Below are 54,456 nucleotides of genomic sequence, written 5' to 3'. Positions count from 1 at the left end.
CAGCCCGAGCAGCATCGCCAGCACGGCGGCCGGCGGCGCGAGGTAGCGCAGGTTGATCGTGCCCTCGTGGGTGCGCGCGACCACCCGGCGCCAGCGGCCGTAGTGGAAGTACTGCTTGGCCAGCGCCTTGACGTTGGGCCGCGGACGGTAGGTGACCCGCATGCGGGGCTCGAACCACACCAGGCCGCCGGTCCGGCGGATGCGGTGGTTCATCTCCCAGTCCTGGGCGCGCTGGAAGTGCTCGTCGTAGCCGCCCACCCGGTCGAGCGCCGAGCGACGGAAGACGCCGAGGTAGACGGTGTCGGCCGGACCTGCCTGGCCGCCGACGTGGAACGCGGCGGCGCCCACGCCGATCTTGGAGGTCATCGCGCAGGCGACGGCCTTCTCGAACGCCGTTATGCCCTCGGCCGCCATGATGCCGCCCACGTTGTCGGCACCCGTCGAGACCAGCGTCTCGACGGCCACGCGCAGGTAGTCGGGCGGCAGCATGGCGTGCCCGTCGACCCTGGCGATGATGCCGTTGCGGGAGGCGGCGATCGCCGCGTTGAGCGCGTTGGGCGTACGGCCCGTGGGGTTGGGGACCACGACCACCCGCGGATCGGCCGCGGCGATGGCGTCGGCGACCTCCTGGGTGCGGTCACGGGACGGACCCACGGCGAGGACGACCTCGATCTCGCCTGGGTAGTTCTGGGCGAGGATCTGGTCGACGGCCTCGCGGAGGTGCCGCTCCTCGTTGAGGATCGGCATGACGACGGAAATGGGCGGCCAGCCGCGCGTCTGCGCGGGCGCGTGCGGCGAGTCGGGGAACTGCTTCATGGCGGGGCTCACGCTACTGTACGGGCAGGGGAGGAGGGCAATCGAAAGTGCGTTCCTCCGGCGCGACATGAGGGAGAGGGCATGCGCGACCCGGGCGGCGAGGACGGCGGCGTGCTCGTGGGCGGTGACGCGTATGGTGGCGTCAAGCTCGCGCCTGTCCGCGTCCGCAGACCGCGCAGGAGCGCACGGGCCCGTCGCCGCAACGTGGTGATCGCCGGCCTCCTGTCGACGGGCGTCCTGGTCGCCACGGGGGTCGTGTGGGCGACCCCGCGCCAGATCGGCACGGTCGACGCGGGCGTGACCGCCGTCGCCCGCGGGGCCGAGAACATCCTGCTGGTCGGCGTCGACAAGCGCGACGACCTCACCCGCGAGCAGCAGAACCGGCTCAAGCTGGGCCGCGAGTCCGGCCAGCGCACCGACACGATGATGGTCGTCCACCTGTCGGAGGACCACAAGAAGGTCACCGTGGTGAGCCTGCCGCGCGACACCTGGACGACGGTCCCCGGCAAGGGCGAGCACAAGATCAACTCGGCGTACCAGTTCGGCGGGCCGCGGCTGGCCAAGGAGACCGTCGAGGCGGCCACCGGGCTGCAGATCAACCGCTACATCGAGGTCAACATCCTCGGCTTCATCGACGTGGTCGACTCGCTCGGCGGCATCACGGTGTGCACTCCCGTACCGATCAACGACGCCAAGATCAAGCTGCAGCTGGCGGCCGGCACCCACCAGCTCGACGGCGTGCAGGCGCTCTACTACGCCCGAACCCGCGCCACCGCGCGTTCCGACCTCGACCGCATCGACCGACAGCAGCAGGTGATCTCCGCGCTGCTCAACCGGGCGCTGAGCGCCGACACGCTGGCCAACCCCGCCAAGCTCACCGCGTTCGTCAACAGCACGCTCAGCACGGTCAAGGTCGACCCCGACGACGGGCTCGTGGGGCTCGCCACGCAGCTGCGCGACGTCTCGCTCGGCGACGTGACGTTCGCCGACGTGCCGCTGGCCGACGTCGACTACCGCACCTCCACCGGCGAGTCGGCGGTGCTGTGGGACAAGCGGGCCGCCCGCGACATGTTCGCCAGGATCGACGCCGACCAGGACCCGTCGCGGCCCACGCCGACCGCCGTCGCGTCGCCGTCGCCCAAGCCGTCCGGGCCGGCGCCGAAGGAGATCTCGGTCAAGGTCACGAACGGCACGCTCGTCAACGGCCTGGGGGCGCGGACGAAGACGGCGCTCGTCGCGTACGGGTTCAAGGTGCCCGACCACCCGGGCAACACCAAGAAGCAGGACTTCCGCAAGACGATGGTCCGCTACGGCGCCGGTCAGGAGGCGGCGGCGAAGGTCGTGGCCGCCGCGATTCCCGGGGCCGAGCTGCGCGAGACCGACGCCAAGGGCATCGAGGTCGTCCTGGGTTCCGACCAGCCGAAGGTGCGGCAGCCGAAGCCGAGTTCGCCGCCGAGCGCCAAGCCGAGCGTTACACCGACGACCGAAACGGCAATGCAGAACATATGTAAGTAATGGGCCTAGGTTTCGGCGATCCGGGCAGGGCGGTCCCCATGGTGGTCAGGTGCTGGCGCGAAGACCCCTGTACGTTCGTGAGTGTCGTCGGTGATCTCGACGTGGCGGGCGCGCCCCGGCTGCGGGCCGAGCTCGAACCGGTGCTGGCCGCCGCCGACCCGCTCAAGGTGGTGCTCGACCTGACCGAGGTGCCGTTCTGCGACTCCATCGGGCTGGGGGTGCTCGTGGCGACGCTCAACCAGGTCCGGCGCCAGCGCGGCCGGATGATCCTCGTGCTCGGGCCCGGCATGATCCGCCACCTGCTGACCATCACCAACCTCGACCGCCACTTCGAGACCAGCGACTCCCTGACCGAGGCCCACGCCACTCTGAGCGCCGCAGCCTGACCCCGGCGGCACTCGGCACGCGGTGCCCATCCACATCCCGGCAAGGTGCCGCGGGTCCGCAACCACCATCAGGCCCCGGCGGCAGGCGCGGTCGCCGGGTTCAGGCCTCCGTGAGGGGGAGGCGGTAGGTGATGAAGTTGCGTGTTGCGTGGAAGCCGAGGCGTTCGTACAGGCCGAGGGCGCCTGTCGGGTTCGCTGCGTCGACGCCCAGGGACGCCTGCGCGTACCCGGCGCGGCGCGCCTCGTACATCACCCGGGCGAGCGTCGCCGCGGCCAGGCCGCGGCCCCGGTACGACCTGCGGGTTCCGACCTGGCCCACGTACAGGTCGCGAACTCCGGTCGCCTCGGTGTCGGCGACGTACTCGTAACCCAGCACGTACGCGACGATCTCGTCGCCGTCGAGCACCAGGTACGACAAGTCGCCGCGGAACGCCCGCGCCCCCGTGTACCACGTTCGCCAGGTCTCCGCGTCCCTCGGGGTCGAACCCCAGTGGTCGAGGAAGACCTCGTTGTGCGCGAGCCGCAGCGCCTCGTCGTAGGCCGGGTCGAACGCGACCAGGCGCAGCCCGTCGGGCACCGGCGGCTCCAGCAGCGGCTCGTCGAACGGCCGCGTCATGTCGAAGAAGTAGCGGCACTCCTCGAAGCCGAGGCCGGTGAGCAGGTCGCGGGCCGGGGCGTTCGTGCTGTTCACCCAGATGTTGGCCTCGGCGTCGTGGCCCGGCCAGCGCTCCTCGTGCAGCGCCGTGCCGCGCTCGGTCAGCCACCCGACCAGCGCGCGGCCGATGCCGCGGCCACGCCATTCGGGGTGGACGGCGCCCTCGATCATGACCCGGTCGACGTCGACGACGGCATCGCGGCCGCGGACCGCGCCGTACCCGACCATCTGGCCGTCGGCCCAGAGGCCGATCGTGTCACGGGCGGCGTCGAGCTTCGGGTCGCGCAGCTCTTCCACCAGGTCGTCGGCGTCGTAGTGTTCGCCGTTTTGGTCAGCCTTCTCCTTGGCCGCGAGCAGCTCGGCCCAGGCGGCCGCGTGCGCCTCTTCGACGGGCCGCGCCTCGACGCCCGCCGGCCACCTCTGTCTCATGCCCATGCCCCGACGGTAAAGGCGTTTCCCCCGCGACGGCATCCCATTTATCGGCCGGTCGGCGATAGGTTCGGGACGCCGGGATGATCCCGTTACGACTGGAGGCACCGTGAGACTGGGAGTCATGTTCGACCGCGACCTGCCGCCCGAACAACTGGTCCCGTTCGCCAGGGAGCTCGACGGGACCTCCGTGGACGACCTGTGGGTGGTCGAGGACCTCGGCTGGACGGGCGGCGTGTCGGCGGCGGCCACGGCGCTCGCCGTGACGTCCCGGCTGCGTGTCGGCATCGGCATCACGCCCGCGCCGCTGCGCAACCCGATGCTGCTGGCGATGGAGCTGGCCAACCTGGCCCGCCTGCACCCCGGACGGCTCGCCGCCGGCATCGGGCACGGCGTCGGTGCGTGGATGGCGCAGGTGGGCGCGGCCGTACCTTCGCCGCTGGCGCTCCTCGAAGAGACCATCACGTCCGTACGCGCGCTGCTGCGCGGCGAGACGGTCACCGTCGACGGCCGGGCGGTGCACCTCGACGGGGTGTCCCTCGTGCACCCGCCGGCCGTGCCGCCGCCCGTGCTGGCCGGGGTGAAGGGCCCACGCTCGCTGGCGCTGTCGGGCCGCGTGGCGCAGGGCACCATCGTGCCCGAGGGCATCGGCCCCGCCGACCTGCCGCGCGTCCTCGATCAGATCGGCGCGGCGGAGGAGCACGAGCTCGTGGTCTTCACCTACCTGCACACCGGCGGCGGCGAGGTGCCCACGTCGCTGGTCGAGGAGCAGGCGGCGTTCCTGGGGATCGCGCCGCAGGACGTGGTCATGGCGACCGGCACCCCGGAGCAGGCGGCGGCCCAGGTCAAGGCGTTGTGGGCGGCCGGAGCCGACACCGTCGCCGTCCGCCCGCTGGACCCCAACCCCCTCCCCCACGTCCACGCCCTGCTGTCGGCCCTGTGACCCGGCCACGCGCCGGGTGGCCGGAGACCAGAACCGGTCAAGCCGGCCGGGGCGGGTCTCAGCCGCCGTCAAGTCGTCCACCACGGCCGGCTGATCGTACGAGATCTTCGACTCGCTGCTGCGGCCCATGCAGACGCAGGAGCCGACCCCCAAGGGGGCGGCTCCTGACCGACACCCGTTACGACCCGCGCGGCCTCGCCTACCTACGCGCGGTGGGCCACGGGGAGAGCGTGCCAGGCCCGGGCGTGGGGCCCGCGCCGTTCGACGGCCGGGGTTACTCCCAGATCGCGGCGTACGTGCCGTTCTCGGCGTTGACCTGGACCGGGGCGAGGCCCTTGGCCTTGAGGGCGTTGAAGCGGCGCTGGTAGCCGGAGCTGCTCATGTCGACGTAATGGGCCCAGGACTTGGCGCCGTCCTTGCGCCAGACCGCCGCGTACGTGCCGTCGGGGGCCACGGCCACCCTGACCGGACGGAAGCCCTTCGCCTTCTTGGCGTAGAACTCGGCCTCATGCTGCTGCCGCGACTTGCCGTACGTGTAGTACCAGGAGCCGCCGGTGTTGACGCTCCACACGCCCACGTACCGGACGTCGCCAGGGGTGCCGTACGCGTCGACGGACGTCAGCGCCAGCCCCTCAGAGACGGCCTTCTTGTTGGCGGCGGCGAAGCCCGCCGGGGTGAGGTTCGACTTGGCGAAGAACCGGCCACCGCGCTTCTCGAAGACGGCGGCGAACACCGGCGAGCCGGCCGGACCTGTCGCCGAGACCGAGACGGGCTGCGAGCCCGCCTTCAGTTCGGCGTCGAACCGCTTCTGGAAGGAGGCGGCCGACATGCCCTGCCACATGCTCCACCCGACGGGCGACCCGTCCTTCACCCACACGGCGGCGTACCGCCGGCCGTCGGTGACGTTCACCGTGATCGGCCGGTAGCCCTGGTCGCGGAGCTGGTGGAAGCGCTTGGTGCTGTCGGCGGCGCCGACTCCGTGGTAGGCGAACCAGGCGGGGGCGGCCTGCGCCCCGGCCGAGGGCGCCAACGGCACGGTGACCCCGGCCAGCACCGCGGCGATGGTCGTGATCTTCGCTGTGGCCCGCATGACCCTCCCGAGTCAGATGATCTACCTCTTCATGGGATGCGGATGACCTTAACAGGGGCTCCTGACAGAACGGCTGGGCTACGGCTCGTCCCTCGCCACCAGCTCGACCTCGAAGCCGTCGCCGTCCTCCAGGTAGGCGGCGTAGTGCTGCTCACCGCCCGCGTACGGATGGCGGTCGGGGAAGAGCAGGTGCCAGCCGTACGTCGGAGCCTGTTCGACCAGTGCGTCCACCTCGGCGCGGCCGCCCGCGTGGAAGGCCAGGTGGTTCAGCCCGGGACGGCGCCGCTCGTGCCGGTCGGCGCTCAGCGCGGGCGACTGCTCCAGCACGATGTACGTCTCCCCCAGCCGCCAACTCCGCCCGTCGCTCCAGTCCTGGTGGACCGTGTAACCGAGCGACTCAAGCAACCACTGCCAACTCTTCACGGCCCGGCCCAGATCAGGCACCCACACCTCAACGTGATGCAGCCGCCCTCGACTCGCCATGCCTCCCCCTCCCCGCCGTACGCTCACGAACCGACCGGACGCTACCACCGCCGCGACCACCGAAGGGATCCTCCATGCGCCATCTGGGCACGACGCCCATGCCGGACGACACCGACGAAGAGTTAGGGCCTTCCGAGCGGATCGCCGTGCTCATCCGTCATGACTTCCTGATCGACGACCTGGAGGCACTGATCGCCGCCGGCCGAGCCGCCTACCTGCGGATGCGACCGGACGACATCGAGTCTGTCGAATCGGACGTACAGACCGCGGATGACGCCGTCTACGAGATCATGCACGCCTCGTGTGAGGACACGATCCTCGAAGGTGTCCCAGGCATAAGGCCCACCGCGAGCATCCAGACGACGCGCGACGTGAGCGAACCGCTCGACTTCGACGACCCGTTCGCCGTCTACTGATCCGGGCATCCGGCACAGAAGATGCCAACGGTGCTCCGCGGATTCGTCGGGCGTTCGCCGGGGTAACCAGGACGCATGCCTGATTGGGGAGCGATCTTCCTGGTCACCACGCCCGTTGGCGAGATCTTCGTGCGCGGTACGGTGACGTACCTCGCGCTGCTCCTCATGATGCGCGTCGCCGGGCAGCGCGAGTCGGGCGGCCTGGGACTCACCGACGTGCTGCTGGTCGTCCTCGTCGCCCAGGCCACGGCGGGCGGGCTGACCGGCGACTCTCGTTCCGTCACCGACGGGCTCCTGCTGGTCGTCACGATCCTGATGTGGAGCATCGTCGTCGACGCCGTCGCCTACCGGTGGCCGCGGGCCGCCGACCTGCTGAAGGCGCGGCCTCGGCCGCTCATCGACGACGGCCGGCTGAACCACAAGGTGATGCGCCGCGAGTTCATGACCAGGGAGGAGGTCCTGACTCAGCTGCGGCTGCACGGCATTGAGGATCCGTCCCTGGTCAAGCGCGCGTACCTGGAGCCGAACGGCATGATCAGCGTGGTGCGCCGCGACGACGATTCATCCGGTTGAGGTCTCAGGTTCGACGACCCCGGGGTACCGGGCGACCCGTGGCAGGCGCCGGACGAGTTCTTCCATGTCGTCGAAATCCCAACACTCGCCATCGGGCCAGGAAGGGAATGCGCTCGTGATTCCCCGAGCCTTGAGGACGTCGTACAGGCTGTACACGTCCAGACCTGTCGCTTTTCTGTACGGCTCGTGGGAGACGTACGACAGGAGCTCGAATTCCGGCCATTCCTCCCGCGTCCACATCACCCGCCGTCCTGTACGCCTCCTGCCCCGGGTCGCGCGGTCTTCGGCGAACGAGCGCTGCAATTCCAGGACATGTTGGATCTGCGGTACTTCGAGTGCCGCGTCGGGGCAGTCGGCGACCGTCTCGAACGCCTCGCGGCCGAGGCCGATCAGCCAGGACACGAAGGAGCCGAACCCGTCGGACGAGCCACTGCCCATGAGGAACCAGTAGACCGCGTACATGTCCCAGGTGCAGCTGCGGTTGGCGGCGAGTGTCCACCATCCCGCGAAGTCGACGATCTCCTCGGCCGGAATGGCGGACAGCCGTTCTTCCAGCCACGCGACCCGCTCGGCTCTCAGGCTGGTCTGCTGCTCGGACTGCTCGATCAGGGTCCAGAACCCGTCGACATCCATGAATGGCGATCAGGGCAGTTCGTACCGTTCGTCGCAATATTGTTCCGACCTGTACGCGGGAGCAAGCCATCAACAAAGGGATATGCGGCAGGAAAAAGGCGTCGATCACCGTTTGCGACTCTGGCCGACGGACAACAAACCACCTGGAGAATGCCGAGCGCTCTCCAACCCGCCCAATTCACACTTTGTCCTGACTCAAAGGGCTGCGGCGCATTTCGGGGGAGAAAATGCTGAAACGCTCTATTATTGTCCGATTTATGGCAGTAGCTGCCGTACTGATAGGTGGCATCCTGCCCGCCGGCGCTCCCGCCGTCGCCGTACCCACGAGCCATGACCGCGACCCGCTGGCCACCTGGCCGGCCCCGCGCGGCGACCGGACCGCCGCGGCGATGCGCGCCTACATCCGTGACCTCGCCAGGAAGAAGCAGTTCACCGGCTCCGTACTCGTCGTACGGCGTGGCGAGGTCCTGCTGCGTGACGCGGCCGGCCCGGCCGACGCGGCGCGGAACATCCCCAACCGGCCGGACACGATCTTCCGCGTCGCCTCGATCACCAAGCAGTTCACCTCGATGCTCATGCTGAAGCTGCGCGACCGCGGGCTCGTCGGCCTGGACGACCACATCTGCCCGCACCTCATCCCGGACTACATCGACAAGTGCCCCGACGCGTGGGAACCCGTCACGATCCGCCAGATCCTCACCCACACCTCCGGCATCGTCAACATCCAGGACCTTCCGTACTTCTACCGGGAGCTCTCGCACCCGACCACGACCCGCAGGATCATCCAGCGGTTCGTGAACCTGCCGCTCGACTTCGAACCCGGCACCCGCTGGAAGTACAGCAACGGCGGCTACGTCCTGGCCGGCGCCATCATCCAGGCGGTGACCCGCCGCCCGTACGGCGAGGTGCTGCACGAGCTGATCACCGGCCCGCTCGACCTCCGCGACACCGGCTACAGCAGGACATTCCCGCCTCCGGGGTACGCGAAGGGCTACTACACGGCCGGCGGCGAGCAGGCCCCGCCCTGGGTCGGCTCCCAGGTGTTCTCGGCGGCCGGGCTCTACTCCACCGTCGACGACCTCGCCCGCTGGGACCGCTCGTTCGGCGCGAACCTGGTCGCCCCGCCCGCCACCGTCAAGCTCGCGTTCACGCCGCAGGCGCAGTGCCCGCCGAACGGCTGCCTCAACCTGCCGTCGATCGCGTACGCCTTCGGCTGGTCGGTCGAGTGGCTGTACGGGCACCGGGTCCGATACCACCACGGACTGCTCCAGGGCTACGCGGCGACGAACATGTACCTGCCCGACGACGACATCGTGGCGATCGTCCTCAGCAACGTCCAGGACACCGACACGTACGGCATAGCCCGCCACCTCGCCACCATGGCGCTCAAGTCGTCCTGAAACCCGGTTCCACGAAGCCTTGAGCGGCCTGGCGAATTCCGACCGCGAGCAGCATGGCGAGACGCTCGGCTGGGGTGTCCCAGCCGAGCGTTCTTCGACATCCGGCGCCCGCGAGTTCCCGGACGAGCTATCAGTGTGGCGTGAAGCCCAAGGACGCATAAAGGCGTCGGGCCCGGACGTTGTCCTCCGTCGCCGCAAGAGACAGCAACGGATAGCCCTGCTCGCCGAGAGCGTGCATCGCCGCTTCGATCAGCCGCCGTCCCAGTCCGCGGCCGGCATGTGACGGCGCGGTGAAGACGTACGCCAGCAGCGGCACGTCCTTCCACACCGTCACCAATGCGGCGCCCACCGGCCGAGCACCGTCATCCGCGACAAAGGACGCCGTGGGCAGGAATGGCCCATGTTCGCCGGAGAAAGTCAGACGGATCTCCTCCGTCGCCTCGGCGACACTGCCCCCGGCATCCTCTTCGTCAGGCGTTCTCCGATACGCGTCCCACATCAACTGCCCCAGAGCCGGTATGTCAGCCTCCACCGGATGCCGGAAGTCGTGAGCCGGCACGGCCTGGGGCAAGCGCACGTCGAGACGGAACCGCTTCGGAGCCACAGGAACATCAGTCATATTGCTACTCGCCTTCTTCAATGCGCCGACGCGCATTTTGCACCGCGAAACGGATATTGCCAGGTGCATCATGGGACCGGTGTCGACCATGCCTGGCCACAGCTGACCCTCTCACGCCAGGGCTTCCCCTTTCGTCGGCGACCAGCCGGCCTTCGCCGCACGTGCGGGACGGAGTTCCAACGTGACGCCGTTGGGGCGGCATCTGCGATCTGGTCATTCGAACCGCGGCCGGAACAACCGCGCCCAAGGATCTTGACTTCGGCACGAGTGATCATCACCCTGTGAAGGTCCGTCAGGCTGATGGAAAGCAGGCGTCCGCCCACGGCTGCGGCACATGGTTTCGGCACGGAAAGGCGGTGACCTCAAGCCTTGCAGCCAGTCAGAACTCACCGGTTCGGCGGGTTGTTGAGGCAACGTGACTTCCGGCTCTTCTGGGTGGGTGCGAGTGTCAGCGAAGTCGGCAACGCCCTCGCCGTGGTCGCCATGCCACTTCTCGTGGTGACGGTTCTTGATGCCGACGTCTTCACGGTGGGCCTTCTCACCGCGTTCGCCTTTCTTCCCTGGCTCCTGATCAGCCTCCCCGCGGGCGCCTGGATCGACAGGCTCCCGCCGCGCAGGGTCATGGTCGTCAGCGACCTGGCCTCCGGAATCTCCTATGCCAGCATCCCCGTCGCTGCCTGGCTGGACATCCTGACGATCGAATACGTCCTGGCCATCGCGCTGTCCGCGGGAATCGCGAACGTTTTCTTCGACACCGCCTATCAGGTCGAACTCGCGAACATCGTCGCCAAGCCGGACCTGGTAGAGGGAAACACGAAACTGCAGGCCAGTGTGAGTTTCTCGCGGCTCGGGGGGTCGAGCCTCGGCGGGCTCGTCGTCCAGGCGATCGGCGCCGCGTCGGCGCTGCTGGTCAATGCACTGAGCTTCTTCGTGTCCATGGCGTGCCTGCTGCGTCTCGAACATCCCGGCCGGGCAGGAAACGAGAATCCCACTCGAAAGCCCGATGTACTGCGCAGTATCGCGGAAGGGGCGCGGTTCGTCGTCCAGGATCCTTATTTCCGGCCCCTGACCATATGGGCCGCTGTCTCGAACTTCGGCCTGACCGGACACGACGCCCTCATCGTCGTCTTCCTCGTCCGCGACGTCGGCCTCGGCCCGGAACTCATCGGCGTGCTCATGGCCGCCGGAGGCATCGGAGCCGTGGCGGGAACGCTCGTGGCGGGCAGGCTCGTGAGGCGATTCGGGACGTCGCGAGGCCTCCTGGTCTGCTCGACCTTCATCATCCCGTTCGTGATGTTGATCCCGCTCACCGATCCCGGCACCGGCCTCGGGTTCTACGTCGCCGGAATCATGCTGTGCGTGATCGGCATCGCCATCACGAACGTCATCGTGGCGAGCTTCCGGCAGTCCTACTCCCCGGAGGGGATGCTGGGCCGGATCACCGCGACCACCCGGTTCCTGCTGAACGGCAGCTATCCGGTCGGCGCACTCGCCGCCGGTGCCCTGGGAACCTGGATCGGGACGCGTGGCGCCCTGTGGATCATGCTGGGATTCGTCGCGTTCGCAGGCGTACTCCTGCTGACCCCCACGTTCCTCCGACGCCGTGACCTGCCCGGCCAGGACCCGGCCATGGCACCCGCACGCGACATCGGGGAATGAGGGGCTGAGCCGGAGCGACTCCAGTCGGCCGCACGGTCGACCCGTTCCGCCTTCAGCGCAGGACCGCGGCGGCGACGATCTTGTTGATCCAGCTTTCCCACGCATCGGGCGTCCACCCGCGTACGCCGGTGAACAAGAGGTAGACCTCGAAGCTGACCAGAGTGAAGATGACGTCGGCCGCCTCCTCGGTCGACAGGTCCGGGCGCAGGGCCCGCTTGTCGGCGAGTTGCCGCGCGAGAGTGTGGTGGGCAAGGAAGCGCTGGCTCTGATTGGCCTCCCATTGCGCGGCCATCTCGGCGTCGGTGCCTGCGGCGTCGCGGACGATTTTCATGATCGGTGCCACGCGGCCGAAGATGACGCGGCTGTTGGCCAGCCAGATCGCCAGCGCCCGGCGGCCGTCCGGTTCGTCGCGCACCTGCTTCACCCAGGGCCGATCCAGCATCGGTATCGGCTCGTCGTCGCCGACCGACAGCACATCGACGATCTCCTTGAGAACCGTGGCCTTGTTGCCGAAGTGGAAGTACACCGTCTGCACCGCGACCCCCGCCGCCGCGGCGATCTGCTCCAGGGTCGTCGAGGCGTACCCGTGCCGCAGGAACAGCTCCCGCGCGGCGTCGGCGATCCGTCTCCGGGTGGCGCGGGCCTGAGCGGCTCGGCGGGTTCCTTGTCCGGTCGCGCCCTTGACAGGATCACTCATTCGCTAGAGCCTACTATAGAGAAGCTCGCTAGAGACAACTCTAGTGATCCCCCCGGAGGTGCTCATGGCCGCGACACTCAACGGCTTCCACCACGTCAAACTCCCGGTAGCGGACGTGGAACGCAGCCGGGACTGGTACGAGCGCGTATTAGGCCTGCGCGTCTTCATCGAGTTCGTCGAAGACGGCGAGCTCATGGGCGTCGCCCTCCGCGATGCGAACAACGTCGTCGACGTGGCCCTGCGTCAAGATCCGGTACGGGCTGCCGCGATGGCCGGATTCGACCCGATGGCCTTGTGTGTGCCCACCCTGCGTGACCTGAAGGCCTGGCAACAGCGACTGGACGACCTGAGCGAGCCGCACGGCGGCATCGTCACAGGACACGTCGGCCAGGTGCTGGTCGGCCTGCACGATCCCGACGGCATCGAGATCCGCTTCTACCACCCGGCCCAGGACGACCCTGAGGACGCCCGATGACCTTCGACTCCACCGGCTATTTACTCACCCCTGCCGACGGTCCCCACCTGTGGTTCCTGGACACCCGCATGACCGTGCGAGCCGGCGCGGACCAGACCGGCGGCGCCTTCACCCTCATCGAGTGGTCCGCCCCCGTCGGCTTCGGGCCGCCGCAGCACATCCACGACCGTGAGGACGAGGCGTTCTACATCCTCGAGGGCAGAATGACCATCGACTGCGGAGACCACCACTGGACCGCCGGAACCGGCGACTTCGCCTTCCTGCCCCGCCGTGTACCCCACTCCTTCATGGTCGTCGACGGACCCGTACGCGGCCTGCAGATCACCACACCGTCGGGATTCGAGCAGTTCATCGCCGAACTCGGCCGCCCCGCCGAACACTCCGGCCTCCCCGCCCCCACCCCGCCCGACATCCCCCGCCTGGTCGAGGCCGGCTGGCGCTACGGCCAGCAGATCATCGGACCGCCGCCCGCCTGACCCGATCGTCGGCTCCGCCCTGAAGAGGGCGGAGCCGGTCAAGGACGTCGCGCTCAAGATCTGTCAGGGGCGCACCGCACGCCTTGCGCCCGGTAGCTTTCCCGGCCAGAGCCACCCACCTCCGAGAGCGGCGGCGGCCGCGACGCCGAGGCCCGACCCGATGCCGTGCTCCCATGACCGCGGCCGCCGGAGCGCACCTGAAAAATCGTTCGCCGGATCCGGCCGGTGACCCACACAATGGCGTCGTGGGAAGAACCGTGACCGCCTTGGTCACCTGTGGAGACGAGTACGTCGGCGTCGTCGGCCCGTTCCCGGTCGTCGTCCCGTGGTGGTCGATGGTCGAGCCGGTGGTCGAGCATCTCGAAGCCGTGCTGGGCGGGCCCGTCGCGGTCCTGCGTCTGGTGAGCGTCGAAGGCGGCGACCCACCGCGCGGCGGCCACGTGACGTATCACGCCGAGTTCCTCGGCGACCCTCGGAGCGTTACGCCGTTGTCCTCGAGCGTCCCGGCCCACCTGCTGGACGTCCAGGCGAAGCGCTCCGCGTGGGCCACGCCCCACGGCGTACGCGACGCTCTGGCCTGGGCCGACGACGCGCTGCGCGCCGCCGGACGACCCGCGCTCGGCCCGGCCAGGCAGGTCAAGACGTGGAACCTCGCGGGCCTGTTCCGCTTCCCGACGCTCGACGGCCCCGTGTGGCTGAAGATCACCCCCGAGTTCGCCGCCGACGAGGGCAGCGTGATGGCGGCGTTCGCCGAGGCCGACCCGGCGATCGTCCCGACCGTGCTCGCCGCCGACCCGGCCAACCGGCGGGTCCTGCTCGACCACGTGCCGGGCGACGACTGCTGGACCACCACACCCGAGGTCATCCGTACGACCATCACCCGTTACGTCGCCGCCCAGGCCACCGTCACCCCTCCCACGGCACTGCCCCGCCGTACGCCGGAGGTCCTGGCCGAACGCGTCGACGCGGTGATCGGCCGCGCAGACCTCACCCCCGAGGAACGCGACCAAGCCCGGCGACTCGTGCGCACCCTGCCCGCCATGGTCGCCGAACTCAACGCGTGCGGCTTACCCGAGACCGTGGTGCACGGCGACTTCCACACCGGCAACTGGCGCTCGACCGGCGGAACCGCCGTCATCCTCGACTTCTCCGACGCACATGTCGGCCACCCCGTCCTGGACGGTCTGCGCACCCGCATGGTCATGTCCGAAGCCGACCAACACCTGTCGACCAGGACGTGGATCGACGCATGGCACGAACACTCCCCCGGCTCCGACCCAGCCCGCGCCCTCGAACTCGCAGAGCCCTACCAACACCTGTTCTACGCCGTCCGCTACCAGGAGTTCCTCGACGGCATCGAACCCAGCGAACACGTCTACCACTACGGCGACCCCGCCTCCGAACTCCGCGAAGCCCTCCGCGCCGCCCGTCAGTGACCGCCGCGAGCACGCCTGACCCCACGATTCCGCACGCAGAGCGATCGTCACTGCCTCCGGTAGCGAGCGATCCGAGGGAGCCTGCGAGCCGGCTCCCGTTCATCGTCGAAGTCCCACTCCTCTCCACGGGGAACGCTGCCGATCGCCGGAACCAGGGGAAAGCCGCCTGAGACGCCCCGAGCGTTCGCGGCTTCGTGGAGGACGTCCGGCTCCTCCCCGGTCACCCGTTCATAGGCGTGGTACGCCACATAGGCCAGCACTCGACCGGGCGGCGAGAAAGCTCGTCCTCCAGCCACGCGACACGCGCTTTCCTCGTGCCGGTCTCACGCCCGGACCGCTCGATCAGCTCCCAGAACTCACCGATCTCCGTGCCGCGCGATGCTCGCACCCCTGTGCCGCCGTGTAAAGATCACGCAGCGGCGACAAGGGCGACGAAGGGTCCAGGGCGTTAAGGAGCCGCTCCTGCCGGTCAGCGCCGCCAGTGACCGCCGAGGCACGTGTAGGTGCGTCCGTTCGACGCCACCCCGACCGCGCCAGGGCTGCCGCAGAACCCGCCGGGATGAGCTCGGGCCGGAGGCGCCGGCTTACGTACGGGCTGGGCTTCGGGGGTCCGCTTGGGTGGGCGGCGTCCCCTGTCGGGATCGCGGTCGTCGAGGTCGCGGGTCTTGACGACGCCGTCGCCGTCCTTGTCGTTGTCGTACCGGTCGGCGATGCCGTCGCGGTCGAGGTCCGGGAGCGGTTTCCGGGTCGGGGTCGGCGGCGGTTCGGCTGTCCACGTGGGCTCGCGAGGTGTCCCCGTGGGTTCGGCAGGCGTCCGCGTGGACGTGTACGTGGGCTCCTGAGTCGTCCGCGGACTCGTCGGCGTGGTGACCGGCGTGGGGGTGGCCACGGCGGCGGATTTCGGGTCGTTGCCGCCGAGAAGTGCGCTGCAGCCGACCATCACGACCGCGACGACGATGAGGCAGCCCCACGTGCCCTGCTTGCCTGACGTGGACTTACCGGCCATGACGTCCCCTCCCGCTCCGTGGACACGAACGGTATGTGGGACGCTCCTTTGCGCAACTTAGTTGCCGCCTGGACCGTGCCGACGTCACGAAGACAACGAACCCCGCCTCTGACGACCAGCAGGCGGGGTGCGCAAAGTCCTATTTGAGAAGCTGGCGGGCCATCACCATGCGCTGGATCTGGTCGGTGCCCTCGTAGATCCGGGTGATCTCCGGCCCGCGGTGCAGCCACCTGGGAAAACGGCTCGGGATCATGTCAGTGAGCAGCGGTTACGCTTGCTGGCGTCAAGCATCAAGTGAGCCAAGACAATCACGTCCTCCTCGTACTGGGCGTGGGCGCTGGAGGTGGCGCAGCGCGAGGCTGCTGGCTCCTCGAAAAGCCGTTGGCCCTCGCGACCAGCGCTCACTAGCCTTGATCTCTCGCCCCCTACGTGAGGATTCCGGCTCAGATGACGCCGCCTGCTCTTTAGACCTGGCTTCACCACGCATCGGTCGCCGACGTCGCCGTCGGCTCTGTTTTCCGTGCCCTTCGTCAGGTCTTCAGAGAGATCATGTCTTCACGCCCTCATATCGTGCTGCCCTGGGCCGTACGCCGCACTCGCCTGCCTCTGCTCGCCCTCCGCTGCGTCGCCTGCCGATCGAGCCTTGCCACCACCGGTGACGGGAAGTTCCGCGTCAACGCCAACGGCAAGCTTCTCGACGTCTGGCTCCTGGTCAACTGCGTTTCCTGCGACCGCACCAGCAAGCTCACCCTGCACGACCGCGTACCCGTCCGCTCCCTGCCTCCCGCACTGCTGGCCGGCTACGTCGCCGACTCACCCTCCCTCGTCGCCGGCAGCCTTCTCGACCCGTCGGTCGCCAGACGCAACCGGTTCGCGCTGGAGTGGGACGGTTGCTGGGAACTCCTCGTTCCTCCTCCTCCCGGCGATCCGTGGCCCCTGCACGTCACGGTCGCCTTCGACGACCCCGTGCCCCTTCGTCCCGATCGGCTCCTCACCCAGGGGCTGGGCCTCGGCCGTGCTGAGATCGCCCGTCGCGTCAAGATCGATGTCCCGTTGAACCGCAAAACGAGCCGGGACTTCTCGTTCGTCCTCCTGTGACCGGCGCCTGGGTCACGCCGTGCCAAGCGCGCGCGGTGTGACCCAGGCGCAGGCCCCTCACAGGGTGAGCCGGTGGGCGCGGCGGGTGTGCCACTCCACCGTCAGAACCGTCGCGTCGTCCTGGAGCCGGCCGCGCTGGTGCTCCAGGATGGCCTGGTCACCGCCCGCGTCATGGACGAGCAGCGCCTCCTACTGCGCGCCGACTCGCGGCAGAAGCGGATGTTCAGCGCCGTCATGGTGGACCGTCTGTTGCGTGTGGCGGCGATCGCGGCCCCCGACGCTTACGCGGTCTGCCCGTTCACCTCGAGGGTGACGCCTGGCTTCTCAGCCCAGAAGGCGAGCAGTCCCGCGATCTCCTCAACTCTCGGGAATGGCTCCGGGTAGGACCAGACGACGTCCTCGGCCACACCGTCACAGGTATGAACCGACCAGTAGACGGCGTCGCCCTTGAATGGGCAGTGCGACGTGGTTGGCGATGATCTGAGCAGGTCCATCTTCACGTCCGCCGGCGGCAGATAATACCGCGGCGGACAGCCCGTCTCGGTGAGCAGGACCGGCCGGGAGGAGGTTGCGACGACCACGTCCTTGACCCGCACTACGACCTGATCCGATACGGGCGTGACCTCGATGTCATGTCCTCGTGTCTTCATAGAACGATCCAATCAAACGTCCCCTCGCGGGCCGCCGGCGGAACACCTCTCGGCATGACCGAGGCCAGCGGCGCAAGCGGAGCTTCTACCGCCGGGCATGCGCACTCGTCGGACCCTCACGGAACAACACTCTTCCGAACGTTGGCTCATGCGCGAAAACCCGGGACGGTACGCGCTCAGTCCCGGGTTTTCGCAGGTCATGGACCTACTTCAACAGCTGCCTGGCCATGACCATGCGCTGGATCTGGTTGGTGCCCTCGTAGATCTGGGTGATCTTGGCGTCGCGCATCATGCGTTCCACCGGGAAGTCGCTCGTGTAGCCGTACCCGCCGAGCAGTTGCACCGCGTCCGTGGTGATCTCCATGGCGGCGTCCGAGGCGGCGCACTTGGCGGCGCTCGACAGGTAGGTCAGGTCGGGCTGCGGCTCGCCGTTCATGGCGCGCTCGGACTTGGCCGCCGCGTGGTACGTGAGCTGCCGCGCCGCCTCCAGCTTCATGCCCATGTCGGCGATCATGAACTGGACGCCCTGGAAGTCGGCCACCGGACGGCCGAACTGCCGGCGTTCCTTGACGTAGCCGATCGCGTAGTCGAGCGCCCCCTGCGCGATGCCGAGCGCCTGGGCGGCGATCGTGATGCGGGTGTGGTCGAGCGTGGCCAGGGCGGTCTTGAAGCCCGTGCCGGGCTCGCCGATCATGCGGTCGGCCGGGATGCGGACGTTGTCGAAGATGACCTGCCGCGTGGGCGAGCCCTTGATGCCGAGCTTGCGCTCCTTCGGCCCGAACGAGACGCCTTCGTCCGACTTCTCGACGACGAACGCGGAGATGCCGCGCGCCCCGGCGGACGGGTCGGTGACGGCCATCACCGTGTAGTACTCCGACACCCCGGCGTTGGTGATCCACATCTTGGTGCCGTTGAGCACGTAAACGTCGCCGTCGGCCACCGCCCGCGTCTTCATCGCCGCAGCGTCGGAGCCCGCCTCCGGCTCCGACAGCGCGTACGAGAACATGGCGTCCCCGCGGGCCACCGGCCGCAGGTAGCGCATCTTGAGGTCCTGCGAGGCCGACAGCAGCAGCGGCACCGTGCCGAGCTTGTTGACGGCGGGGATGAGGGACGACGACGCGCAGGCGCGGGCCACCTCCTCGATGACGATCACGGTCGCCAGGGCGTCCGCCCCCGCGCCGCCGTACTGCTCGGGGACGTGCACGGCGTGCAGGTCGGACGCGACGAGCGCCTTGTAGACGTCCCAGGAGAACTCGCCGGTCTCGTCGATCTCGGCGGCGCGCGGGGCGATCTTCTCGTCGGCCAGGGCGCGGACCGCCTCCCTGAGCATGTCGTGTTCTTCGGCGGGCGCGTACAGCGGGAAGCTCATGCACAAATACTAGGACGTCCGAACATCTTGTTACCAGTGGGTACGGTTTGTGGCGATGGAGACGAGGCACGTACGAGAAAGCGGAGGCCGGTAACATGCCACCGCGATCGAAAGGAGCTCACCCGTGCGCTATCGCCTCACGGTGATCGGGACCGGATACCTGGGCATCACTCATGCGGCGTGCATGGCCGCGATGGGGTTCGAGGTCCTGGGCCTCGACGTCGACGCCGACAAGATCGCCCGTCTCAACGCCGGTGAGCTCCCGATCCACGAACCCGGTCTCGAACCGGTGCTCCGCCGCGGCCTCGACTCCGGCCGCCTGCGCTTCACCACCTCATACGAGGAGGTCGCGGCCTTCGGCGACGTGCACTTCGTCTGCGTGGGCACCCCGCAGAAACGCGGCGAGTACGCCGCCGACGTGTCCTACATCGACGGCGCCGTCGAGAGCCTCGCCCCGCTCCTCGACCGCGCCTGCCTGGTGGTCGGCAAGTCGACCGTGCCCGTCGGCACCGCCGAACGGCTGGCCGACAAGCTCGTCCGGCTCTCCCCCGTGGGCGCCGCGGCCGAGCTGGCCTGGAACCCCGAGTTCCTGCGCGAGGGCTTCGCCGTCCAGGACACCCTCCACCCCGACCGCATCGTCCTCGGCGTCCGCTCCGAGCGCGCCGAGAAGGTGCTGCGCGAGGTGTACGAGCCGCTCGGCGACGTGCCGATCGTGGTGTCCGACTTCGCGACGGCCGAGCTGGTCAAGACGGCCGCCAACGCCTTCCTGGCCACGAAGATCTCCTTCATCAACGCGATGGCCGAGGTCTGCGAGGCCGCGCACGCCGACGTCCAGCTGCTGTCCAAGGCCTTGTCGTACGACGACCGCATCGGCGGCCGCTACCTGAACGCCGGGCTCGGCTTCGGCGGCGGCTGCCTGCCGAAGGACATCAGGGCGTTCATGGCGCGGGCCGGCGAGCTCGGGGCCGACCAGGCGCTGACGTTCCTGCGCGAGGTGGACGCCATCAACATGCGCCGCCGGGCCCGCATGGTCGACCTGGCCAGAGAGCTGGCGGGCGGCTCGTTCCACGGGTGCACGGTGGGCGTGCTCGGTGCGGCGTTCAAGCCCGACTCCGACGACATCCGCGACTCCCCCGCCCTCGGCGTCGCCGTGGCCATCGGCCACCAGGGCGGCCGGGTCACCGTCTACGACCCCATCGCGCTCGACAACGCCCGCAAGGCGCACCCCGAGCTCAGCTACGGCGAGTCGGCCGTCGACGCGGTCCGCGGCGCGCATGTGGTGCTGCTGCTCACGGAGTGGCAGGAGTTCGTCGAGCTCGACCCCGAGCAGCTCGGCGGCGTCGTCGCCGCCCGGCGTATCGTCGACGGCCGCAACTGCCTCGACGCGGAGGCCTGGCGCTCGGCCGGCTGGCACTACCGCGCCCTCGGCCGTCCCTGAGGGTGCCGCGCCCACTGGGTGAGCAGCGGACGGTAGCCCTGCCCGGCCCAGAAGGGCGTCGAGTGCGGGTTGGGCAGCGCGTGGTGCAGTAGCATCGCCGACACGCCCTCCGCCGCGGCACGCTCGTGGGCCACCCTGACCAGCGCCGCACCGACTCCCCGCCCGCGCGCCGACGGATCGACGTACATCGCCCCGAAGTACGCGACGGGCGCGTCGTCCACGACGGACGCGATCCATCCCGCGGCGTCGGGCGGCGACACGACGGCGAACCCGGCGGGCCGGCCCGCCACCTCGGCCAGCCAGCACCACTCGCGCGGCAGCACCGCGTCCGCGAGATGCGCGCGGAGCAGCTCTGTCGTACGAGCACGCGTCGTCACCCAGCCGAACTGGGCGTCGTACGCCACCAGTGCCTCGTACATCGGCGCGAGTACGTCGAGGTCATCGGCCCGCCGGATCGTCACGGCAGGCGCGTCCACCGGACGGGGACGCCCCACGGCGAGCACCGTGGTCGGCGCGAAACCCCGTACGGCCAGCGCCCGGACGGGAGCGGTGTCCCGGCTCGGCCACCAGACGTCCATCGCCTCATCCGCGAGGCCCGTCCACCGATCGAGCAGCCCGCCGAGCGCGACCTCAGGGTCAGCCCCGGCGACCCGGGCCTTGAGGTGACTGACGACCAGCGGCCCCCATAAGGACTGCATGGCGCCGGGATCGAGCCGTTCGACCCGGGTCACCCCGGCGGCGTCCGGCGCCTCGATCAGCTGCCCGTCACCGACGGGCAGCTCGTCCTGGTCTGCGAGGAGCGGGTCCACGGCGCGCACGCGGGCCGCGTGACCCTTTGTCACATCGTCCATACGGGCACGGTAACCGTACGGAACCCCTGGAAAAAAGGGGTGTCAGAGTTCGGCGGCCTCGGCGCGCAGGCGTTCGCCCTTGGCGTACGCCTGCTCCTTCAGCCGCACCTGGAACTCCTCCATCCGGGCCCGCAGCCCGGCGTCGGAGGCGGCCAGGATGCGTACGGCGAGCAGCCCCGCGTTGCGGGCCCCACCGACCGCCACCGTCGCGACCGGCACCCCTGCCGGCATCTGGACGATGGACAGCAGGGAGTCCATCCCGTCGAGGTACTTGAGCGGCACCGGCACCCCGATCACCGGCAGCGGCGTGACGGACGCCAGCATGCCGGGCAGATGCGCCGCGCCTCCCGCGCCGGCGATGATCACCTGGAGGCCGCGGGACGCCGCCTGCCTGCCGTAGTCGATCATCTCGGTCGGCATGCGGTGCGCCGAGACCACGTCGGCCTCGAACGGCACGCCGAACTCGGCCACCGCCTCGGCGGCCGCCTTCATCACCGGCCAGTCGGAGTCGCTGCCCATGACGATGCCGATGCTCACGTGTACTCCCCCGTGACGAGGTGGACGGCGGCGTGCCTGGCTCGGGCGCGTACCTCGTCGAGGTCGGTGCCGAGCGCGGTGACGTGGCCGATCTTGCGGCCGGGACGCACTTCCTTGCCGTAGAAGTGCAGCTTGATGCCGGGGTCGTGGGCGAGCACGTGCTCGTAGCGCTTGAACAGGTCGGGGTCGTCGCCGCCGAGCAGGTTGACCATGACGACCACGGGGGCGGTCAGCTGGGGAGAGCCGAGTGGCATGTCGAGCACGGCCCGCAGGTGCTGCTCGAACTGCGAGGTCACAGCGCCCTCGATCGTCCAGTGGCCGCTGTTGTGCGGACGCATGGCCAGCTCGTTGACCACGATGCCGTCGGCGGTCTGGAACATCTCGACCGCCAGCAGCCCGGTCACGCCGAGCTCGTCGGCGATCTTCAGGGCGATGGCCTGGGCCTGCGCGGCGAGTTCGGGGTCGAGGTCGGGCGCGGGCGCCAGCACCTCGACACAGATGCCGTTCTCCTGCACGGTCTCGACCACGGGGTAGCTGACGCCCTGGCCGTGCGGGGAGCGGGCCACCAGCACCGCGAGCTCCCGCTCGAACGGCACGAACGACTCGGCCATGAGCTCGACACCGGTGGCGAACGCCTCGGCGATGTCGTCCGGCGTGCGGCACACCCACACGCCCCGCCCGTCGTAACCGCCGCGGACCGACTTCAGCACCACCGGCCAGCCGTGCTCGCCGGCGAACCGCTCGGCGTCCTCGGCCGACGGAGTGCGCGCCCAGGCCGGGCACGGCACGCCGATCGCGGTCAGCCGCTCACGCATGACCGCCTTGTCCTGCGCGTGCACGAGCGCGTCGGCGCCGGGGCGCACGGCGTGGCCGGCCGCCGTGAGCGCCCGGATGTGCTCGGTCGGCACGTGCTCGTGGTCGAACGTGACGACGTCGCAGCCCTCGGCGAACTGCTGCAGGTCACTGAGGTCGCGGTAGTTTCCGATGCGCGTGTCGACGATCACTCGCGCGGCGCTCTCGTCGGGGCTGTTGGCCAGCACCCGCAGCTCGACGCCGAGCGCGATGGCCGGCGGCTGCGACATCCTGGCCAGCTGACCTGCGCCGACGATGCCCACAACCGGTCCGATCGGGCTGTATGAACTCACGGCAGGTGAGCTTACCCGCCGGCGACAGGTCGCCCCGCCGCACCTCCCGCCCGCGGAGCACGGGGCTGGACGACCGTTCCGGGTCGCCTTGTGCAGGCACGGCCGTCCAGCGAGCCGCAGCGTAATGCCCATTAAGCACAAAAGTCCGGCATAGGACGATATTCGTCATAGATGTTCTTTGCGGGCTATGTCCACCCGCCTGATACGCACGCCACACGGCCACCGGTACGCTGGGGTGGTCCAACTCGGCAAGGGAAGGGACCGACCAGAGACGTGGACGTCGCCAAACGCCTCTACCAGCGGTTCTCGGCCCTCCTGCACGAGCTGCTCAAGTTCGGCAGCATCGGGCTCATCGCCTTCGTGATCGACCTGGGGCTGCTCAACCTCTGCAACACCGTGATCGGCCTGGGGCCCCTGACCTCGAAGGTCGTGGCCACCACCGTCTCCACGACCTTCGCCTACGCGGGCAACCGCTTCTGGACCTTCCGCCACCGCGACCAGAGCGGCCTCGGGCGCGAATACTTCCTGTTCTTCCTGCTGAACGGCATCGCGCTGCTCTTCGGCCTGCTGACCATCGGGTTCACCACCTACACCCTCGGCCGGCACGACTCACTCAGCGTCAACATCGCCAACATCGTCGGAGTGGGGCTCGGCACCCTGTTCCGCTACTGGTCGTACAAGAAGTGGGTGTTCCTGGAGGCCACCGAGCCGATCCCGGTGGAGCTGCCCGGGACCGGCATCAGGCAGGACCGCTGACCACGCGGTTACGACTGTCGTCCTCCGCCGGGCGCAGGAAGATGGCGAACGTCGCCGGGCGGCGGCGTACGAGCTCCAGGCGTCCTCCGTCGGCGGCGGCCAGCGCGCGGGCCAACGTCAGCCCGAGACCGGTGCCCCCGCCTCCGCTGACGTTCCGCTCGAAGATCTTGGGGGCGATCTCGTCGGCGATGCCAGGGCCCTCGTCGGTGACCTCGATGACCACGTAGTTGTCGCCACTGGTGGTGGTGACGGTGACGGACCCGCCTCCGTGGCGCAGCGAGTTCTCCAGCAGCGAGGCGATCACCTGACCGAAGCCGCCCGTGGTGGCCAGCGCCTTGAGCCCGCGCGAGCCGTCGAGCCGCAGCGTGCGGCCCGCGTCGCGGAAGACCGGCTCCCACTCGGTGACCTGCTGGATCAGCACCTCGTCGATCGCCACGGGCTCGGCCTGCGCGTGGCGCTGGCGGCGGGCCGCGGCCAGCAGCTCGTCGATCACCGCGGTGAGCCGCTCGGCCTGGACGATCGCCGCCTCCCCTTCCTCGCGTACGACGTCCGGGTGTTCGGCGGAGGCGACGATCTCCTCCAGCCGCATGGTGAGGCCGGTCAGCGGCGTACGCAGCTGGTGCGAGGCGTCGGTGGCGAACTCCCGCTCGCGCGTGAGCAGGTCGGAGATGCGCGTGGCGCTGCGGTCGAGCACCTGGGCCACGCGGTCGAGTTCGGGAATGCCGTAGCGGTGCTTGCTCGGACGCGCGTCACCGGAGCCCAGCCGGTCGGCGATCTTCGCGAGGTCCTGCAACGGCAGCGTCAACCGGCGTGACTGTACGACGGCCAGGCTCACGGCCACGGCCAGCGCCGCCACGGCCAGGGCGACGATGAGGAGCAGACGGGCACGTACGTCCTGCTCAACCTGATCTCTATCGCGACTTATCCGTACATAGATACCTGTGCTGGTCGAAGCGTCCTCGGTCATCAGGTGACCGGAGGGCGGGGGGTTTCCGACGACGATCGGCGTGAGGGGGGTTCCTCGTTCCCATATCTGGATGTAGCGATGCGGGTATTTCGACTTCAGTTGCTGGGGGTCGAGCGGCGTCTCCTGGATACGGGCATATTCCACCTCTCCCACGAGACGCTTGGCCTCCGCCCCGAGCTCTTGAGCCGCCTCGTCGACGATCAGACGACTGACGACGACGCCCAGGGGGACCCCCAGCAGCAGGACCGCGATTACCGCGACGACCAGGGTGGAGGAGAGCAGTCGGCGGCGCATCTCCTACTCGCGCTCGAACCGGAAGCCGACTCCCCTGACGGTGGTGATGTAACGCGGTTTCGCCGCGTCGTCGCCCAGCTTCCGGCGCAGCCAGGAAATGTGCATGTCGAGGGTCTTGGTGGAACCCCACCAGTTGGTGTCCCAAACCTCGCGCATGATCTGTTCGCGGGTGACGACCTTGCCGGCGTCGCGGACCAGGACCCGCAGCAGGTCGAACTCCTTGGTGGTCAGGTGCAGCTCCTTGTCTCCCATCCAGGCGCGCCGGGAGTCGGCGTCGATGCGCACTCCCTGGACGACCGGGGTCTCGGAGGTGCCGCGGCGCAGCAGCGCACGTACCCTCGCGAGCAGCTCGGCGAGCCTGAACGGCTTCGTCACGTAGTCGTCGGCACCCGCGTCGAGGCCGACAACGGTGTCGACCTCGTCGACGCGTGCGGTGAGTATGAGAACCGGGGTGCCGTGCCCTTCGGCGCGGATCCGGCGGGCGACCTCCAGCCCGTCCATCTCTGGCAGACCGAGGTCGAGAACGATGAGGTCTATTCCGCCCGACAGAGCCCTTTCCAGGGCCTGCGGGCCATCCGGGGACACCTCAACCTGATAGCCCTCACGGCGCAGCGCACGCGCGAGTGGCTCGGAGATCGAGGTGTCATCCTCGGCGAGAAGTACGCAGGTCATGAACCGATCGTAGGACCTTAGAGGATCGTTTCCCGGGCACAGCGCGCGGTTTGACTCGCAGTTGACCTATCCATTGACCTGGGCAAACACGATCAAAAGACGATTCGTCAAGATTAAAACACCGCGGCGCCACTGCAGCGATCATGTCCAGGCGCGAATTTCCCCATCCAGTACGCGGAAAAAGTGCCTTCCCGAACGGGACGATCTTTCTTTCGATGATCCAAAAACCCGGAGCGTGAGAAACGACACGAACGGACGATCCCACGCTAGGCGTCCGCCCGCTCCTGACCGCGCCGACACGCCCACCGGACGCACGACGACCTCGGCCCCCGCGACGCCGGGCGGGCGTGGCGGGGGCCGAGGCAGGTCGTACGGTCAATCGCTGTCGTCGGAGGAGCTCGGTTCGGCGTACCGGGCGAGGTACAGCTGTTCGCCCAGGCTGCGGATCAGGTCGAGCTCGGTCTCCAGGTAGTCGATGTGCTCTTCCTCGTCCTCGAGGATCTGCTCGAAGATGCGGGCGGAGGTGATGTCACCCTTCTCGCGCATCAGCGCGATCGCCGGCCGCAGCCGCTGCACCACCGCGAGCTCGACGTCCAGGTCGGCCTGCAACTGCTCCGGCACCGTCTGGCCGATGTGCAGGGTGCCGAGCCGCTGGTAGTTGGGCAGGCCCTCCAGGAACAGGATGCGCTCGGTCAGCCATTCGGCGTGCCGCATCTCCTCGAACGACTCGTCGCGCGTGTGCTTGGCAAGCTTGGTGTAGCCCCAGTTCTCCTGCATCTTGGCGTGCAGGAAATACTGGTTGATCGCGGTCAGTTCCGCGGTCAGCTGTTCGTTGAGCAACTCGATGATCTGTTTGTCGCCCTGCATGAACAGGCCCCTCGTCGCTATCCCGACTATGCGGTCGTGAGTTCTTCAGACCTTTTCAGGATCGCACAGATTTTCCGTACACAACGGGCACAGTCCCCACCGGCACCGGTGGTGTCGCGGATCTGCTTTGCGCTCTTGGCCCCGGCGGCGATGCAGTCGTGCACTTCGTTTTCCGTGACGGCACGACAAATGCATACGTACATGCGGGGAAACGCCTTTCGGGCAGAGGGGTCCATGGAGGAGCCTTTAGGTTAGGCACACCTAAGGTAGCGCACTATGGTTAGGCTTGCCTATGTTGGCTCAGTCACAGTCCTCTGCCCTGGCGTCAGTGCCCTCGTCTGATCCATTCCTCCAGGTCAGCGGCCTCAGCGCCGATCGAGGTGGACTCGCCGTGGCCGGCGTGCACGACCGTCTCCGGCGGCAGCGTCAGCAGGCGGTCCTTGATCGACTCGATGATCGTGTCGAACGAGCTGTAGGACCGGCCGGTCGCCCCAGGACCACCCTTGAACAGGGTGTCGCCACTGAACACAGCCCCGAGGTCGGGGGCGTACAGGCAGACGGCACCCGGCGCGTGGCCCGGCGTGTGCAGGACCTGCAGCGTGATGCCGCCGACCGTCAGCTTCTCGTCGTCGGCGAGCGGTTCGTAGGTCACCTCGGGCCCGTAGACCTCCTCCCACAGCACCTGGTCGGCCGGGTGCAGCCGGATCGGCGCCCCGGTGAGCGCGGCCAGCTCGCCCGCGGCGCTGATGTGGTCGTTGTGCGCGTGGGTGCAGACGATGCTCCTGACCGAGCGCCCGCCCACCCGCTCGGCGATCGGAGCGGCGTCGTGGGCGGCGTCGACGACGATGACCTCGCGGGCGTCGCCGATCAGCCAGACGTTGTTGTCGACGTCCCACGTGCCCCCGTCGAGGGAGAACGTGCCCGAGGTGATGACCCGGTCGATCATCAGAGGATCACCACCGAGCGCAGCACCTCGCCGCGGTGCATCTTGCCGAACGCCTCCTCGACCTGGTCGAGCGCGATCGTCTCGGACACGAACTTGTCGAGCGGCAGCCGGTTCTGCAGGAACAGGTCGATCAGCATGGGGAAGTCGCGCGAGGGCAGGCAGTCGCCGTACCAGGAGGACTTCAGGGAGCCGCCGCGGCCGAACATGTCGAGCAGGGGCAGCTCCAGCTGCATCTCGGGGGTCGGCACCCCGACGAGCACGACCGTGCCGGCCAGGTCGCGGGCGTAGAAGGCCTGCTTGTACGTCTCGGGCCGGCCCACCGCCTCGATGACCACGTCGGCGCCGAAGCCGCCGGTCGCCTCCCTTATCTCCTCGACCGGGTCGGCCTCGCGCGAGTTGACCGTGTGGGTGGCGCCGAAGCCCCTGGCCCAGTCGAGCTTGCGGTCGTCCACGTCGACCGCGATGATCTTCGCAGCCCCGGCCAGCGAGGCGCCCAGGACGGCCGCGTCGCCGACGCCGCCGCACCCGATCACCGCGACGCTGTCGCCGCGCGTCACGCCGCCCGTGTTGATGGCCGCGCCCATGCCCGCCATGACGCCGCACCCGAGCAGGCCGGCGACCTGCGCCGGGGCGTCGGCCGAGACCTTCGTGCACTGGCCCGCCGCCACGAGCGTCTTCTCCAGGAACGCACCGATGCCGAGCGCGGGAGACAGCTCGGTGCCGTCCTTGAGTGTCATCTTCTGCTTGGCGTTGTGGGTGGCGAAGCAGTACCACGGACGGCCGCGCAGGCACGCCCGGCACTGGCCGCACACCGCGCGCCAGTTGAGGATCACGAAGTCGCCGGGCGAGACCTCGGTGACCCCTGGACCGACCGCCTCCACGACGCCGGCCGCCTCGTGGCCCAGCAGGAAGGGGTAGTCGTCGCTGATGCCGCCCTCACGGTAGTGCAGGTCGGTGTGGCAGACCCCGCAGGCCTGCACGTTCACCACCGCCTCGCCCGGACCGGGGTCCGGGACGACTACCGTCTCGAGCGAAACTTCCTGGCCCTTCCCTCGGGCGATGACGCCCTGCACTTCGTACGGCATGCCAGTCATCTTGTGTCAGGAGGATGATCTCCGCAAGACATAGGGCTGCACCACGCCGAGTCCGCGGGCCGGACGCCGCCTGATCCGGTGCAACGCGTACCCGTCGTGCCCGTCGAGGCCCTCGGCGAGTCGCTCGTCCACCAGGACGGTGCCGGGCCGGGCGATGGCGGTCAGCCGGGCGGCGAGGTTGACGGTGGTGCCGAAGACGTCGCCCATCATCGGCGTCACGGGGCCGTAGGCGACGCCGATGCGCAGCTCGCCGATCTCGATGAGGTCGAGCGCGACCGCGCCCGCCTGGGCCGCGGTGTGCGCGGTGAACAGCACCTCGTCGCCCAGCGTCTTGACCATGCGCGCGCCGTGGGCGGCGATGACGTCGGAGGCCCGTGACTCGAACCCCTCGACCAGCTCGGCCAGCCTGCGTTCGTCGAGCTCGCGGGCCCGCCGGGTGAACGACACCAGGTCCGCGAAGCCCACGGCCAGCGGCACGCGGGTGGGGACCATCTCGTCGTGCACGTCGGCGATGGCCAGCAGCCGGGTGCCGGCCGCGGCGAGCTGGGACCGCCAGACGTGGATGAGCACGTGCTCGAAGTCGGGCAGCAGCGCCTGGGCCGTACGGAGCAGGGCGTGCAGGTCGCCCTCCGCGCGCTCCTCGGGCATGGCGGCCCCGATGAAGAGCTCGGCCTGCCACTGCGCGAGCCTGGCCGTGGTCTGCCCGAGCGCTCGGGCCATGCGGAGCACGGTCTGCTCGTCGAGAACGCCGCCGTCGAGCATGCTGCGGACCCGGCGCAGCGCCGCGACGTCGGCGTCGGTGAACGCCACGGCGTCGTCAGGACGCTGGGCGAACCCCAGCGCGCGCCAGATGCGGGAGGACAGCTCGGACGGCACCCCGGCCTCGGCGGCGACCTCGGCTCGGGTGTAGCGGGGCGCCTGGCCGCTGACCAGCCGCTCGATCTCCTCGGCGGTGGGCCTGGCGGAGCGCGGTTTGTCCACTTATAGGAGGGTACGTCAGCGCCCGTCCACTTCGCCGTCGGAAGCGTCCTCCACCAGGCGGAACAGGTCCATGCGGACCTCCTGGATCTTCGGGATGTCGCGCAGCACGATCTCGCCCCGGTCGCCCGCCGACTCGACGGTCAGCGTGCCGCAGCCGAGCAGCCGCTCGGCGAACGTCTGGTCGGAGCTCACCGTGTTGACCTTCGTGATCGGGATCTCGTCGGTCGACTTGTTGAGCACGCCGGTGCTGATCGTGAAGCGGTGGGTGGTGAGGATGTAGGCCGTGTTCTTCCACCGCAGGTACGGCACGAACGACCAGATCGTCAGCAGGACGAGGGCGATGACGACGACCGCGATCCGCGCGTACCCGGCATAGCCGAAGTCGCCCGGGATGAAGTAGATCGCCGCACCCGACGCCGCCGCGATGAGGATCAGCGCCACGAAGGGACCCACGAGCCGCTTCCAGTGCGGGTGGAAGGAGCGTACGCGCCGCTCACCCTGCGTCAGATGGTGGTCCGGAATGGTCATGGCCACATGCTCCCACCATCGCTCAGGCTCAGGCTACGGCCCTGACGTGGATGACGTCGCCCACGCTCAGCGTGTGCTGCTCGTCGCCGGTGTCGACCTGGAGGTGGCCGTACCGGTCGACGCCGGTGGCCCGGCCGACGAGCTGGTGGTCGCCCGGCAGCTCCACCCTGACCCGCCGTCCGACCGTGGCGTTGGCCGACAGATACGCCGAGCGCAGCCCGCAGGCCTCCACGTCGCCGTCCGCCTCCGTCCACTCGCGGTAGTGGGTGTCGATCTCCCTGAGCACGGCCTTCAGCAGCGGCTCGCGGTCGACGCAGGCCGCCTGCTCGACGGCGAGCGAGGTGGCCGTCGCGACCGGCAGCTCATCGGCCCTGAGGGAGACGTTCATGCCCATGCCGATGACGACGGCGTCGTCGACCCGCTCGGCCAGCACCCCGGCCAGCTTGCGCTCGCCGATCAGCAGGTCGTTGGGCCACTTGAGGCGTACGTCGACCTCGGCGAGCGCGCGTACGGCGGAGGCCGCTGAGACGGCGTACAGGATGGTCAGCCAGCTCTGCGCGGCGAGCGGCACGGTGGGCCTGAGCAGGATCGAGAACGTGAGCCCCGAGCGGACCGGCGCCGTCCAGGTGCGGTCCATGCGCCCGCGGCCCGCCCGCTGCTCCTCCGCCACCAGGACCGTGCCCTCTGGCGCGCCCGCGCGGGCGGCGGCGACCAGGTCGGTGTTCGTGGAACCGGTGCTGTCGACGACGGTGACGCCGCTCCACAGCGAGCCGGGGCGCACGAGGGCACGGTTGAGCGCCGCCTCCGAGAGGGGAGGACGGTCGAGGTCGGAGTAACGGGACTCAGGCATTCCCCCATCCTCCTCCGGCGCCGGAGGTATTCCTCACGCGGGGGCCGGGTCTGCCGCACTCCTGATCAGGAGCGATGATGAAGCATGACCAAGTTTGGAACGATCCGTACGGTGGCGGAGCTCCCGCGGGCGCGGCGGGAGGTTCTGTGAGCGAGGAGGCGTTGGGCGACATCGCGGTGACGTCCAGGCCGGGCCCCACGACCCGCATCCGGGTCAGGGAGCTGTCCGGCTCCACCGCCCGCGACCGCCGCGACGACCTGGCCACGGAGGAGCCGCTGGAGATCCGGGTCTCCGCGCCCGACGGCTCGCGCCGGACCGTGGCCATCACGATGCGCACGCCGGGGCACGACTTCGAGCTCGCCGCCGGGTTCCTGCGCGGGGAGGGCCTCGCGGGGCCGGGGGACGTCAACGCCATCGCGTACTGCACCGACGACGACGTCCCGCCCGAGGCCCGCTACAACACGGTGACCGTGCACCTGAAGGGCCCCATCCCCGACCTGCCCTCCCTCGACCGCCACTTCCTCACCTCGAGCGCGTGCGGGGTCTGCGGCTCGGCCAGCCTCGAGTCGCTGCACGACCGCTGCCGTCCGCTGCCCCGAGGGCAGCTCGAACTCACCCCCGAGTTCCTGTACGGGCTTCCGGACGCGCTGCGCCGCGCGCAGGGCGTGTTCGGCAAGACGGGCGGCCTGCACGCCGCCGGGCTGTTCACGGCGTCGGGGAGGCTCGTGGCGGCCCGCGAGGACGTGGGCCGCCACAACGCGGTCGACAAACTGGTCGGCTGGGCCGCGATGACCGACCGGCTGCCGCTGTCGGAGCACGTGCTCATGGTCAGCGGCCGGGCCAGCTACGAGATCATGCAGAAGGCGCTGGCCGCCGGCATCCCCGTGGTGTGCGCGGTGTCGGCGCCGTCGTCGCTGGCCGTCGACCTGGCCCGCGAGTTCGGCCTGACGCTGGTCGGCTTCCTGCGCGGGGAACGCTGCAACGTCTACTCGGGCGTCGAGCGGATCGCCGGCCCCACGGGCTGAGCCCGTGGGGCCGGCGCCCGCCCGGCGTCAGCCGGTGTTCTGCAGGCCCGCCGCCACGCCGTTGACCGACAGCAGCAGCAGGGTCGAGTTGCGCTCGCGCTCCGGCTCCGACACCTCGCCGGCGCGCAGCGCCCGCAACGCCCGCAGCTGCAGGTGCGACAGCGCGTCGACGTACGGGTCGCGCAGCTGGACGGCGCGCGAGAGCACCTTGCGGTTCTCCAGCAGCCGCGTGTGGCCGGTGACGCGCAGCACCAGGTCGCGGGTGCGGTCGTACTCCTCCAGCACCTGGCCGGCGAAGTCGTCGCGGCCGCCCAGCGCCAGGTAGCGCTCGGCGATCGAACGGTCGGTCTTGGCCAGCGACATCTCGGCGTTGTCGAGCAGCGCGTTGAACAGCGGCCACTCGGTGTACGCGGCCCGCAGCTCGTCGAGGTCGCCCACGGCGGCCAGGCCGGTGCCGAGGCCGTACCAGCCGGGGAGGTTGACCCGGGTCTGCGCCCAGGCGAACACCCACGGGATCGCGCGCAGGTCGTCGAGCGAGCGCGGCGCGCCGAGCCCCCGGCGCGCCGGGCGCGAGCCGAGGCGCAGCGTGCCGATCTCTTCCAGCGGGCTGACCAGGGCGAACCACTCGGGGAAGCCCGGCGCCTCGGTCAGCGCGCGGTAGGCGCGCTCGGACGCCGTGGCGACCTCCTCGGCCAGGCCGCGGAACCGCTCGGCGGCGGCCGCGGTGCGTTCCTCCACCGTGGGCGAGGACGCCATCAGCACCGCGTTGGCCACCTGCTCCAGGTGGCGGCGGGCGATGGCGATGTGGCCGTAGCGGGCGAAGATGACCTCGCCCTGCTCGGTGACCTTGAACCGGCCCGCGACCGAGCCCGGCGCCTGGGCGAGCACCGCCCGGTTGGCCGGACCGCCGCCGCGGCCCAGGGCGCCGCCCCTGCCGTGGAACATGCGCAGCTTCACGTCGTGCTCGGCGGCCCAGGCGGTGAGCTCTTCCTGCGCCTCGTACAGCCGCAGCGTGGCGGCGGCCGGGCCGAGCTCCTTGGCCGAGTCGGAGTAGCCGAGCATGATCTCCATGCGCCGGCCGGTGTCGGCGAGCCTGCGCTGAACCTCGGGGATGTCGAGCATGCCGGTCAGCACGCCCGGCGAGTTGGCGAGGTCCTGGCCCGACTCGAACAGCGGCACCACGTCGAGCACCGGCGCGCGGTCGCCGAGCGCGTGCCGGGCCAGCTCGTACACCGCGGCCACGTCGTCGGCCGATCGCGTGAACGACACGACGTAACGGGAGCACGCCCTGACGCCGTACCGCTCCTGGATCCAGGCGATCACCCGGATCGTCGCGAGGACCTCCTCGGTGCGTTCGGACAGGTCGCCGCCGCCCCGCAGCTCCTCCAGCGCCGCCGCGTGCACCTGCGAGTGCTGGCGCACCTCCAGCTCGGCCAGGTGGAAGCCGAACGTCTCGACCTGCCAGATGAGGTGCTGCAACTCCCCGTACGCCTGGCGGGGGGCCGAGGCGGCGAGCGACTCCTGCGCGAGCCGCAGGTCGGCGAGCAGCTCGGCGGGCGAGCGGTAGGCGAGGTCGAGGTCGCGGCGGCGGGTCGCGCCGATGCGCCCGGCCACGAACAGCAGCCACTGCCGGTGCGGCTCGCGCGGCGAGCGGGTGGCCAGCTCGGACACCACGTCGGGGTAGGCGTCGACGGCCGCGGCCAGCGCCGACCGCAGCTGCTGCGAGCAGGGCGTCAGCGCCGCGGACGCGGTGAGCGTGCGGCCGATGCGCGTGCAGGCGGTCTCCAGGGCCGTCAGCACGTGCTCGGACTGGATCTGCATGGTCTCGCGGGTGACCCGGGACGTGACGTTGGGGTTGCCGTCGCGGTCGCCGCCGATCCAGCTGCCGTAGCGGATGAACGGCCTGGCCTGCGGCGGGTGGGTGCCGGTGTGCTCGTCGAGCGCGGCGTCCAGCGACCGGTAGACCTGCGGCACCATGCGGAACAGGGTCTCGTCGAAGGCCGCCATGGCGGTGCGGACCTCGTCGAGCGGGTCGAGCTTGGTCGAGCGCAGCTGGGCCGTACGCCACAGCAGGTCGATCTCCTCCAGCAGGCGGCGCCGGCTGTCGGCGCGCTCGGAGGCCCCGCGGCCCGGGGTGTTGTACTCGGTGAGCTGCCCGCTGATCCGCTGGATCGCGGTGACCACGGCCCGCCTGCGCGCCTCGGTGGGGTGCGCGGTGAGCACCGGGTGCAGCTCGAGGTCGTCCAGCAGTTCGGTGACGCGCTCGTGGCCCAGCTCTTCGACCGCCTGCCCGAGCGACTCGCGCTGCACGCGGCCCTCGGCGTCACGCTCGCGCAGCGTGCGGATGCGGTAGTGCTCCTCGGCGAGGTTGGCCAGGTGGAAGTAACAGGTGAACGCGCGCGCGACCGCGACCGCGCGTTCGATCTCCCATCCGGCGACCAGATCGGTGATCTCGTCGGCCGAGACCTCGCCTCTGCGCGCGGCGATGACCGCCTTGCGCAGCCGTTCGACGTCGGACAACAGGTCTTCGCCGCCCTGCTCCGCGAGGACCTGGCCGAGCAGCCGGCCGAGCAGCCGCACGTCGTGGCGCAGCTCCTCCGGCATCTCTGTCACGGCGGCACTGCGTCGCTCGAGCCCCTGGTCAATCATGATTCGAAGATATCGACTCCGCTTCCGCGACCGTAGACCGGTCTCGCCTATTGGACTAGACCACTGCGCGTCATGTCGGCTTGGAGACCGCCTGCATCATCTCCGGCATGCGGGCGTGGCCGATGCGCGCGGCCAGGCGGCGTCCGAGCAGCGCGACGAGCAGGCCGTAGAACGGCGCCGCCACCTGCACCCACACCACGCCGAGCAGCGTGGGGATCACGAACGGCAGCGACAGCGCCACGATGGACACCGCGCCGGCGAACGCCCCCGCGAACGCCAGGCCGCCGTGGCCGGGGGCGGCGCCGGTGAAGGCGTTCAGCCGGTCAGGGATGGTGTACGGCAGGAGCACGCTGAGCATCGAGCCGACGCCGAGCCCGACGCCGAGCAGGCCCCACCCCGCGAGCAGCGCGGGCACGATCGTGGCCGGCTGCCCGGCGGCCACACCGGCCGCCACGGCGACGACGGCCAACGTCGGCGCCCCGATCAGGGCCGTCGTCAGGTGCCGGCCCGCCAGGTCGGTACGCAGGTCGCGCTCGGTCGCGAAGACGACGGCGTTCATCCACAGCGAGCGGCCGTCGATGCCGAACGCGTTCGCCGACATCAGTCCGATCATCAGCCCGGTGATCAGGGTCACGAGGACGAGCTGCCACTCGGACACGCGGCCCGTGTCCACGTTGACCGTCGTGAATCCCACGACGACCGCGACGAACAGGGAACTGCCCCAGTTGACCCGGAAGCGGGGGTCGCGCCTGACGTACTTGAGCTCCTTCGTCACCACCGCGGCGAGCGGGCCGTCCGGGAGGAACCGGTCGACCAGGCCGCGCTCGCGGCGTACGGAGGCCACCTTGGTGGAGACGTCGGGCGTGACGAGCGCGCGCCCGAGCACCTTGATCCACAGCAGGCAGCCCAGTACGGCGAGCACGGCGAGGACCGCGACCTCGGCCAGGCCGGCGAGGCCTCCGTCGGCGATGGCGTGCGCGGCCATGCCGGGCGGGGTCCAGCGCAGCGCGGCGGCCGTGCCGTGCAGCACCGCCATGGGGTCGCCGACACCGCGGTCCAGCAACAGGTTGGACAGCGGCACGAGCAGCACGGCGACGATCGTGGAGACGGCCAGCACGTCGCGTCCGCGCCGGCTGCGCAGCGCCCGGGACAGCACGGTGGTGATCAGCCTGGACGCCACCACGCAGAGCGCGAACTGCAGCAGCACGGCCGGCACCCCGACCAGCACGCCGACGGGGCCCGGTGTGAGCCCGACGATCGCGCCGGAGGTGACGACGAGCGTGACCGCCGGCCAGACGCCGGTCACGGACGAGGTGAACAGGCCGAGCGCGATCTCGCGCGTACGCAGCGGGAACAGCGCCAGCTTCGCCGGATCGGGCGTGTCGTCCAGGCCGAACGCGAGCAACGGCATGAACATCCAGGCGAACGTCAGCGACGCGAACAACAGGGTGGTGGTCGAGAGGGCGACGTCGGCGGGCACGAGGCGGAGCACGGCCATGACGAAGAACCCGAACCCGGCCAGGGCCACCGCTCCGGCCAGCGCGAACACGAACCCGACCAGCTGCCGTACGTTCCCCCGCAGCCCACCGACCACCAGCCGCACCTTGAGCTGCGCGAAGAGCCCGATGGTGGCCAACGGCCGCAGCGACTCCCCTGAGGCGGTCACCCGGCTCGCGACGTGCTGCGCGCTCGGGTCGTGAATGGCTGATGTCCCTTTTGAGGGATAGGGGTGGTCGGGATCGGGCGCGTGACTGGAGGGGTGCGGGCCCCCGCGACCGGACGCGTCGACGGAGGGGTGCGGGTCCTCAGGGCCGGTGGGGGTGGTCATTGGTCGGCCTTGGGGTTGGCGCCCAGCCAGGTGAGGCCCGTGGGGGTGGTTCGGTCGGGGCGGCCTACGAGGTCGAGGAAGGCCTGGTTGAGGGTGCGGGCGCCGCGGATCTCGGCGAGCGGGCCCTGGGCCACGATGTGGCCGGCGCTCATCACCGACACCCAGTCGCACAGGCGCTCGACGAGGTCCATCACGTGGCTGGAGAAGATGACGGTGGCGCCGGAGGCGGTGAAGCGCCGCAGCACGTCGGTGAGCGTGGCGGCGCTGACCGGGTCGACGCCCTCGAACGGTTCGTCGAGGAAGAGCACCGAAGGGTTGTGCAGCAGCGCGGCGGCCAGGCCGATCTTCTTGCGCATGCCGGTGGAGTAGTCGACGACCAGCTTGTCGGCGGCGCCGGTGAGGTCCATCACGGCGAGCAGCTCGTCGGCCCGCCGCTCGACGTCGGCCTTGGGGATGCGGCGCAACCTGCCGTTGTAGAGGAGCAGCTCGCGTCCTGACAGCCGCTCGAACAGCCGCAACCCCTCGGGTAACACCCCGATGCGGGCCTTGACCGCGACGGGGTCGCGCCACACGTCGTACCCGTCGATCATGGCCGAGCCCCCGTCGGGACGCAGCAGCCCCGTGATCATGCCGAGCGTGGTCGTCTTGCCCGCCCCGTTGGGACCGACGAGGCCCGCGAAGCTCCCGGCGGGGACGGCGAGGTCGACCCCCGCGACCGCCACCTGCTGCCCGTACCGCTTGAACAGGCCGTGGGTGCGAACCGCATCCGTCATGGATTCACTCTATGGGGAGGCACTAGCCTTGCGCGCATGAGCAGTGCCCAGCCCCTACCGGACGAGCCGGACATCCACACCACCGCAGGGAAGATCGCTGATCTGGAGCGGCGTCTCGACGAGGCGGCGCACGCCGGGTCGGCCGCGGCGGTCGAGAAGCAGCACGCCAAAGGCAAGATGACGGCCAGGGAGCGGGTGCTGGCGCTGCTGGACGAGGGCTCGTTCGTCGAGTTCGACGAGTTCGCCCGGCACCGGTCCACGATGTTCGGGCTCGACAGGCGCCGCCCGTACGGCGACGGCGTCATCACCGGGCACGGCACGATCGACGGCCGCCAGGTGTGCGTGTTCTCGCAGGACGTGACCGTGTTCGGCGGGTCGCTCGGCGAGGTGTACGGCGAGAAGATCGTCAAGGTGCTCGACCTGGCGCTCAAGACCGGCTGCCCGATCATCGGCATCAACGAGGGCGGCGGCGCCCGCATCCAGGAGGGCGTGGTCGCGCTCGGCCTGTACGCCGAGATCTTCAAGCGCAACGTGCACGCCTCCGGCGTGATCCCGCAGATCTCGCTCATCATGGGCGCCGCGGCGGGCGGCCACGTCTACTCCCCCGCGCTGACCGACTTCGTGGTCATGGTCGACCAGACGTCGCAGATGTTCATCACCGGCCCCGACGTGATCAAGACGGTGACCGGCGAAGAGGTCACGTTCGAGGAGCTCGGCGGCGCCCACACGCACAACACCAAGTCGGGCGTGGCCCACTACCAGGCCGCCGACGAGCAGGACGCGCTCGACTACGTCAAGGCGCTGCTGTCGTACCTGCCGTCCAACAACCTGGACGAGGCGCCCGAGTTCGAGCCCGCCGCCGACCTGGGGCCCGAGCCGGAGCTCGACCTCGTGATCCCCGACTCGGCCAACCAGCCGTACGACATGCGCCAGGTGATCGAGCACGTGCTGGACGACGGGGAGTTCCTGGAGGTCCACGCGCTGTTCGCCCCGAACATCGTGGTCGGCTACGGCCGCATGGACGGCCGTCCGGTGGGCGTCGTGGCCAACCAGCCCATGCATTTCGCCGGATGCCTGGATATCGACGCCTCCGAGAAGGCCGCTCGATTCATCCGAACATGTGATGCTTTCAATATTCCGATCCTGACTTTTGTCGACGTACCGGGATTCCTTCCCGGAACGGATCAAGAATGGAACGGAATCATCCGCCGCGGCGCCAAGCTCCTGTACGCCTACGCCGAAGCCACCGTCCCGCTCGTCACCGTGATCACGCGCAAGGCGTACGGCGGCGCGTACGACGTCATGGGGTCCAAGCACCTGGGCGCCGACATCAACCTGGCCTGGCCCACCGCGCAGATCGCGGTCATGGGCGCGCAGGGCGCGGTCAACATCCTCTACCGGCGCGAGCTGGCCGCCTCCGACGCCCCCGACGCCGAGCGCGCCAAGCTCGTCACCGAGTACGAGGACACCCTGGCCAACCCGTACATCGCGGCCGAGCGCGGCTACGTCGACGCGGTGATCCGCCCGTCAGAGACCCGGCCGCAGATCGTCAGGGCGCTGCGTGCGCTGCGGAACAAGCGGGCCACCCTCCCGCCGAAGAAGCATGGGAACATCCCGCTGTGACGCCACATCTGCGCATCGTCCGGGGCGACGCCACCCCTGAAGAGATCGCCGCGCTCGTCGCCGTTCTCGCCACACGACACGCCCAAACGGAGCCTCGGCCGACGCCGAGAAGTCAAACCTGGCGAAACCCCGGCAGGGCTATGCGTAAGCCCGTCGTCCCAGGGAAGTCAGCATGGCGGATGAGCGCACTGCCCTAGATGGATCCCTGAAAACGGGTGTCAAGCTCGCCGGGAGTTGGGACTATCTAGAGAAAGTAGGCGTATATAGTCGGCCGATCAACTAACACCGCGGCCTGGAGGACAACATGGCCATCCCAGACCTCATGCCGCATCCTGTGGCAGCCAAGTATGCCGTACTGGTGGATGTAGGTTATCTGTACGCTGCCGCCGGTGAAGTGCTCCTCGGCGCGAAGGAGCGCAAGGAATATCGGGTGGCCGCCGATGAGCTCATCCAGAGCCTGCAGAAACATGCAGAGCAACGCATTTCTGGCGAACTCTTGCGGATCTATTGGTATGACGCCGCCCGCGACCGTGTGCCCACCGTTGACCAGCGGGTCATCGCCCAGCTGCCGTGGGTCAAGGTGCGGCTTGGCAACCTGAACGCGCGTGGCCAGCAGAAGGGCGTCGACGCGCAGATCCGCAGCGACCTCGAGGCGCTGGCCAGGCACCACGCGGTCACCGACACGATCCTGCTGGCGGGCGACGAGGACATGGTGCCGGCGGTCGAGGCCGCCCAGGCGTACGGCGTGCGCATCCACCTGTGGGGCGTCGAGCCGCCGTACGGCACCAACCAGGCGGAACGGCTGGTGTGGGAGTCCGACACCGTCGAAGTGATCAGTGCTGATTTCCTGAGGCCCTTTTTCAGCCGTGCGCCCCAGCCCGTGCCGGTCACCCCGCCCGCGGCTCCGTCGCCCGCGCAGGTCTTCGCCGGGCGCGCGCCCGTCAAGCCGCACGCCAAGCCCGGCCAGGTCGCCAAGCTCGGTCCGAGCCGGCCGCGCGTCGAGGACGTCGGAGAGCACGTCGCGCAGAAGTGGATCCTGACCCGCGGTCGCGACAACATCCGCGACCTGCTGCCCGGACCGATCCTGCCGACCGTCATCGACACCGAGCTGCTGATCGAGGCGGAGAAGGAGCTCGGCCACTCGCTGCGGCCCTACCCGGAGGCCCGGGTGTGGCTGCGCGACGGCTTCTGGGCGCGCGTCTACCGCGAGTTCGACCTGGGCGTCGGCGTCTCGTCCAAGTAGCCGGGTGGCGGTCACGGCCAGGTCCGATTTCCGCCAGTGGGCATCCCTGGCAAGGGCATACGGTCGAAGACATGACACCCCCAGTGCTGGACTTCGACTCCTGCTACCGGGCCGTCTCAGCAAGGGACTCCAGGTTCGACGGCCGGTTCTACACGGCTGTGAAGACGACCGGGATCTACTGCCGTCCGATCTGCCCTGCGCGCACGCCGTCGTCGCGCAACGTGCGCTTCTACCGGCACGCCGCGGCGGCCGAGGCGGCCGGGTTCCGGCCGTGCAAGCGCTGCCGTCCCGAGCTGTCGCCGGGTGACCCCGGCTGGGACCTGCGCGGCGACCTCGTCGGACGGGCGCTGCGGCTCATCGACGACGGCGCCGCCGACGACACGGGCGTCGCCGGGCTGGCCCGCCGCCTGCACGTCACCGAACGCCACCTGCACCGGCTGTTCGTGGCCGAGCTGGGCGTCGGCCCGCACGCGGTGGCGCGCACGAAGCGGCTGCTGCTCGCCAAGCAGCTCCTGACGGAGACGAGCCTGCCGATCACGGACGTGGCGTTCGCGGCCGGGTTCGGCAGCGTGCGGCAGTTCAACGCGACGATGCGGGAGACGTACGGGTTCACGCCGAGCGAGCTGCGCGCCACGGCAGGGAAGTACGTCCGCGACCCAGGGGTGGCCGGGCCGGTGTCGCTGCGGCTGCGGCTGCACCGCCGGGATCCGTACGACGTGGAGGGGGTTTTCTCGTTCCTCGCCGCGCGCGCCGTCCCGGGGCTGGAGACGGCCGACGGAACGTCGTACCGCCGGGCGGTACCGGGCGGCACGATCACGCTCACCCCGCAGGACGGCCACATCGCGCTCGACGTGGCCGTGGCCGACACGGTCGACACGCGGCAGCTCAACCGCGTCGTCGCCCGCTGCCGCCGCCTGCTCGACCTCGACGCCGAGCCAGACGCCATCGCGCAGGCCCTCCGCCCGACCTCGCTCGGGCCGCTGGTCGAGGCCCGCCCCGGGCTTCGCGTGCCGGGCGCGTTCGACGGGTTCGAGCTGGCCGTACGCGCCGTCGTCGGGCAGCAGATCTCCGTGGCCGGAGCGCGGACGCTGCTCGGCCGCATCGTCGCGCGGGCCGCCGTGCCGGGCGGGCTGTTCCCGCCGGCCGACGCGCTGCTCGACGCCGACCTGACCGGGCTCGGCCTGACGAACCGCCGCGTCGAGACGCTGAAGGAGCTGTCCGCCCGCGTCGCCGACGGTCACCTCGACCTCGACGGCGGTCAGGACCCCTCGGAGGCGGTGGCCGAACTTCTGAGTGTCCGCGGCATCGGACCGTGGACGGCCAGCTACATCGCGCTGCGCGCGCTGCGCGACCCCGACGCCTGGCCCGCCGGCGACCTCGTGCTCGTCAAGCGCATGGCCGCCCTGGGCATCCCCCAAGACCACGTCGAACGGTGGCGCCCGTGGCGGGCGTACGCCGCCCTGCACCTCTGGAGCTCATCATGATCGCTGCTCAGACCGTACCGACTCCCGCGGGGCCGCTGACGCTGCTGGCGCACGGCGGGGCGCTGGTCGGGGCCGGGTTCACCGGCGACGTCGAGGAGATCTTCACCCGGCTCTCGCCCGCGCTGCGGCAGGAGGGGCTGGAGGTCGTGGACGACCTCGGGGCCGCGACACTGGCCGTGCGCGCGTACCTGGACGGCGACCTCACCGCCCTGGACGCCGTACCGGTGTCGCAGCCCGGCACGCCGACCCGCAAGCGGCTGCACGCGGCGCTACGCGAGGTCAAACCGGGCACGACCGTCTCGTACGCGGAGCTCGCCGTGCGGGCCGGCCTGCCGCGCACCGCCGCGCGGGCGGCGGGCTCGGCCTGCGCCCAGAACCTCATCGCCCCGTTCGTCCCGTGCCACCGCGTCGTGCCCAGCACGGGCGGCTACGGCGGCTACCTGTACGGCGTCGCCGTCAAGGAATGGCTCCTCGCGCACGAGTCCGGCCACTGATCACCTGGGAACGCCTCCCGCTTCCCCGGGAGACGTTCCCTGCCCGTTACGGTCTGACGTTGCTCTGGATCTCGCCTATCTCGATGTCGCGGGTGGTCTCCACCGTCACGGGGGCGAGCTGGAGCTCGGTCACGTCGCCCTCCACCTCGACGGGCCAGACGGTGGAGACGCCGAGGGTGTACTTCTCTCCCGGCTGGTCGATCGACGCGCGCAGGTAGCGGACGCCGCAGGTGAACGTGCCGCCCTTGGTGTACGGCCGGCCGCTCGGGCCGCAGTTCTCGTCGTGTGTCTCCGCCCGGTCATCGGTGGTGCCCGGGTCGATGGTGATGCTCTTGAGCGTGGCGACCACGGTGACGCTCATGAAGCCGGGGATGGTCGCGGTCACCGTACGGCGGGTCTCGCCGACGCCTTCGAGCCAGACCCAGGTGTCCAGGTTGACGAAGCTCCTGTTCTCCGGGCTCAGCTTGATCGTGTGCTCGGGGACGGTCAGCGACGCCCGCGCGATCTGCGTGAGCTGCTCGGGCGTGATGCCGGCCGGGGGCGTGGTGTCGGGCGGCACGAACACGAACAGTTCGAGCCCGCCCCAGCAGGCCGGGCCGTCAGGGTGGTTCTGGTCGTAGTTGGGCACCCACCAGTGGCCCGGCTGGCCGAGTTTCTCCTCGAACTGTTTGAGGAACTCCCTGCGGCTCTCCTCGTTGATCGCCGAACGCCTGGCGTTCTCGCGGGGGTCGGTGAAGCGGTCGTACATCTCCTGGGCGGTCGCGGACGGCTCGTACCAGCAGGGGCTCGGGAGGCGGTAGCTGTCGCCCCGGCCTCTGCCCACGCCGTTCCCGCTGATGACGATCTTGTCCTGGACGGCGAGGTTCGCGGTGGTGGTTCTGCCTTTCTGGTCGACGTCGACGTTGCCCTGCGGGGGGTCGTCGGGGGGAGCGCCGAACAGCAACGCCGCGCTCAGGAGCGTCGAGATCATGGCCTTCATCGGACGCACCGCTCCCTGGCCTCGATGTACGTCCGGATGAGCCACCGGCCGTCCTGACCGCGGTGCGCGATCACGCTCAGGGCGTACGGGTCGCTGGACCTCTTCGACACGGTCTTACCGGTGCCGGTGGAGACGACCCGGATGCCGGACTCGTCGAGACAGGCGTCGACCTGGGCTCCTCTGCCCTGGACCGACCGGATGCGCACGTTGTAGATCCGGCCGATGCCGCGGATGGTGTGGCCCTTGGCCGCGTGCTCCTGCAGCCAGCCGCCGGCCTGTTCCGCCGCTTCGTACTCCATGTTCTCGGCGTAGCTCGTCGCGCCCTCGGCGAGGGCCTTGCGGGTGCCGATGTACTGGTCGACCATGAGCTTCACCAGCGGGTCGGGGTCGGCGGGCCACTCGATCCTGGCCCGCAGGCCCTCCGCGAGCCGCACCGTCCGCGGCCCGGTGGGGATCTCTTCTTCCTGCTTGTCGGGGGTGGCGCTCTCGGAGGGTTGCTCCGTGGGCGGCGGGGCCTCTGTGGGCGGCGGGGCCTCTGCGGCCGCCCGCGGCAGGGGTGGCGGCTCGTCGGCCGCGCAGGCCGTCGCTGCCATCATCAGGGCCGGCAGCAGGCCCGTCATTATCGCCGCACGTCTCATGCTGACGACTCCCTCACTACGTGGATGCGCCACGTGGGCAGCAACTCCTGGATCAGTGCCTCCGTCTCGGGCGCCATCCCACCCCCGTACGGGTGCGAGGACGCCCGGCGGTCGAGCCCCTCCACGACGGCACGCAGGCGTACGGTGTCGTCGGTGGCGTGGGTGGCGCGCAGCAGGTCACGCCAGAGGGCCTCGTCGTCCGGGGCGAGCAGCAGCGCCTGGCGTACGGCGGCCACCGCGGCGTCCGGTTGTCCGTTCGCGAGCCGGATCTCGCACAGTTCCTGGGCCGCGTCGGCGACGCCCGCCGACACGTCGTACTCCAGGTCGTCGGCCGCCAGCCAGGCGTACCCGCCGGGCCGGCGACCTGCCAGCAGCGGGCCCCTGACCAGGCCGAGAGCTCTCTCCAGCAGGGCGGCGCGGCCCGCCGGGTCGTGGTGCGAGCGGCGTACGAGCTCGCGGAAGAGCGCCCAGTCGGTACGCACCTCCGGGCTCAGCCGGAGCCTGCCCGCCGCGTCGGTGAGCAGGCGCCGGGCCCCGAGCCATTCGGCGACCCTGGCGATGGTGGTGTCCCTGACCGCGTCCTCGACGCCGCGTGGCCAGAGCACCCCGCCGAGCACCACCGGGTGCACGCCGCCCCGGTGGGTGGCCAGGTAGACCAGCATCTCGGTGGCGAGCTCCATCCGGCCCTCCTCCATCGGGGGCAGACCGGCGACCTCGGCCGGGCCGAGGATCCTGATCTCGACGGCGGGCGGGTCGACGCCCTCCAGCGGCTCGGGGTCGGAGACGGGCTCGCCGTCGAGCCGGCCGGCCGTGCGGAACAGGTCGACCAGGGCCCGGTAGTGGCGGCGCGGAAGCAGCTGGGCGCGTACCTCGAAGCCCAGCTCGGCGATGCGGGCGGTGCCGTCGTCGCCGATCTCCAGCGTCCAGGTGGCGTGCGGGACGTCGCCTGCCACGACGTAGCCCGCGGTGTCGCGGCGGGCCAGCAGCGCGAGGCGGCGGGCCTCCTCGTGCGTGGGCGCGACCGCCGACAGCAGGTAGTGGGCGCGGCGCGGGCTGCCCGTGACGCGCCCGGTCAGCACCTGCTCGCGCGGCGCCGCGTCGGCCTCCAGCTCGCCCAGCACCTCGGCGAGGCTGCCGACGGCCCTGATCCGGTCGGGCGCGATGGCGGTCAGCTCGGCACCGAAGCCGACGAGCGTGACGCGCATGCTGTCGGACCACAGGTTCGTGGCCAGCTCGACGGCGAGGGCGGCGAGCGCCGCGGTCGTCTGCGGGCCGCGTACGTTGATCAGGCCCTGCGCGGCCTCCAGGTCGATGAGGACGCGCCCGCCGGCGTCGGTGCCGATGGAGACGAGTCCGGGGTACGGGGCGCCCGAGGTGCGGCGGTCCGGCAGGAGGCGTCCCTCGTGGGCCGGCAGCCGCCAGATCTGGCCGCCGTCGGTGGCCGTCCAGGGGACGGGCGGGGCGTCGTCCGGGGGGTGGATCCACAGGTCGAGCGTGCGGGCCGACAGGTGGGCGCCGTACACGGTGGGCGGGGTGCGGTGCTGGGCGGCCAGCTCGGCGCCGAGGTGCCGCAGCCCGATGTCGAGGACGCGCGCGCCAGGCGCGTCGCCGCCCAGCCGGAGCGCGACCTCCGCCTGTGCGGCGTCGTCGCGGGGACGGACGATCCGGCGGCCGAACACCCGTCGCCACAGCTGCTCGCGGCGGCGTCTGGCCAGCACGAGGAGCAGCCCGGCGGCGGCCAGCGACGCGCCCGCCAGGTAGTCGGTCAGGTCGGCGCCCTGGGCCTCGCGGACTTCCGTCGCCTGCTCGCGTCCGCCCTGGCCCGCGCGCTGTTCCGGCAGGCGGTGGCGGGCCTCCCGCTTCTCGGCCTGCCGTTCGGCCTGGTCGCTCACCTGTTCCTGGACGCTGCCAGGGGCGACGTCCACCCGGCCAGGGTGTTCGCGCAGGGTCTCCGCGCGTGGCTGGCCCGCGGGGACGACGTGGGCGTTCTTGGCGTCGTCCGGCATGTCGAGCACCCAGCCGGGTCTGATCAGGTCGGCCATCCGCAGCCGGCTGCCGTCGGGTTGCTCCTTGGCCTGGTTGAGCTTGTAGATCTCGTGGTAGCGGCGTCCGTCGCCGAGGCACTTCTCGGCGATCTCCCACAGGCTCTCGTGGTGGCGGCCGTGCGGGGGCTGAACGACGTACACCTTCTTGGTCTTCTGGATCTCCTGGGCCTGCTCGACCAGCGGCGCGGAGTACGCGACCGGCGCCACCTGCGGGGTGACCGGCACGGGCGTCAGCTTGGCGATCGGCACCACCATCGCCCCCGCCGTGAACAGCAGCAGCACGGCCGAGACCAGCTTGTTGGCGACGAGCTGCATGCCGCCGGAGAGCGGGACGCGGGCGGGCATGCCGACCCGGCGGACACCGGCGTACACCTCGACGACGACGCACAGGAACAGCTGGAACCAGGCCAGCCAGACGAGCAGCACCAGGACGGCGATGATCGTGCTCGGGCCGACGCTGCCGGTCAGCACGTCGAGGTCGGTCAGCGCCGGGCCGACGGGCGGGCCGACGAACCTGAGCAGCGCGTACGGCACCCCTCCCACGAGCGCGATCAGCACCACCAGCGCGCCGAGCCCGGCGAGCACGTCGGCGGCGCGGCGCCGGGCCGGGACGCGTGCGGGATCGCCGCGCCGGGACGGGCGCGCGCCGCGCCCGGACGGGCGCGCGGCAACGCTGCGCCGGTGGGGACGCGCGGGCTCTCGCGTCGGCATCGCCTCTCCTTTCTCCGCTCAAGCGTGGTGTCTCTCAGGTCCCGCTTCCATCGACCGGCGGGATTCGGTCTGGCTCGGGGGCTATCGCGCCTCGGGGGCGGCCACGGCCTCGCCGGTCATCTCGGAGCCGGGGAAACCGAGCGCGCCGAGGAAGAACGCCTCCCACCGCACGGTCACGGTGACCGTCACCTGCGCCTGGCCGTCGCCGACCGAGCACTCGCCGCGGTTCACGCCGTCGCCCTGGGCGCTGACGATCTCGTCGGCCCTGGCGCACACCTGCTGCTCGCCGAGCAGCCGCATCTCCCCCGTCTCGCGGAGGTGGTCCTGGTCGATCTCGTCCGCGCCGGCGCGGGCCGCCTGCTCGGCGACGTCCGCCGCGCGCAGCCGCGCGTTGATCGCCGCGCCGCCGTCCACGAGCAGGCCCGCCAGCAGGAACACCACCACGGAGAACAGGACGACGAACACCGACATGGACCCGCGTTCGTCCTTTCTCACCCGCCGTCCTCCTCGACTCTTCTGAACCGTTCGAGCGGCACCACGGCGGTGCCCGTCAGCTGCTTCGTGGCGTCGAAGCCGAGGAACGACAGGTCCAGCTCGCAGGTCACCTCGGCCCGTACCTGGCCGCCCCCTTGGAACTCGGAGCCGTCGAGGGAGACCTCGGCCGAGCGGCAGCGGTCGCGCAGCACGCCGGTGGTGATCGCCTCGGCGGCCGCCTCGGCCTCGGCGAACGTACGCCGCACCGACGCGGCCCTGGCGGCGTCGCGCGCCGCGCCGGCGACCCGGCCCTGCGACTCCACCAGCACTCCGGCACCGGCCAGGAACAGGAGGAACAGCAGGATCAGCGGGGCCAGCATGACCGTCTCCACCGCCATGGAGCCGCGCTCGGCGTCCCGGCGGGCGCTCACTCGCAGTCACCGCCGCCGTTGTCGGGACGGAAGCACTCGACGGGCCCGCCCGCGGTCGCGGTGACGGTGAAGGTGAGGTCGGGCAGCAGCGGAATCACCTGGACGGCGCTGCCGGTGACCGTGACGAAACGCTCGTCGGGTTCCTTCTCGGACGTCGTGGCCGTGGCCTCGCGCAGCAGCCGGGGTCCGATCGCCTGGACGATGTCGGTGGCCTTGCCGGTCGCGGCGGCCTGCCAGGCGTCGGTGTCGAACGGCGCCGCCCTGGCCACCCGCGCGCCCTCCCTGGCCGCCGCCTCCGCGACCTGCCGGCCGTGGAACCACAGGGCGACCTGGACGATGAGCAGCGCGGCGGCGAGGATCACCGGCATGAGCAGCGCCAGCTCGACCGCCGTCACCCCGCGCTCGCCGTGCCTCTCACGGACTTTCACCACCACCACCGCCGCCGCCCCCGAAGGACTGCTGGATCTCGGCCTGCTGCTGCTCGACGAGCGTCTTGATCAGCGTGGCGAGGCCGAGCGCGACCCCCGCGATGATCGCGGTGATGATCACCCACTCGACGGCCGAGGCGCCGCGGGTCGGCGCCTCACGGGCCCGGCGTACGCGCTCTCCGAGGTACGCGGTGAGGTAAACGATCCAGGGATGGTTCATCAGACCCCCAACATCTTCATAGCGGCCGGGAAACTCAGGAAAATGACGAAACCTGCGCAGAGCAGGAGCTGCGCCACGAGCATCGACTGCGAACGCTCGCCCGCCCGGCCCTCGATCTCGGCCAGTTCGCGCCGGCGCAGCGTGGCGGCACGGGCGGTCAGTGACGCGCGCACCTTGGCGCCGTCGTCGGCCACGAGGCCGAGCGCCGCCGACAGGTCGCGCAGCTCGTCGACGTTGATCTCCTCGCCGAGCTGGCCGAGCGCCTGCCACGGGGTGATGCCGACGATCCGGGCGCCGCTCAGGGCGTCGCGGATGCGGCCCATCGCCCAGTTGGGCTGTTCGCCGCTGACCGAGACGGCCATCATGAGCGACTCGGGCACGCCGCGGCCCCCGGCCAGGTTCATCGACACCAGGTCGAGAAAGGCCCCGACGACGTGGCGGAAGTCGCGCCGCTTGGCCGCGGCGTCCTTCCTGACCTGAAGGTCCGGCAGGAAGAAGAAGACCGCCGCCACGAGCAGCGCGGCCCAGAACGGCACGGCCAGTGACGTGCCCCACTCCATGAGCACGAGCCAGCCGAGCAGCAGCGGGAACGCGAGCAGCCCGCTCGCCGCGAGCAGCACCTTGGTGGCCAGGAACGCCTCGAACGAGCGCCCGAGCAGGGCCAGGTCGGCCTTGGCCGACCGCACCTCCCAGCCGCGGGCGCCGTACAGGCGGGCCAGGCGGGCGCCGAGGTTGCGGCGGAACGCGCTGACCTCCTCCTCGGGCAGCAGGAGCTGGATGCGGGGGGCGTCGGCGCCCTCGCGCACGGCGTCGAGCGCGAGCAGCCGCGCCACCAGCCCAGGACGGGCCGGGAACAGCGCCCGCAGCAGGACGAACAGCCCGAGCCCGAGCACGGCTCCGGCCAGCGCGCCCTCAACCATGGCCGCCGCCTCCTTCCGTGAGCAGCCGCGTGGGCTTGTCGAACCTGGCCAGGCGGCGCATCCAGGCGAACCCGGCGCCGAACAGGCCGGCGACGACGACGAGCACCGCCTGGCCGAGGAAGCCCTCGTACTCGGCGACGTAGGACGGGTTGAAGACCACGAGCAGCCCGGCGAAGGCGAGCGCGGTGATCACCACGATCTGCACGCTGCGCCGGGTCGCGCGCCGCTCGGCCTCGACGCGGCGGCGCATGTCGAGCTCCTCGCGGGCGGAGACGGCGAGCGCGCCGAGCACGTCGCGCAGGCCGGGACCGCGCAGCCGGGAGTTGAGGATGAGCGCGGCGACCACGAGGTCGGCCGAGGGGTCGTCGAGCTCGTCGGCGAAGTGCGCGAGCGCGTCGGGCAGCGCCATCCGGGTGTGCAGGCGGTCGGTGAGCGCGCGCAGGTGGGGCCGGAGCGAAGGCGCGGCGGCCCTGATGGACGACGGGATGGCCTGTTCGAGGCCGGCCGCGCCGGCGATGGTGTCGCGCAGCGACTCGGTCCAGGCGGCCAGCCCTTCGAGGCGTTGCATGGCGACGCGCTCCTCCGCGGCGCCGCCCGCGAGTCCGCGCCAGGCGAAGACGAGCAGCACCGTGCCCGCCGCCATGACCGGCCAGCCGGTGACGACCAGCACGAGGGTGGCGGCCACCGCGGCCACGGCGACGCGGGTGGTCAGCATCTTGACCAGGTGCCGCCTCGGCCGGGGCGGGCGGGGGCGCAGCCCGTACAGGGAGAGCCCGAGCAGGAACAGGCCGCCGCCCGCGACGGCGCCGGCGAGCAGCGCGAGAGGGTCGAACGTGATCGGCATGCGCTACCACCCTCCAGGCAGGTAGCCGTGGGCGGCCAGCTCTTCCAGGCACGACAGCGGGGCGTGCGGGACGGCGGCGCCGTCGGGGCCTGGCGCGAACACCTCGCTCGACAGCACGCGGCCGTCGCAGCCGTTGACCTCGCGGATGCTGGAGACGTACCGGCGGAGTTTGCCGCCGAGGTGGTAGTCGTTGCGCTTCTCGACGAAGACCACGAAGTCGATGGCGCCCGCGATGAGCATGTGGGTGGCGTCGATCGGCAGGCGTTCGCTCGCCTGGAGTGCGTACGTCGAGATGCGGTTGAAGACCTCCATGCTGGAGTTGGCGTGGATGGTCGACAGCGACCCGTCGTTGCCCTGGGTCATCGCGTTCAGCATGGTGACGATCTCGTCGCCGAGCACCTCGCCGACGATGACGCGGCTCGGGTTCATCCGCAGCGAGCGCCTGACCAGCTCGGCCATGGAGATCTCGCCCTGGCCCTCGGAGTTGGGCAGGCGCTGCTCGAACGCGACCACGTTGGGGTGGAGCTCGGGGTACTGGTCGAGGCCGAGTTCGAGGGCGCGTTCGACGGTGATGAGCCGTTCGACGGGCGGGATCACGTTGGCCAGCGCGCGCAGCAGGGTGGTCTTGCCCGCGTTCGTGGACCCGGCGATCATGATGTTCTTGCGGGCGGCGACGGCCGCCGTGAGGAACCTCGCGACGTCGGTGCTGATCGTGCCGTTGCCGACCAGGTCCGACAGGAACACCTTGCCGAGGCGCGCGCGGCGGATCGACACGGCCGGACGTACGGTGACGTCCATGACGGCACTCAGCCGCGAGCCGTCGGGCAGGCGCAGGTCGAGCTGCGGGTTCGCGGTGTCGAACGGCCGGCTCGACAGCCCCGAGTACGCGGCGAGGATCTGGATGAGCTCGATCAGCTCCTCGTCGGACTCGGCGACCGGGTCGTGCATGAGCTCCTGGCCGTCGGCGTAGCTGACGAAGACGCGGTCGCAGCCGTTGATGTCGATGTTCTCGACCTGGGCGTCGTCGAGGAGCGGCTGGAGGCGTCCGACGCCGAACAGGGCGGCGTGGATGCCGGCCGCGAGAGCCTCCTCCTCCTCGGCGCTCGGCGGGGTGCGGCCGGAGCCGATCTCGCTGCGGGCGTGCTCCTCCAGCACCTGGGAGATCAGCGCGCGGGCGAACTGGCGCTCGTCCTCGCCGGTCATCGGGGGGACGCCGCTCGCCTGGTCGAGGCGGCGCTGGTGGGCGAGGCGGTCGCCGACCTCCTGGCGGAAGCGCTTGACGAGCGCGTGGTCGATCATCGGTGGCTCACCAGCCTCGCGGCCAGGTCTCTGGCCGTACGGATGAGCAGGGAACGGTCGAGGCGGCCGCCCCACTGGCCGCGCAGCATCTCGGCGCCCTTGGTGTCGTACGCGAGCCCGTGGACGGACGCGACGACCGGGCCGACGATCCTGCGCACGTCGTCGACCGACGAGCGGTAGGCGCGCGGGTCGGCGATCACGACGACGGCGTCGGCCTTGGTGATCTGCAGCCGTTCGCGCAGGTGGGCGACATGGTCGAGGGAGGCGCGGGTGAGGAGCACGACCTGTTCGGCCTCGGCCATCAGGTCGGCCAGCTGCGGGTGGGCGCCGAGGCGGCCGCAGTCGGCGATCACGTCGGCGTCCGGGACGGCCGCCAGCGCCCGGCCGAGCGGGCCCCACAGCCAGGTGAGCCCGGCGGCCTGCTCGGCGTGGGTGAGCCCGACCAGCACGTCGAGCCCGCCGATGATCTTCTGCGTGTGCTGGGGGATCTGGGCGGCCTCCAGGCCGCGCCGCGCGGTGGCCCCCAGCGTGAGCAGGCCCCTGCCGGGGTTGAGCACGCCGCCGTCGGCGGCGGGCAGCCGGTAGGCGAGGTCGCCGCCCGCCGGGTCGCATTCTGCGAGCAGCACGGCCCTGGGCCAGACCGCCGCGAGGGCGGTCGCCGCCGTGGTGACGCCCGGCGCGCCCTTGTCGGCGGCCAGCACGATGAGGCCCACCTCAGCCCGCCTCCGTGACCTCGGCCACGGCGATCTCGCCGCTGGACGCGAACGCCACTATTTCCGGCGCGGCCGAGGCGTCGACGACGATCGTCAGCTGCCCGGAATTGGCCGTTCTCGAGCGGTCGCCGACGGTGTGGACGAGCGCGTTCGCCGCGAGCACGCGGCTTTGTCCCTGACTTGACCGCGCCGGTACGAGAATGACCTGGACACGGTCGCCCTCCTGCACGTCGGCCGGCATTTGCCCGGCTTTGAGAGAAAGGCCGACGGTGGCTTTTCCTGGGCCGAGTTCGCTGCTGGCCCCGTTGACCATCTCGACCGTCAGCAGGGTGCCGGGAACGAGCGTGACGGCCGCGAAGCTGCGGAGCAACTGCTCGCGCTGCGACCACCGGACGAAGTCGACGCCGGTGCCGGCGATCTGGACCTCTTCGATGTCCTGCGCGGTGAACCGCTGCCCGGCGCCGACCTGCTGGGCGATGCGCACGGCAGAGACGCGGTCGCCGCTGCGCAGGACGAGCAGGGTCGTGGCCAGCGCGCCGCCGAGGATGAGGAGGACGGCCAGCGCGGCGAGGGCCGGCTTGCGTTCTCTGGGCGGCACGGGGAGCTTGCGCGAGGCAGGGCCGGACAACGCCGCCGCCGCGTTGACGGCAGGCTTTTCACTGGTCCTCATGGGTGGGGGGCTCCCGAAGTGAAATACGGAATTCACGCCATTATGTGAGGGCTTGCCGCGATGGCGTGGCGGAATTCGGCGACCCATGCTTGTTCCGCAGGTGGGACCGTGTCAACCGGAATTCAATGATGCCTGTTTTTTCTACCAAGTTGACGAATACCGAAATTTCAGCATGTCGCCACTCTCATAACGGGTGCCACATTTTTCACAGCTACGGGCCTTTTCGCCATGCCATTGCCGCCGACCGGCGCGCCCGGCGACGTTCCTGGCGCTACCTTGGGCGCCGACTCGACCGAGGAGACGGCACATGCGGATCATGCTCACCGTGCTCGGCGGGCAGGGCGACCGTGACGTGGTGATCGACGGCGACGGCGACGCGACGGTGGCACGGGTGAGCGAGGCGCTCAGCCACGTCTCCGGCCCCGCCGGGCCGCTCGCCACGGTGGTCAGGCTGCCCAGGTCCAGGGCGCCGTACGGGCTGTCGGCCGATCAGCGGGCCGCGGTGCCGCGCCCGCGCGGGCCCGAACCCGCCGACGCGGGGCCGCCGACGCTCTGGTGCGACGGACGCCCGCTCGACCCGCGCGCCCCCGCCGCCGCCGTGCTGCGCGACGGCGACAAGGTCACCATGGACGCCCGCCTCGCCCGCGCGACCGTCGTCGAGGAGCCCGGCGGCGTCGCCGAGGTGCGCGTGGTGGGCGGCCCCGCCGCGGGCGCGGTGCACCGGCTCGGGCTGGGCGTGCACGTCATCGGCTCCGACCCGATGTGCGCGATGGCCGTCGCCGACCCCACGCTGGCGCCCGAGGCGGCCACCGTACGGGTGACGCCCGAGACCATCACCGTGGAACGGTCGTGGCGGCCGCGAGGCGAGGCACCCCGTCCCAAGCTCAAGGGCCGCTGGGCCGAGGAGGTCGCCGAGCTGACCGCGCGGACCGCGGAACGCGAGGCCGCCGAGTTCGCCGCCGGCTACGAGGAGGTGCCCCTGCTCGACGGCCGGCCGCTCGACGAGCCGGCCGAATGGCCGGACCAGGCCGTGCTGACCTGCGGGGCGTCGGTGTTCGTGCTCACCACGATCGAGCCCCAGGACGCCCACCTGGCCCCGCACCCCGAGGGGGGCGTGGCCTACAACCGGCCGCCCCGGCTGCAGCGGCCGGAGCCGCGACGGACGTTCACCCGCCCGAAAGAGCCCAAGAGGAACGAGGGGATGCGGCTGCAGCTGCTGGCCGCGTTCCTGCCCGCCGTGCTCGGCGTGACCCTGGCCGTCGCCCTCGGGCAGTGGTACTACCTGCTCATGGCGTTCATGACGCCCGTCATCATGATCGGCCAGTGGCTCAGCGACCGGCGGCACGGCAGGAAGCAGCACCGCAAGGCGCTCAAGGAGCACGCCGCCAGGCTGGAGGCGTACGACGAGGCGGTGGAGCAGGCGCGGGTCGCCGACGAGGTGACCCGGCGGGCCGACTCCCCCGACCCGGCTCAGGTGCTGCTGACCGCGATCGGGCCGCGCAGGCGGCTGTGGGAGCGCCGCATCCACGACGCCGACGCGCTGCGGTTACGGGTCGGGCTCGCCGACCTGCCCGCCAACCTGGAGCTGTCGGAGGAGCAGGGCGGGCCGATCGAGCCGCCCATCTGCCGGTCCGTACCGGTGGCGCTGCCCATGCGCCGGCTCGGCGTGGCCGGCGTCACGGGCTCACGCGAGGCCGCGACCAGCCTGGCAAGCTGGCTGATCGCCCAGGCCGCCACCCTGCACAGCCCGCGCGACCTGGCCGTCGTGGTCGTGTCCGCGCACGCCGACGCCGAGCAGCGGTGGGGCTGGATCCGCTGGCTGCCGCACTGCGCGCCGCGCGCGGGCGAGGACTGCGTGGCGCTGGTCGGCGCCGACCCCGAGACGGCCGCCCGCCGCGTGGCCGAGCTCGCCGCGCTCATCGACGAGCGCCGCAACACCTCGCTCCCCGACACGGCCAAGGTCCCCACCGGCTGGGACGACCTCGGCGGGCCCGAGAAGCCCAGCTTCTCCACCTACGACGTGCGTCCGTACGACGTGCTGGTGATCCTCGACGGCGCCCAGGTGCTGCGCGGGCTGCCGAACATGCCGCAGGTGCTGCGCCAGGGGCCGCGCTGCGGCGTCTACACGCTGGCCCTCGACGAGGACGAGCGGCTGCTGCCCGAGGAGTGCCAGACCGTGGCCGCGTGCGGCACCGACGGCCTGGTACGCCTGCGC

At 70.7% G+C, this 54,456-nt stretch carries 57 protein-coding genes and 1 pseudogene (2 of these 58 only partly in view); 20 read left to right on the top strand and 38 right to left on the bottom strand.

What is annotated here, in order from left to right:
- Positions 1–816 carry the 5' portion of a glycosyltransferase family 2 protein gene (locus BLR04_RS13320; RefSeq protein ID WP_090763497.1) on the bottom strand. Its footprint begins 201 nt before the window's first position, so the window shows 816 of its 1,017 coding nt (coding positions 1–816); the start codon lies at positions 814–816; the stop codon falls past the left edge of the window.
- Between the two features lie 81 nt (positions 817–897).
- Between BLR04_RS13320 and BLR04_RS13315 the strand changes: the two genes are divergently transcribed.
- Positions 898–2,331 carry an LCP family protein gene (locus BLR04_RS13315; RefSeq protein ID WP_090763494.1) on the top strand — a complete coding sequence of 478 codons (1,434 nt, stop codon included), beginning with the start codon at positions 898–900 and terminating at the stop codon, positions 2,329–2,331.
- Complete coding sequence (locus tag BLR04_RS13310) at positions 2,331–2,717, top strand: STAS domain-containing protein (RefSeq protein ID WP_342672271.1); 387 nt, start codon at positions 2,331–2,333, stop codon at positions 2,715–2,717. The genes BLR04_RS13315 and BLR04_RS13310 overlap by 1 nt, the downstream gene beginning before the upstream one ends.
- 100 nt (positions 2,718–2,817) lie before the next feature.
- Here BLR04_RS13310 and BLR04_RS13305 read toward each other — a convergent pair whose 3' ends face one another.
- Positions 2,818–3,807 carry a GNAT family N-acetyltransferase gene (locus BLR04_RS13305; RefSeq protein WP_218128872.1) on the bottom strand — a complete coding sequence of 330 codons (990 nt, stop codon included), beginning with the start codon at positions 3,805–3,807 and terminating at the stop codon, positions 2,818–2,820.
- A 103-nt stretch (positions 3,808–3,910) separates the two neighbouring features.
- Here BLR04_RS13305 and BLR04_RS13300 point away from each other — a divergent pair, with 103 nt between their 5' ends.
- The gene (locus BLR04_RS13300) at positions 3,911–4,744 is read left to right on the top strand and encodes an LLM class flavin-dependent oxidoreductase (protein ID WP_245740223.1); all 834 of its coding nucleotides are present in this window, start codon (positions 3,911–3,913) and stop codon (positions 4,742–4,744) included.
- Between the two features lie 274 nt (positions 4,745–5,018).
- Here BLR04_RS13300 and BLR04_RS13295 read toward each other — a convergent pair whose 3' ends face one another.
- On the bottom strand, positions 5,019–5,834 hold the full coding sequence (locus BLR04_RS13295; protein WP_090763481.1) for a hypothetical protein: 816 nt from the start codon (positions 5,832–5,834) through the stop codon (positions 5,019–5,021).
- Between the two features lie 78 nt (positions 5,835–5,912).
- Positions 5,913–6,317, bottom strand: coding sequence for a VOC family protein (locus BLR04_RS13290; RefSeq protein ID WP_090763478.1), 405 nt, complete (start codon positions 6,315–6,317; stop codon positions 5,913–5,915).
- Between the two features lie 98 nt (positions 6,318–6,415).
- Between BLR04_RS13290 and BLR04_RS13285 the strand changes: the two genes are divergently transcribed.
- Entirely contained in the window at positions 6,416–6,733 is a 318-nt protein-coding gene (locus BLR04_RS13285; RefSeq protein ID WP_143022029.1) for a hypothetical protein, read from the top strand.
- 75 nt (positions 6,734–6,808) lie between these two features.
- Positions 6,809–7,306, top strand: coding sequence for a DUF421 domain-containing protein (locus BLR04_RS13280; protein WP_090763473.1), 498 nt, complete (start codon positions 6,809–6,811; stop codon positions 7,304–7,306).
- On the opposite strand, the gene BLR04_RS13275 is transcribed toward BLR04_RS13280, so the two are convergent.
- Positions 7,295–7,939 (bottom strand): DUF4240 domain-containing protein, encoded by a 645-nt coding sequence (locus BLR04_RS13275; protein WP_090763470.1) that lies wholly within the window; start codon positions 7,937–7,939, stop codon positions 7,295–7,297. The two genes, BLR04_RS13280 and BLR04_RS13275, sit on opposite strands and share 12 nt — an antisense overlap.
- A 257-nt stretch (positions 7,940–8,196) precedes the next feature.
- Between BLR04_RS13275 and BLR04_RS13270 the strand changes: the two genes are divergently transcribed.
- Complete coding sequence (locus BLR04_RS13270; protein ID WP_176903060.1) at positions 8,197–9,339, top strand: serine hydrolase domain-containing protein; 1,143 nt, start codon at positions 8,197–8,199, stop codon at positions 9,337–9,339.
- A gap of 130 nt (positions 9,340–9,469) precedes the next feature.
- On the opposite strand, the gene BLR04_RS13265 is transcribed toward BLR04_RS13270, so the two are convergent.
- Positions 9,470–10,048 (bottom strand): GNAT family N-acetyltransferase, encoded by a 579-nt coding sequence (locus BLR04_RS13265; protein ID WP_090763464.1) that lies wholly within the window; start codon positions 10,046–10,048, stop codon positions 9,470–9,472.
- A gap of 279 nt (positions 10,049–10,327) precedes the next feature.
- Here BLR04_RS13265 and BLR04_RS13260 point away from each other — a divergent pair, with 279 nt between their 5' ends.
- Positions 10,328–11,617: an MFS transporter gene (locus BLR04_RS13260; protein WP_090763461.1), complete on the top strand. Its 1,290-nt coding sequence runs from the start codon at positions 10,328–10,330 to the stop codon at positions 11,615–11,617.
- A 52-nt stretch (positions 11,618–11,669) separates the two neighbouring features.
- On the opposite strand, the gene BLR04_RS13255 is transcribed toward BLR04_RS13260, so the two are convergent.
- A complete protein-coding gene (locus BLR04_RS13255) occupies positions 11,670–12,314 on the bottom strand; it encodes a TetR/AcrR family transcriptional regulator (RefSeq protein ID WP_090763457.1) in 645 nt (214 codons plus the stop codon).
- Positions 12,315–12,378: 64 nt separating this feature from the next.
- Between BLR04_RS13255 and BLR04_RS13250 the strand changes: the two genes are divergently transcribed.
- The 3 genes from BLR04_RS13250 to BLR04_RS13240 all read left to right on the top strand — a co-directional run bounded on the left by BLR04_RS13250 (position 12,379) and on the right by BLR04_RS13240 (position 14,701).
- Entirely contained in the window at positions 12,379–12,789 is a 411-nt protein-coding gene (locus BLR04_RS13250; RefSeq protein WP_090763897.1) for a VOC family protein, read from the top strand.
- Positions 12,786–13,265, top strand: a complete 480-nt coding sequence (locus tag BLR04_RS13245) for a quercetin 2,3-dioxygenase (RefSeq protein ID WP_090763453.1) — start codon at positions 12,786–12,788, stop codon at positions 13,263–13,265. The genes BLR04_RS13250 and BLR04_RS13245 overlap by 4 nt, the downstream gene beginning before the upstream one ends.
- A gap of 245 nt (positions 13,266–13,510) precedes the next feature.
- Positions 13,511–14,701 (top strand): phosphotransferase family protein, encoded by a 1,191-nt coding sequence (locus tag BLR04_RS13240; protein ID WP_245740221.1) that lies wholly within the window; start codon positions 13,511–13,513, stop codon positions 14,699–14,701.
- A gap of 469 nt (positions 14,702–15,170) precedes the next feature.
- Here the strand turns inward: BLR04_RS13240 and BLR04_RS13230 are convergent, their stop codons facing one another.
- Entirely contained in the window at positions 15,171–15,707 is a 537-nt protein-coding gene (locus tag BLR04_RS13230) for a hypothetical protein (protein WP_090763445.1), read from the bottom strand.
- 139 nt (positions 15,708–15,846) lie between these two features.
- Positions 15,847–15,927 (bottom strand): annotated as a pseudogene (locus BLR04_RS41280) (hypothetical protein); the annotation flags it as partial.
- A gap of 329 nt (positions 15,928–16,256) precedes the next feature.
- Here BLR04_RS41280 and BLR04_RS13225 point away from each other — a divergent pair.
- Positions 16,257–16,805, top strand: coding sequence for a DUF1062 domain-containing protein (locus BLR04_RS13225; protein WP_090763442.1), 549 nt, complete (start codon positions 16,257–16,259; stop codon positions 16,803–16,805).
- Between the two features lie 281 nt (positions 16,806–17,086).
- On the opposite strand, the gene BLR04_RS13220 is transcribed toward BLR04_RS13225, so the two are convergent.
- Both BLR04_RS13220 and BLR04_RS13215 read right to left on the bottom strand, forming a co-directional pair.
- Positions 17,087–17,455: a DUF427 domain-containing protein gene (locus tag BLR04_RS13220; RefSeq protein WP_090763439.1), complete on the bottom strand. Its 369-nt coding sequence runs from the start codon at positions 17,453–17,455 to the stop codon at positions 17,087–17,089.
- 205 nt (positions 17,456–17,660) lie between these two features.
- A complete protein-coding gene (locus BLR04_RS13215; protein ID WP_090763437.1) occupies positions 17,661–18,824 on the bottom strand; it encodes an acyl-CoA dehydrogenase family protein in 1,164 nt (387 codons plus the stop codon).
- A gap of 124 nt (positions 18,825–18,948) precedes the next feature.
- On the opposite strand from BLR04_RS13215, the gene BLR04_RS13210 reads away from it, so the two are divergent.
- Positions 18,949–20,262 carry a UDP-glucose dehydrogenase family protein gene (locus BLR04_RS13210; protein WP_090763435.1) on the top strand — a complete coding sequence of 438 codons (1,314 nt, stop codon included), beginning with the start codon at positions 18,949–18,951 and terminating at the stop codon, positions 20,260–20,262.
- Here BLR04_RS13210 and BLR04_RS13205 read toward each other — a convergent pair.
- Genes BLR04_RS13205 through BLR04_RS13195 form a run of 3 tightly spaced genes read right to left on the bottom strand, consistent with a single transcriptional unit; the run spans position 20,238 to position 22,795 of the window.
- The gene (locus tag BLR04_RS13205) at positions 20,238–21,113 is read right to left on the bottom strand and encodes a GNAT family N-acetyltransferase (protein ID WP_090763432.1); all 876 of its coding nucleotides are present in this window, start codon (positions 21,111–21,113) and stop codon (positions 20,238–20,240) included. The two genes, BLR04_RS13210 and BLR04_RS13205, sit on opposite strands and share 25 nt — an antisense overlap.
- A 42-nt stretch (positions 21,114–21,155) precedes the next feature.
- Entirely contained in the window at positions 21,156–21,632 is a 477-nt protein-coding gene (purE, locus tag BLR04_RS13200; protein WP_090763894.1) for a 5-(carboxyamino)imidazole ribonucleotide mutase, read from the bottom strand.
- A gap of 14 nt (positions 21,633–21,646) precedes the next feature.
- Positions 21,647–22,795: a 5-(carboxyamino)imidazole ribonucleotide synthase gene (locus BLR04_RS13195; protein ID WP_090763429.1), complete on the bottom strand. Its 1,149-nt coding sequence runs from the start codon at positions 22,793–22,795 to the stop codon at positions 21,647–21,649.
- A gap of 273 nt (positions 22,796–23,068) precedes the next feature.
- Here BLR04_RS13195 and BLR04_RS13190 point away from each other — a divergent pair, with 273 nt between their 5' ends.
- Complete coding sequence (locus BLR04_RS13190) at positions 23,069–23,551, top strand: GtrA family protein (RefSeq protein ID WP_090763426.1); 483 nt, start codon at positions 23,069–23,071, stop codon at positions 23,549–23,551.
- On the opposite strand, the gene BLR04_RS13185 is transcribed toward BLR04_RS13190, so the two are convergent.
- The 9 genes from BLR04_RS13185 to BLR04_RS13145 all read right to left on the bottom strand — a co-directional run bounded on the left by BLR04_RS13185 (position 23,535) and on the right by BLR04_RS13145 (position 30,750).
- On the bottom strand, positions 23,535–24,812 hold the full coding sequence (locus tag BLR04_RS13185; protein WP_090763423.1) for an ATP-binding protein: 1,278 nt from the start codon (positions 24,810–24,812) through the stop codon (positions 23,535–23,537). The genes BLR04_RS13190 and BLR04_RS13185 overlap by 17 nt on opposite strands.
- Before the next feature lie 3 nt (positions 24,813–24,815).
- The gene (locus tag BLR04_RS13180) at positions 24,816–25,484 is read right to left on the bottom strand and encodes a response regulator transcription factor (RefSeq protein WP_012888073.1); all 669 of its coding nucleotides are present in this window, start codon (positions 25,482–25,484) and stop codon (positions 24,816–24,818) included.
- Positions 25,485–25,859: 375 nt separating this feature from the next.
- Positions 25,860–26,351, bottom strand: coding sequence for a bacterioferritin (gene bfr / locus BLR04_RS13175; protein ID WP_090763421.1), 492 nt, complete (start codon positions 26,349–26,351; stop codon positions 25,860–25,862).
- A 26-nt stretch (positions 26,352–26,377) separates the two neighbouring features.
- The gene (locus tag BLR04_RS13170) at positions 26,378–26,554 is read right to left on the bottom strand and encodes a (2Fe-2S)-binding protein (RefSeq protein WP_080042937.1); all 177 of its coding nucleotides are present in this window, start codon (positions 26,552–26,554) and stop codon (positions 26,378–26,380) included.
- Between the two features lie 122 nt (positions 26,555–26,676).
- On the bottom strand, positions 26,677–27,297 hold the full coding sequence (locus BLR04_RS13165) for an MBL fold metallo-hydrolase (protein WP_090763418.1): 621 nt from the start codon (positions 27,295–27,297) through the stop codon (positions 26,677–26,679).
- On the bottom strand, positions 27,297–28,382 hold the full coding sequence (locus tag BLR04_RS13160; RefSeq protein ID WP_090763415.1) for an S-(hydroxymethyl)mycothiol dehydrogenase: 1,086 nt from the start codon (positions 28,380–28,382) through the stop codon (positions 27,297–27,299). Before BLR04_RS13160 ends, BLR04_RS13165 begins: the two co-directional genes overlap by 1 nt.
- A 15-nt stretch (positions 28,383–28,397) precedes the next feature.
- Positions 28,398–29,372 (bottom strand): adenylate/guanylate cyclase domain-containing protein, encoded by a 975-nt coding sequence (locus BLR04_RS13155; protein WP_090763412.1) that lies wholly within the window; start codon positions 29,370–29,372, stop codon positions 28,398–28,400.
- A 15-nt stretch (positions 29,373–29,387) separates the two neighbouring features.
- On the bottom strand, positions 29,388–29,900 hold the full coding sequence (locus BLR04_RS13150) for a PH domain-containing protein (RefSeq protein ID WP_090763409.1): 513 nt from the start codon (positions 29,898–29,900) through the stop codon (positions 29,388–29,390).
- 28 nt (positions 29,901–29,928) lie between these two features.
- Complete coding sequence (locus BLR04_RS13145) at positions 29,929–30,750, bottom strand: biotin--[acetyl-CoA-carboxylase] ligase (protein WP_090763406.1); 822 nt, start codon at positions 30,748–30,750, stop codon at positions 29,929–29,931.
- A 146-nt stretch (positions 30,751–30,896) separates the two neighbouring features.
- Between BLR04_RS13145 and fdhD the strand changes: the two genes are divergently transcribed.
- Entirely contained in the window at positions 30,897–31,775 is an 879-nt protein-coding gene (gene fdhD, locus BLR04_RS13140) for a formate dehydrogenase accessory sulfurtransferase FdhD (protein ID WP_245740220.1), read from the top strand.
- 27 nt (positions 31,776–31,802) lie between these two features.
- On the opposite strand, the gene BLR04_RS13135 is transcribed toward fdhD, so the two are convergent.
- The 3 genes from BLR04_RS13135 to BLR04_RS13125 form a co-directional block, all read right to left on the bottom strand.
- The gene (locus tag BLR04_RS13135) at positions 31,803–34,424 is read right to left on the bottom strand and encodes a phosphoenolpyruvate carboxylase (protein ID WP_090763401.1); all 2,622 of its coding nucleotides are present in this window, start codon (positions 34,422–34,424) and stop codon (positions 31,803–31,805) included.
- A gap of 70 nt (positions 34,425–34,494) precedes the next feature.
- A complete protein-coding gene (locus BLR04_RS13130) occupies positions 34,495–36,252 on the bottom strand; it encodes a hypothetical protein (protein WP_245740219.1) in 1,758 nt (585 codons plus the stop codon).
- The gene (locus BLR04_RS13125; RefSeq protein ID WP_090763399.1) at positions 36,249–37,025 is read right to left on the bottom strand and encodes an ABC transporter ATP-binding protein; all 777 of its coding nucleotides are present in this window, start codon (positions 37,023–37,025) and stop codon (positions 36,249–36,251) included. The genes BLR04_RS13130 and BLR04_RS13125 overlap by 4 nt, the downstream gene beginning before the upstream one ends.
- A 36-nt stretch (positions 37,026–37,061) precedes the next feature.
- Here BLR04_RS13125 and BLR04_RS13120 point away from each other — a divergent pair, with 36 nt between their 5' ends.
- The 5 genes from BLR04_RS13120 to BLR04_RS13100 all read left to right on the top strand — a co-directional run bounded on the left by BLR04_RS13120 (position 37,062) and on the right by BLR04_RS13100 (position 41,869).
- A complete protein-coding gene (locus BLR04_RS13120; protein WP_090763396.1) occupies positions 37,062–38,648 on the top strand; it encodes an acyl-CoA carboxylase subunit beta in 1,587 nt (528 codons plus the stop codon).
- A complete protein-coding gene (locus BLR04_RS13115; protein ID WP_090763394.1) occupies positions 38,645–38,845 on the top strand; it encodes an acyl-CoA carboxylase subunit epsilon in 201 nt (66 codons plus the stop codon). The genes BLR04_RS13120 and BLR04_RS13115 overlap by 4 nt, the downstream gene beginning before the upstream one ends.
- Before the next feature lie 107 nt (positions 38,846–38,952).
- Positions 38,953–39,891, top strand: coding sequence for an NYN domain-containing protein (locus BLR04_RS13110; RefSeq protein WP_090763391.1), 939 nt, complete (start codon positions 38,953–38,955; stop codon positions 39,889–39,891).
- Positions 39,892–39,962: 71 nt separating this feature from the next.
- Entirely contained in the window at positions 39,963–41,375 is a 1,413-nt protein-coding gene (locus tag BLR04_RS13105; protein ID WP_090763388.1) for an Ada metal-binding domain-containing protein, read from the top strand.
- Positions 41,372–41,869, top strand: coding sequence for a methylated-DNA--[protein]-cysteine S-methyltransferase (locus BLR04_RS13100; RefSeq protein ID WP_090763385.1), 498 nt, complete (start codon positions 41,372–41,374; stop codon positions 41,867–41,869). The genes BLR04_RS13105 and BLR04_RS13100 overlap by 4 nt, the downstream gene beginning before the upstream one ends.
- Positions 41,870–41,915: 46 nt before the next feature.
- Here BLR04_RS13100 and BLR04_RS13095 read toward each other — a convergent pair whose 3' ends face one another.
- The 12 genes from BLR04_RS13095 to BLR04_RS13040 form a co-directional block, all read right to left on the bottom strand.
- On the bottom strand, positions 41,916–42,839 hold the full coding sequence (locus BLR04_RS13095; protein ID WP_245740218.1) for a hypothetical protein: 924 nt from the start codon (positions 42,837–42,839) through the stop codon (positions 41,916–41,918).
- 5 nt (positions 42,840–42,844) lie between these two features.
- Positions 42,845–43,486: a hypothetical protein gene (locus BLR04_RS13090; RefSeq protein ID WP_143022028.1), complete on the bottom strand. Its 642-nt coding sequence runs from the start codon at positions 43,484–43,486 to the stop codon at positions 42,845–42,847.
- Positions 43,483–46,242: a bacterial transcriptional activator domain-containing protein gene (locus tag BLR04_RS13085; protein ID WP_218128869.1), complete on the bottom strand. Its 2,760-nt coding sequence runs from the start codon at positions 46,240–46,242 to the stop codon at positions 43,483–43,485. The genes BLR04_RS13090 and BLR04_RS13085 overlap by 4 nt, the downstream gene beginning before the upstream one ends.
- Positions 46,243–46,323: 81 nt before the next feature.
- Positions 46,324–46,737, bottom strand: coding sequence for a pilus assembly protein TadG-related protein (locus BLR04_RS13080; RefSeq protein ID WP_245740217.1), 414 nt, complete (start codon positions 46,735–46,737; stop codon positions 46,324–46,326).
- A complete protein-coding gene (locus BLR04_RS13075; RefSeq protein ID WP_090763376.1) occupies positions 46,734–47,147 on the bottom strand; it encodes a TadE/TadG family type IV pilus assembly protein in 414 nt (137 codons plus the stop codon). The genes BLR04_RS13080 and BLR04_RS13075 overlap by 4 nt, the downstream gene beginning before the upstream one ends.
- Positions 47,144–47,575: a TadE/TadG family type IV pilus assembly protein gene (locus BLR04_RS13070; RefSeq protein ID WP_245740216.1), complete on the bottom strand. Its 432-nt coding sequence runs from the start codon at positions 47,573–47,575 to the stop codon at positions 47,144–47,146. The genes BLR04_RS13075 and BLR04_RS13070 overlap by 4 nt, the downstream gene beginning before the upstream one ends.
- Positions 47,562–47,795, bottom strand: coding sequence for a hypothetical protein (locus tag BLR04_RS13065; RefSeq protein ID WP_090763373.1), 234 nt, complete (start codon positions 47,793–47,795; stop codon positions 47,562–47,564). Before BLR04_RS13065 ends, BLR04_RS13070 begins: the two co-directional genes overlap by 14 nt.
- Positions 47,795–48,715, bottom strand: a complete 921-nt coding sequence (locus BLR04_RS13060) for a type II secretion system F family protein (protein ID WP_090763370.1) — start codon at positions 48,713–48,715, stop codon at positions 47,795–47,797. The genes BLR04_RS13065 and BLR04_RS13060 overlap by 1 nt, the downstream gene beginning before the upstream one ends.
- Complete coding sequence (locus BLR04_RS13055; RefSeq protein ID WP_090763367.1) at positions 48,708–49,559, bottom strand: type II secretion system F family protein; 852 nt, start codon at positions 49,557–49,559, stop codon at positions 48,708–48,710. Before BLR04_RS13055 ends, BLR04_RS13060 begins: the two co-directional genes overlap by 8 nt.
- Positions 49,560–49,562: 3 nt before the next feature.
- Positions 49,563–50,858, bottom strand: a complete 1,296-nt coding sequence (locus tag BLR04_RS13050; protein ID WP_090763364.1) for a TadA family conjugal transfer-associated ATPase — start codon at positions 50,856–50,858, stop codon at positions 49,563–49,565.
- Positions 50,855–51,571, bottom strand: coding sequence for a hypothetical protein (locus BLR04_RS13045; RefSeq protein ID WP_090763361.1), 717 nt, complete (start codon positions 51,569–51,571; stop codon positions 50,855–50,857). Before BLR04_RS13045 ends, BLR04_RS13050 begins: the two co-directional genes overlap by 4 nt.
- 1 nt (position 51,572) lies before the next feature.
- The gene (locus BLR04_RS13040; RefSeq protein WP_090763359.1) at positions 51,573–52,241 is read right to left on the bottom strand and encodes a hypothetical protein; all 669 of its coding nucleotides are present in this window, start codon (positions 52,239–52,241) and stop codon (positions 51,573–51,575) included.
- Positions 52,242–52,548: 307 nt separating this feature from the next.
- On the opposite strand from BLR04_RS13040, the gene BLR04_RS13035 reads away from it, so the two are divergent.
- Positions 52,549–54,456, top strand: partial view of an FtsK/SpoIIIE domain-containing protein gene (locus BLR04_RS13035; protein ID WP_090763356.1) — the 5' portion only. Its footprint extends 2,673 nt past the window's final position; the window shows 1,908 of its 4,581 coding nt (coding positions 1–1,908); it begins with the start codon at positions 52,549–52,551; its stop codon lies off the right edge, out of view.

The sequence above is a fragment of the Nonomuraea maritima genome, assembly GCF_900100395.1.
GTDB classification, from domain to species: domain Bacteria; phylum Actinomycetota; class Actinomycetes; order Streptosporangiales; family Streptosporangiaceae; genus Nonomuraea; species Nonomuraea maritima.
Note: the sequence above shows the minus strand (reverse complement) of the source record. Positions and strands in the feature narration are given on the sequence as shown.

What these genes read in the sequence shown, in the direction of transcription:
- BLR04_RS13110 (WP_090763391.1), top strand. Translation starts at nt 38,953, where the DNA reads ATGGCCATCCCAGACCTCATGCCGCATCCTGTGGCAGCCAAGTATGCC.
- BLR04_RS13305 (WP_218128872.1), bottom strand. Translation starts at nt 3,807, where the DNA reads ATGGGCATGAGACAGAGGTGGCCGGCGGGCGTCGAGGCGCGGCCCGTC.
- BLR04_RS13060 (WP_090763370.1), bottom strand. Translation starts at nt 48,715, where the DNA reads ATGGTTGAGGGCGCGCTGGCCGGAGCCGTGCTCGGGCTCGGGCTGTTC.
- BLR04_RS13290 (WP_090763478.1), bottom strand. Translation starts at nt 6,317, where the DNA reads ATGGCGAGTCGAGGGCGGCTGCATCACGTTGAGGTGTGGGTGCCTGAT.
- BLR04_RS13225 (WP_090763442.1), top strand. Translation starts at nt 16,257, where the DNA reads ATGTCTTCACGCCCTCATATCGTGCTGCCCTGGGCCGTACGCCGCACT.
- BLR04_RS13265 (WP_090763464.1), bottom strand. Translation starts at nt 10,048, where the DNA reads ATGGTCGACACCGGTCCCATGATGCACCTGGCAATATCCGTTTCGCGG.
- BLR04_RS13095 (WP_245740218.1), bottom strand. Translation starts at nt 42,839, where the DNA reads ATGATCTCGACGCTCCTGAGCGCGGCGTTGCTGTTCGGCGCTCCCCCC.
- BLR04_RS13245 (WP_090763453.1), top strand. Translation starts at nt 12,786, where the DNA reads ATGACCTTCGACTCCACCGGCTATTTACTCACCCCTGCCGACGGTCCC.
- BLR04_RS13085 (WP_218128869.1), bottom strand. Translation starts at nt 46,242, where the DNA reads ATGCCGACGCGAGAGCCCGCGCGTCCCCACCGGCGCAGCGTTGCCGCG.
- BLR04_RS13135 (WP_090763401.1), bottom strand. Translation starts at nt 34,424, where the DNA reads ATGATTGACCAGGGGCTCGAGCGACGCAGTGCCGCCGTGACAGAGATG.
- BLR04_RS13065 (WP_090763373.1), bottom strand. Translation starts at nt 47,795, where the DNA reads ATGAACCATCCCTGGATCGTTTACCTCACCGCGTACCTCGGAGAGCGC.
- BLR04_RS13255 (WP_090763457.1), bottom strand. Translation starts at nt 12,314, where the DNA reads ATGAGTGATCCTGTCAAGGGCGCGACCGGACAAGGAACCCGCCGAGCC.
- BLR04_RS13125 (WP_090763399.1), bottom strand. Translation starts at nt 37,025, where the DNA reads ATGACGGATGCGGTTCGCACCCACGGCCTGTTCAAGCGGTACGGGCAG.
- BLR04_RS13160 (WP_090763415.1), bottom strand. Translation starts at nt 28,382, where the DNA reads ATGCCGTACGAAGTGCAGGGCGTCATCGCCCGAGGGAAGGGCCAGGAA.
- BLR04_RS13055 (WP_090763367.1), bottom strand. Translation starts at nt 49,559, where the DNA reads ATGCCGATCACGTTCGACCCTCTCGCGCTGCTCGCCGGCGCCGTCGCG.
- BLR04_RS13090 (WP_143022028.1), bottom strand. Translation starts at nt 43,486, where the DNA reads ATGAGACGTGCGGCGATAATGACGGGCCTGCTGCCGGCCCTGATGATG.
- BLR04_RS13315 (WP_090763494.1), top strand. Translation starts at nt 898, where the DNA reads ATGCGCGACCCGGGCGGCGAGGACGGCGGCGTGCTCGTGGGCGGTGAC.
- BLR04_RS13180 (WP_012888073.1), bottom strand. Translation starts at nt 25,484, where the DNA reads ATGACCTGCGTACTTCTCGCCGAGGATGACACCTCGATCTCCGAGCCA.
- BLR04_RS13150 (WP_090763409.1), bottom strand. Translation starts at nt 29,900, where the DNA reads ATGACCATTCCGGACCACCATCTGACGCAGGGTGAGCGGCGCGTACGC.
- BLR04_RS13285 (WP_143022029.1), top strand. Translation starts at nt 6,416, where the DNA reads ATGCCGGACGACACCGACGAAGAGTTAGGGCCTTCCGAGCGGATCGCC.
- BLR04_RS13105 (WP_090763388.1), top strand. Translation starts at nt 39,963, where the DNA reads ATGACACCCCCAGTGCTGGACTTCGACTCCTGCTACCGGGCCGTCTCA.
- BLR04_RS13270 (WP_176903060.1), top strand. Translation starts at nt 8,197, where the DNA reads ATGGCAGTAGCTGCCGTACTGATAGGTGGCATCCTGCCCGCCGGCGCT.
- BLR04_RS13165 (WP_090763418.1), bottom strand. Translation starts at nt 27,297, where the DNA reads ATGATCGACCGGGTCATCACCTCGGGCACGTTCTCCCTCGACGGGGGC.
- BLR04_RS13205 (WP_090763432.1), bottom strand. Translation starts at nt 21,113, where the DNA reads ATGGACGATGTGACAAAGGGTCACGCGGCCCGCGTGCGCGCCGTGGAC.
- BLR04_RS13120 (WP_090763396.1), top strand. Translation starts at nt 37,062, where the DNA reads ATGAGCAGTGCCCAGCCCCTACCGGACGAGCCGGACATCCACACCACC.
- BLR04_RS13275 (WP_090763470.1), bottom strand. Translation starts at nt 7,939, where the DNA reads ATGGATGTCGACGGGTTCTGGACCCTGATCGAGCAGTCCGAGCAGCAG.
- BLR04_RS13215 (WP_090763437.1), bottom strand. Translation starts at nt 18,824, where the DNA reads ATGAGCTTCCCGCTGTACGCGCCCGCCGAAGAACACGACATGCTCAGG.
- BLR04_RS13130 (WP_245740219.1), bottom strand. Translation starts at nt 36,252, where the DNA reads ATGACCACCCCCACCGGCCCTGAGGACCCGCACCCCTCCGTCGACGCG.
- BLR04_RS13295 (WP_090763481.1), bottom strand. Translation starts at nt 5,834, where the DNA reads ATGCGGGCCACAGCGAAGATCACGACCATCGCCGCGGTGCTGGCCGGG.
- bfr (WP_090763421.1), bottom strand. Translation starts at nt 26,351, where the DNA reads ATGCAGGGCGACAAACAGATCATCGAGTTGCTCAACGAACAGCTGACC.
- BLR04_RS13310 (WP_342672271.1), top strand. Translation starts at nt 2,331, where the DNA reads ATGGGCCTAGGTTTCGGCGATCCGGGCAGGGCGGTCCCCATGGTGGTC.
- BLR04_RS13050 (WP_090763364.1), bottom strand. Translation starts at nt 50,858, where the DNA reads ATGATCGACCACGCGCTCGTCAAGCGCTTCCGCCAGGAGGTCGGCGAC.
- BLR04_RS13170 (WP_080042937.1), bottom strand. Translation starts at nt 26,554, where the DNA reads ATGTACGTATGCATTTGTCGTGCCGTCACGGAAAACGAAGTGCACGAC.
- BLR04_RS13280 (WP_090763473.1), top strand. Translation starts at nt 6,809, where the DNA reads ATGCCTGATTGGGGAGCGATCTTCCTGGTCACCACGCCCGTTGGCGAG.
- BLR04_RS13220 (WP_090763439.1), bottom strand. Translation starts at nt 17,455, where the DNA reads ATGAAGACACGAGGACATGACATCGAGGTCACGCCCGTATCGGATCAG.
- BLR04_RS13145 (WP_090763406.1), bottom strand. Translation starts at nt 30,750, where the DNA reads ATGCCTGAGTCCCGTTACTCCGACCTCGACCGTCCTCCCCTCTCGGAG.
- BLR04_RS13250 (WP_090763897.1), top strand. Translation starts at nt 12,379, where the DNA reads ATGGCCGCGACACTCAACGGCTTCCACCACGTCAAACTCCCGGTAGCG.
- BLR04_RS13185 (WP_090763423.1), bottom strand. Translation starts at nt 24,812, where the DNA reads ATGCGCCGCCGACTGCTCTCCTCCACCCTGGTCGTCGCGGTAATCGCG.
- BLR04_RS13040 (WP_090763359.1), bottom strand. Translation starts at nt 52,241, where the DNA reads ATGAGGACCAGTGAAAAGCCTGCCGTCAACGCGGCGGCGGCGTTGTCC.
- BLR04_RS13230 (WP_090763445.1), bottom strand. Translation starts at nt 15,707, where the DNA reads ATGGCCGGTAAGTCCACGTCAGGCAAGCAGGGCACGTGGGGCTGCCTC.
- BLR04_RS13100 (WP_090763385.1), top strand. Translation starts at nt 41,372, where the DNA reads ATGATCGCTGCTCAGACCGTACCGACTCCCGCGGGGCCGCTGACGCTG.
- purE (WP_090763894.1), bottom strand. Translation starts at nt 21,632, where the DNA reads ATGGGCAGCGACTCCGACTGGCCGGTGATGAAGGCGGCCGCCGAGGCG.